Origin of the sequence: Amycolatopsis sp. lyj-84 (assembly GCF_046549075.1) — a bacterium.
In the GTDB taxonomy this organism is placed as follows: Bacteria; Actinomycetota; Actinomycetes; order Mycobacteriales; family Pseudonocardiaceae; genus Amycolatopsis.
Genome location: NZ_JAJPWO010000014.1, coordinates 111473 through 167766, shown reverse-complemented (window position 1 = coordinate 167766; position 56294 = coordinate 111473). Strand labels below are relative to the sequence as shown.

Here is a 56294-nt window from a genome sequence, read left to right as displayed (position 1 = left end):
AGCAGCGGCGCCGGAGCCGGTGGCAGGCTCGTGGTCGTCGCTCCGACGGGCTCGTAGACGGACAGTTGCGTCTTGGCGGGGTCGGTCCAGGAGAACGAGACGAACTGCTGTGTCAGAGGCGAAGCTTCCACGGCGTCCCCGCCGCCGGAATCCTCGGCCTGGAACGCGAGACCCGCACCCCGCAAGGCCGGATCGAGCACCCCGCCGATCAGCCCGGTCGCGCTCTGCAGGAGCAGCCCGGTGCGGGTGCCCGGCACATACGTGGGGGCGGCGTTCGGGTCGGACAGGGTCACGGTGGTCAGCGTCGTCTCGCAGAACATCGGCTTGCCCGCCGCCGTCGCGGCGACGACCGAAACGCCCAGATCGACGTTCGTGAACACGGGAACCCATTCCTCGCGCGGGGGCACTCGGTCCGTCTTGGCCGCGGCCCGCACCGCGGCCCAGCAACGGTCGAGCGAGGACGTCGCCAGCCTGACGTCCAGGTTGAGCTCGCCGGCGGCCGGCGCGGGGCCGGGGTCCGTGCCTTGCTGACGGAGCAGCTGCGTCGAGGCGGCGGCGCCGGACGCGACGAGAACGACCGCCGCGGCGGCGTACCAGATGCGTGCCGGCCGCCGCGGCTTCGCGATCCCCTCGCGGACGGCCGATCGCATCCGGGTGCGGACGTCGTCCGGCATCGGATGGCGAGGCGGGTACACGGGTTCGCCGTTCATTTCTCCTCCAGCAACGTACGCAGCCGGGCTCGTCCCCGGGAAAGATGGGCGCGGACGGTGACCTCGGCGATGCCCAGCAATTCTGCGGCGTCAGCGATGCTCACCTCGGCGGCCAGGCAGAGTTCGACGACGTCGCGCTGCGATCTCGGCAGTGACCGGACGGCTTCGGCGACTTGTCCCAGCCGGCGCTGGCCGTCGATCTTTTCGGCCACCGAATCGGCGTGGTCGGACACGGCGGGCTGGGCCGGGATCTTCCCGAGCAGCCGCAGCCGGCGACGAGCACCGCGATGCTCGTCACGGGCGACATTGGCCGCGACCGTGTAGAGCCACGGCAGGGCGCTGTCCCGCACCAGGGTCACCTCCGCCCGCCGCCGCCACGCGATGAGGAACGTCGTGGACGCCAGGTCCTCGGCGCTGCTCCACGAACCGGTCAGGCGATACGTGTAGTTCCACAGAGCCTCGGCGTGCCGCTCGAACAGCTCACCGAACGCCCCTTCGTCGCCGCCGGCCGCACGGGCCCACAGCTCCCGGTCACCGGTCTGTTCCACCGGTACCCCCGCCCCGATCGCATGGATGCTCACGTCCTGGTTGTGGCCGGCACCGGCCGAACGTTGCGCGCAACTTTCCGGGCCGGGGGAGCCATATCAAGTCATGATCATGGAACAGGTCCGGACGACGGACAACCGGACGACGTCCTGGCGGATGCCCCTGACCGTAGCCGTGCTCTCGGCGGGGGTGTTCCTGCTCGTCCGTCCGCATTTGATCGACGACACGTTCATCACGCTCGCGTACGTGCGCAACGTCGCCTTCCATGGCCACTGGGGCTTGCTCGCCGACGCGACGTCGAACACCGCGACGTCGCCGGCGAACGTGCTCGTCCTGGCGGCCCTGACCATCTTCGTCCGCGACGCCGTCTTCGCCGCCGGAGTGTTGTTCGTGCTGTGCCAGGTCCTGCTCGCCCTGGCGTTGCGCAGGCTCGGCGGGGCGGCGGGGCTGCCGCCCCGGTTCCCTGCTCTGACACTCGCCGCGCTGACCGCGAATCCGCTTCTGCTCTCGTCGATCGGGCTCGAGGTCGCTCTCGGTGCGGCGGTCCTGGGCTGGCTCACCGTGTTCGCCGTCGAAAAGAACCCGTTCGCCTTCGGTCTCGCAGCCGGCGTGCTCGCCCTGGTCCGGCTGGACCTGATCGTGTTCGCGGTGGTGCTCTTCGTCTTCCTCCGTCCCGGCACGGGACGCGCACTGCTCGGAGCCGGGCTGATCACGCTGCCGTGGTTCTGCTTCAGCTGGGTGGTGCTCGGCGCGGCGGTACCGGACACCGTGGTGATCAAGACGCTCCAGGGCGCGCAACACGCCTGGGGTGCCTGGAACTTCGGTAACGGCCCGCTGTTCTACGCGCGGACTTCGCCGGTGATGGCGGCGCTGGCGTTCCTGCCCGCCGTACTCGCTGTCCTCGCCGTGGTGACACTGGCCATCCGGCGGCGCACGATCCCCGCCGGGCTGCGGCCGTTCGCTCTGCTCGCCCTCGGTGGCCTGCTGTACCACCTCGGTTACGTGTCGCTGACGGTCCCGCCCTACCACTGGTATTACGGCCCCGGTCTCACCGTGGCGACCGTTTTCGTCTGCGCCGTAGCGGTCTCCCACCGGATCATGGTCCGCGGGGTGCTCGCGTTGATCGTCGCCGGTCTGATCGCGTACGCGGCTGCCGGGCTTCCCCGCACGTACGCGCCGTTCACGTCGAACTACACGTCGAGCGCGCAGTACGCACGTATCGGAGCAGAATTGGGAACGCTCTCCGGAGGCCGGATCGTCGGCAGCGCGGGCGAAATCGGCATCCTCGCCTACACCTGCGGCTGCCCGGTCGTCGACGTCTTCTCCGACCGCGGCCTGCTGCCGGCCGCGATCGAGGCGCGCGGCAAGGAGAACCGCTGGACCCGCGCGATGTTCCGCGTGAACTACGCCTTCTTCGACTTCGACGTCCGGCCACGCCGTCCCGAACTCGTGCTGCGTCGGCTGGCGGCTCCACCACAGGACGCGCTCGCGCACTGGACGCTCGACGCGCCGACACTCGGAAAGCAGGAGCTGTACCTGGTGCCGAACAAGGAGTGACACCACCGCGACCTGTCGATGACTTGCTCGCTGGTACCCACCAGCCGGTCGGTCGCACCTCGGCAAAAATTCCGCAGAAAACCGGTCATGGGCTGACCGGTTTAGTCGGCAAAGTGGGTGTCGCGGCCTCATCGACGAGTCCGACCATCCACGGCGGTGCCGGCCCTCGGCCTGTCAGGGGTGCGCCGACACCATCGTCAGAGTGCTTTCGCCGCCTGAACCCTGTAAAGATTGGGAAGAAATTCAATGGTCGATCCAGCCGGCTTTCCCGAGCCCACCCTTGTTCCAGTCAACGGCGTGGAGCTCGAAGTGTTCGAAGCAGGCCGAGAAAACAAGGGAAAGCCCATCGTGCTCTGCCACGGCTGGCCGGAGCACGCCTTCACCTGGCGTTACCAGATGCCCGTCCTCGCCGCGGCCGGCTACCACGTCATCGCGCCGAACCAGCGGGGTTACGGCAACTCCTCCCGTCCGACCGAGGTGACGGACTACGACATCGAACATCTGACGGGTGATCTCGTCGCGCTCCTGGATCACTATGGCTACGAGGACGCCACCTTCGTCGGTCATGACTGGGGCGCGTTCGTCGTCTGGGGGCTGACCCTGTTGCACCCCGACAGGGTGAACAAGCTGATCAACCTGAGCCTGCCTTACCAGGTGCGCGGAGAAACGCCGTGGATCGAGGGCATGGAAACCTTCCTCGGCGGAGACTTCTATTTCGTCCACTTCAACCGGCAGCCGGGTGTCGCGGATGCCGTGTTCGACGGCAACACCTCCCAGTTCATCCGCAACCTCTACCGGAAGAACGTGCCCCCCGCACCCCCTGAGCCTGGCATGGCCTTGATCAATCTCGCCAAGGCGGAAACACCACTCGGGGAGCCCGTCATGAGCGACGGCGACCTGGCCGTCATCGTCTCCGCATTCGAGACGTCGGGGTTCACCGGCGGCATCAACTGGTACCGGAACCTCGACCGCGACTGGCACCAGCTGGCGGACGCGGACCCGATCATCAAGCAGCCCACCCTCATGATCTACGGCGATCGGGACCTCGCGGTCCCGAGGTTCGAAAAACTGGCGGAGTTCGTGCCCGAGGTGGAAGTGGTCGGCCTGGACTGCGGTCACTGGATCCAGCAGGAAATGCCCGAAGAGACGAACCGAGTGATTTCAGAATGGCTGGACCGGCAAGGCTGATGGACCCGCTGGCTGACGTGCCGGAGCCGCGGATCACCGTGGTCCATTGTGGACAAGCCCGCCCTCAGAAGCGGGGGAGCTCCAGCAGGTTGTTCTTCCAGATCCCGTCCGCCCGCGTGCGCAGGAACTCCGGACCGAAGGTCGGCTTGATGATCTCCACCGCCACCCGGTGGATTCCCTCGTCCACGTAGGCCTTCCCGTCGTCGTCCTCGATCCACGCCACGATCGCCGAAACGAAACTTTCGCCGGTCTCGCCGCTGCCGGGGTTGATCCAGCGCAGTTTCGTGATGCTTTCGTGGAACTTCCCGCCTTCGAGCCGCGCTGCGATGATCTTGATGGCCATGGTGCTGCCTCCCCGGCTGGGTGCCCTCGAAGCGAACAGGGGTAATGCTGTACTCGCCACCTGTCGGCACCCCGTTACGCCGTCCGGTCGCCGTGCCTCGAACGTTACGAGTTCGAGCGCCGCCCGTCCGTTCTGAGTCAGATGACGCAGACCGCGCGCGTTCCCGCATGTCACAGTCCTCGCGCCGGCCGGGAACACCAGCCGGAAGAGAGGGAAACAGACATGTGCGCTGCCCACAAGACATCGGCCGGGTTCCTGGGTGCGGCGGGAATCGCCCTGGCCGCGATGGCATTGGCCGGTTGCGCGCCGGACCCGGCACCGCAGGCCGCCCCGGCGCCCCCGCCGGTGACGACCTCGTCACCCGCCGCGGATTCGGCCGCGACGGTGGCCTGGATGAACGGATTCTGCGGCGCGGTCCGGGATTTCGTCGACGGCAACAACAAGATGCCTTCGGCGAGCGGTGAAACCGTCGAGGCCATCAAGAAGAGCACGAGCGACCAGCTCGGGCACTACTCGACCATTCTGTCCAAGACGGTCGACGGTCTCAGCGCCCTGCCCGCCTCGCCGGTTCCGGCGGGGGAGACGGCGAAGCAGGAGTTCCTCGGGAAGTACACCGCGGCGCGCGACAAGACCGTGAAGGCGAAGGCCGACCTGGACGCGTCCGGGAAGAACGACACCGCGGCACAGGGCCGGGCGGTCGAGGGGCTCATCGCCGCCCAGAAGGACACGAACGGCGCGCTCGACCCGGTCGCGGCCATTCTGGGAGCGCCCGAACTGAAGACGGCCGCGGCGACCGCGGAACGCTGCCGTCCGTGAACGCGCTGGGTCTCGTGAGTGGCAGGGACGGTTAGAACTGTCCCTGCCACTCACGAGGTCACTCGTCGGTGAGAATCTTGCGGAGCCGCGTCAAAGCCCGGTGCTGCGCCACCCGCACGGCACCCGCCGTCGATCCGACCACGCCGGCGGTCTCCTCCGCCGAAAGGCCGACGACGATCCGCAACACGACGATCTCCCGCTGCTTGTCCGGCAGGATCCGCAGCAGTTCCCCCATCCGGTCGCTCAGTTCGTTGTGCAGCGCGTGTTGTTCGGGGCTCGCGGTATCCGAGACCCCGTCGGGGACTTCGGCGACGGGTTCGGTGCGGTTGCGGGCGGCGGCGCGGCGGGCGTCGGCGACCTTGTGCTGGGCGATGCCGTAGACGAAGGCAAGGAACGGCCGTCCTCGTTCGCGGTAGGTGGGCAGCGCGCGGAGGATCGCCACGCAGACCTCCTGCGCGACGTCGTCCGCCGAGGCGTACGTCCGTTCCTGTCTGCCGATCCGCGCCCGGCAGTACCGGATCACGATCGGGCGGATGGTGGTCAGCAGGTGGTCCAGCGCGCGCCGGTCACCCTGTCCCGCGGCCGCGACGGGACCGTCGAGGGTGTACCAGTGATCCGGCGTCACCTGCTCGGGCTCCGCCTCCGTCGGGGTACCCGGCTCCACCAGGGCCAGGTCCCGGATCATCGCGCGGTTCTTGATCCGGGACAGGGTGTCTTCGACGTCGAGCCCCACCCGCAGCGCGTCGACGAAGGCGCCGTTGGCGCTGTCCAGGCGGCCGATGAACCCGGGGTCGTGCTCCTCCAGCCGGCCGCGCGCGTGACGCAGTGTCGCGCTGACGGCCTCGTCCGCGATCCCGAGCACCCCGGCGATCTCCCGGGAGGTGAAGCCGTCCAGTGACCAGGCCATACCGAGCTGCTGGCGTTTCGGCAGCCGCCCCAGCATGGTCAGGACGGATGAGGTCTCGTCGGCGAGGACGGTGAGCTTGTCCTCCCGGCCGGCGTCGGCGAAGGCCCAGTCGGCCCGGACCGCGGTCTGTTCCTTCGCACGCCGGTGCCCGACGCGGCGAACCCATGATTTCGGCTGGTTGATGGTCTGCCAGTCCTCGTAGGCGTTGAGCATCGCCTCCGCCGCCGCGTCCCGCGCCGGGTCGAGCGCGAAGCCCGCCTTGCACAAGAAGCCGGTGAGCAGCGGAAATTCGCTGTGAAAGAACTCGTCGAACTCTTCCTGGCCCATCACCCGCACTCACCGCTCCCAGCCGCCTGACGCGAATGCCCTCACAGGACAGGTGCAGTGAGCGGGCCGCTGAGTGTAACGATTCGGTGAAGGTGATGTTTGCGCCACGTACCGGGGTGGATACCCGGCTTCGAGCGGAAGTCGTTTGACGCGGAAGGGAAAATCGAAGAAAAGGAGGTGATAGGAAAATGGAAACGAGGATGGCCGGTGACCTGAGTGAGGCCGCTTGCCGCGGTGAGGATCCCGAACTGTTCTTCCCGGTCACCGAAACCGGTCCCGGCGCACGGCAGGCGAACAGGGCGAAGGCCGTGTGCGCACGGTGCCCGGTGATTTCGGCCTGCCTGGCCTACGCCTTGGACAACGGACTCGCCCATGGCGTTTTCGGCGGGCTGACCGGTAGCGAGCGGCGCCGCCCGATTCGTGTCGGCAGCGCTGCCTGAATCCACTCGAACGCGCGACTGAATTTCCGTCCGTTGTTTTCGCGCGCGAAAAAAGAGGGGCCCGGTTCGGTGAACCGGGCCCCTCTCTCGTGGTGGTCAGGCGACGGCGTCGGCGGCCGTCTCCTCGGCCAGCCGCTCGTTCCCCGACTGGGTCTTGAGCGGCTTGTGCTTGAGGAAGGCGACGGCGACGATGACCAGCAGCGCGATCGGCGCGCTGATCAGGAACAACTCGCTGGTCGCTTCCCCGTACGCGTTGCGGACGACGTTCGCGACCGGTTCGGGCAGCGTGGCGATGTTCGGCACCGCGCCGCCTTCGCCGCCACCGGGCAGCGGCCCGAGGTCCTCGGTGATCAGCGCGGTGACCCGGTTCGCGAGCACCGCGCCCAGCGCGCTGACCCCGATCGAGCCGCCGAGACTGCGGAAGAACGACAGCGTGGAGGTCGCCGTGCCGAGGTCCTGTGCGTCGACGTCGTTCTGCGCCACCAGGACCAGGTTCTGCATCAGCATGCCGACGCCCACGCCCAGCACCACCATGTAGGCGCCGAGGACGACGAGGTTCGTCTTGGAGTCGAGCGTGCCCAGCAGGGCGAGGCCCGCCGTCATCAAGGCCGAGCCGAGCAGCAGGTGGCTCTTCCACTTGCCGGTCCGGCTGATCAGCTGGCCCGACACCGTGGACGACACGAGGAGGCCGAAGATCATCGGCAGGCTCAGCAGCCCGGCCACCGTCGGCGACTTGCCGAGCGACAGCTGGAAGTACTGCGACAGGAACACCGTTCCGCCGAACATCGCGACGCCGACGAGGAAGCTCGCGAGGGTGGTCAGGGTGACCGTGCGGTTGCGGAACAGCCCGAGCGGCAGGATCGGCTCGGCCACCTTCGACTCGACGTAGACGGCGAGGGCGAGGATGACCACGCCCGCGGTAACCAGGCCGGCCGTCCACGCCGAGCCCCACGCGAACTGGTGCCCGGCCAGCGAAGACCAGACCAGCAGGGTCGAGACCCCGGCCATGATCAGGAACGCGCCGAGGTAGTCGACCTTCACGTCACGCCGGACCGTCGGCAGGTTCAAGGTGCGCTGCAGCAGCAGGATCGCCGCGATCGCGAACGGCACGCCGAGGAAGAAGCACCAGCGCCAGCCGAGCCACGAGGTGTCCACCATGACGCCGCCGATCAGCGGGCCCGCGATCGTCCCGACCGCGAAGACGGCACCGAAGACGCCCGAATACTTCCCGAGTTCACGCGGCGAAACGATGGCCGCCATGATCACCTGCGCGAGCGCGGTGAGCCCGCCCGCGCCGATGCCCTGCGCGACCCGGCTGCCGATCAGGAGCTCGATGTTGCCCGCGAACCCGGCGACCAGCGAGCCGACCACGAACAGCCCGAGCGAGAGCTGGATCAGCAGCTTCTTGTTGTACAGGTCGGAAAGCTTGCCCCAGAGCGGAACCGTCGCGGTCATCGCGAGCAGTTCGGTGGTGACCACCCAGGTGTAGGACGACTGCGAGCCGCCGAGTTCGGAAACGATCCGCGGCAGCGCGTTCGCGACCACCGTCGAGGCGAGGATGGCGACGAACATGCCCATCATCAGCCCCGACATGGCTTCGAGGACCTGTTTGCGGCCCATCGAATCCGGTGGCGATTCCGGTTCTCGTGATTCGGTCATGGATGCGGACATGGTCGTCCCCCTTCGTGTTCTGGGATGCCGGGCGCGTCAGCGCGCGCGGCCGCCGGGCTCCGGGAGCCCGGCGAGAAGCATTTCGACGGCTTCGTCCAACAGGTCGAGCGCGGACACCCGGCCGTCGTGCCGGGACCAGAGGATGAGCACGGCGTTGACGGCGCCGCCGAGCGTGGACAACAGCAACGTCGGATACAGGTCGTCCCGGGGATCCACGCCGGCGCGGCGCGCGATCGCCTCGATGGTCGGCGCGATGGTGTCGTGGTTCATCGCCACCGCGCGCGAATGCAGGGTGGCGTTCTCCTGGATCGCCTTCATCCGGCCGAGCCACTCTTCGCGGTTCTCGTCGATCTGGGCGAAGTCCTCTTTCAGTGCGGCGACGAAAGCGCGCGGGATGCTGACTTCCTTCGGCGCGGCGAGGAACTTCTCGATGACGCGCTGCGAACGTTCGGCGTTGTCCGCGTGCGCGATGACGACAGCGTCCTCTTTGGACGCGAAGTAGTTGAAGAAGGTGCGCGACGAGACCCCCGCCGCCGCGCTGATGTCCTCGACCGTCACCTGGTCCAGACCTCGTTCGGCGACGAGCCGGACGGCGGTGGTCGCCAGTGCGCGGTGGGTTTCCAGCCGCTTGCGCTCGCGGAGGCCTTTGACGGGTTCGGGCATGAGCACCACGATACGCACAAAGATGCAGATACTGCAAAATTGCAGTTTGTGAACCGTGCCACTGGCCGGCGGCCCCGAACCGCCTGGCAGACTGCGGCGGGTGAGCGGAACGGTGCTGGTACTGGGCGGGCGCAGCGAGATCGGTCTCGCGGTCGCGGAGCGGCTCGCCAAGGGCGGGGCGCGCGAGATCGTGCTCGCCGCACGGCGGAGCGCGGACCTCGGCGCGGAGACCGAACGGCTGCTGGCAGCGGGAGCGAAGACGGTCGACGTCGTCGAGTTCGACGCCGACGACCTCGCCGGGCACGGTCCGTTCCTGGAGAAGGTCGTCGCGGAGCACGGCCCGCTGGACGTCGTCGTCACCGCTTTCGGGATCCTCGGCGACCAGGCGCGTGCCGAAACCGATGTCGAGCACGCCGTCGCGATCGTGCACACCGACTATGTGGCTCACGTGAGTGTGCTGACGCATGTGGCCAAAGTGCTTCGTGAGCAAGGCAGTGGAAGCCTCGTGGTGTTCTCCTCGGTCGCCGGGGTGCGGGTCCGGCGGGCGAACTACGTCTACGGTTCGGCCAAGGCGGGCCTCGACGGTTTCGCGAGCGGCCTGGCCGACGCCCTGCACGGCACCGGCGTGCACCTCCTGCTCGTCCGGCCCGGGTTCGTGATCGGCCGGATGACCGAGGGCATGTCCCCGGCGCCGTTCTCGAGCACGCCCGATCAGGTCGCGGACGCGACGGTCGCCGGAATCCGGAAACGCCGGGATACCGTGTGGGTGCCGGGACTGCTGAGGCTGGTGTTCGCGGTGATGCGCGTGGTGCCCCGCGCGATCTGGCGCCGGATGCCCCGTTAGGGAGCGCTGCGCGGTCGGTCCGGTACTCGGTGTCGCGGCCGGTTGTCTGCTTGATCACTTCTGCTGGGCCGAACGGGCTTTAAGACCCGGTTATGACACGTTTCTCAGGTAATTCCCAGCTAACGCGGTGATCCTCGAATGCGGGGGATCATTCACGGAAGCGGGGAGAAGGTCGTGCTGCTCACGTCGCGAGGACGGCGGATCGGCGGCCGCGTCGCACTGGGCCTGGTGTCGACGGCGGTACTGGGGGTCACGGGTTTCGCGTGGACCCAGTTGAGCCGTTTGGACGAAGGCATCGTCACGGCCGACGTGATCGCGCCCTCCGCTCAGATGCCCGACGGTCCGGCGGGCGAGCCGCTGAAGGTGGCGCAGAACATCCTCCTCGTCGGGATCGATTCCCGGACCGACACTTACGGGAACCCGTTGCCGCAGAACGTGCTCGACACGTTGCACGCCGGAGCCGACGACGACGGCGGCGACACCACCGACACCATGATCGTGGTCCACATCCCGGCGGGCGGCGCCGCGGCCACCGCCATCTCCATCCCGCGCGATTCCTATGTGGACATCGCGGGCGGCTTCGGCAAGCACAAGATCAATTCCGCCTACAGTCGTGGCAAGAACGCCGCGATGAGCTCGCTGCGCGCCCAGGGCCTGAGCGGTCCCCAGCTCGAGGTCAAGGCCAACGAAGCGGGCGCCAAACTCACGATCCAGACGATCGAGCAGTTCACCGGGCTGAGCATCAACCACTACGCCGCCGTCAACCTCGCCGGGTTCTCCGCGCTGAGCGAAGCCATCGGCGGTGTCGAGGTCTGCCTCAAGGAACCTGTCCAGGACAAGTTCTCGGGGGCTTCGTTCCCGGCGGGGAAGCAGCTGCTTTCCGGGCCGCAGGCGCTCGCTTTCGTACGACAGCGGCACGGGCTGCCCAGCGACCTCGACCGCATCGCGCGGCAGCAGGCGTTCCTTTCGAGCATGGCCAAGACCATGCTGGACGCGGGGACGTTCACCGACCCCACCAGGCTGAGCGCCCTGACCGGCGCGATCCAGGGGGCGGTCGTGCTCGACCGCGGCTGGGACGTGCTGAGTTTCGCGCAGCAGTTGCGGGGGATGAGTTCGGGGGCGATCAAGTTCCAGACGATCCCGATCCAGAGCCTTTCCCTGCCGACGCCTTCCGACGGCGACGCGGTGAAGGTGGATCCCGCTCAGGTGAAGGCGTTCGTGAACGCCACGCTGACGTCGACGAACGTCGCCGCGGTGGGGGAGCCGACCGGCGGGATCGGGATCAAGCCGGTGGCGGCCACTTCCTCGGTCGCGGCTCCGCCCTCGTCTTCCACGTCTTCCGCGCCGCCTGCCTCGGCGGGCTGTGTCAACTAGGCGACCAACCCAGCCGACTTGGTACCTGCGCCGTGGCCGCTTGAAGTACGTGATGGCCCCCTTCCTTGCGCCTAGCGCAAGGAAGGGGGCCATCACGTACTTGGGAAAGGCGTGAGGGTCGCGTTTCTTCGGCCGAACTCAGGTAGGCGCCTTCACGCGTGGCCGCTGTGACTGCGGGTGTGGCTGCGGGTGGGGGTGGGGTGAAAGTGGCGGCCGTGGCGATCACGACCGTAGTGAAGGCCTCCATCCCTACGGTCAAGGTAGGCAAGGGGCCCTTCACTGCCCGGACTCGTGAACGGCCGCAGCCAGAGGCCGGTAGGTGACCAAGACACCCTTGGCCCTAACCCGAATCGCCACTCACGACCACCTGGACCGACGCCTCACCGGCCCCTGGTCGCTCGAAGTACGTGATGGCCCCCTTCCTTGCGCCTAGGTACAGGAAGGGGGCCTTCACGTACCTGCGCTTCGCTCGCACCCGGCCCAATCGCCTTCCGCGTTTGTTAGTCCTCTGACCGCGGTTTCGTGCCGAGCGCGAAAGTCCTCAAGATTCTTTTGAACCGCATCCCGCCGCCGTCCGTGTCGATGGCGTAGGGGAGTTCCAGAGAGCCTGGAACCCAGGGTGCAGGGGAGAAAGAATCGTGCTCAGCAAAAGAGTTCTGCCGATCGCCGTGCTCGCCGCCGCCGGGGCGTTGTCGCTCGCCGCCTGCGGCACGGAGAACGCCGCGCTGCCGACGGCACCGGCGCCGGTCGAGCAGGTCGCCAACGAGTTTTCTTTCCTCGCCGGGACCGCGAAGGCCAACAACGCGCCGCCCAAGACCGGTGACTGGGCAACGGGTTCCGACGGGACGCCCGGGACCGCCGACCAGAACGTCGCCCGCAAGTGGGTGCAGCTCAAGGCCGCCAAGGCAGGCGCGCTCGACCCGGTGGTGGTCAACGGCGCGGGCCTGACGTTGTACCGCTTCGACACGGACACCGCCAAGCCGTCGAAGTCGGCCTGCGACGGCGACTGCGCCAAGGCATGGCCACCGGTGCTCGTCACCTCGGGGAGCAAGATTTTCCTGGCGGGGATCAAGAAATCCGCCGTCGGCACGGTCAAGCGCGCCGACGGCACCCTGCAGCTGACCGTCGGCGGCTGGCCCGCGTACCGGTTCGCGAAGGACACCAAGCCCGGTGACACGCTCGGTCAGGGTGTCGGCGGGACGTGGTTCGGGCTCGCCCCGAACGGCCAGAAAACACAGGGTGGGCAGCAGGAAGAGACCACGCCGCCGCAGAAGCCCGCGTCCAGCACGGTTCTCTTCGACGGCAAGAACTTCAGCGACGACGAGCCGTCGCAGGGGCTCGCGGGCAAGGGCTGCCAGAACGTCGCCCGCCCTGGCTTGACGTCGTCGGTCTCCGCCGCCGGTTCGCTCAAGCTGTGGTCCGAAAAGGACTGCAAGGGCAAGTCGCTCGTCATCGAAGGTGACGTGCGGGATCTCGCGAAGGTGAACTTCGAGGACAAGGTCACCTCGATTTTCTTCGGCTGAACCAAACCAGAGACGGGAATGGTGTGATGAAGCGTCGATCCGGTTGGGCGATCGTGGCAAGCCTGTCTCTGTTCCTCACCGGTTGTGCCGCGACGGTAGGGGGAGCGGCACAACCGGTGGACCCCACCCGGGTCGCCGGGCTCGAGATCACCGACGGGCCCAGTGGGCTCAAGCCCGGCGTGCTCGACGCCGCGCTGCCGGTCGACGGCGGGGACGGCGGCGAGATCGACAAGCTCGCGGCCAACGCCGTCGCCGACGTCCAGCGGTATTGGCGCGAGCACCTGCCGGCGGTCTTCAACCGTGACTTCCGGCCACTGGCCACCCTCGCCTCTTACGACTCGGCGGGCCGCGGTCGTGTGATCTGCGGAGCCACGACAGCCGGGTTGGTGAACGCGTTCTACTGCTCGGGCCAAGACATCGTCGCCTGGGATCGCGGGGAACTGCTGCCGATGCTCAACGACTCCATCGGCCCGGCGGCGGTCATGGCGGTGCTCGCCCACGAGATCGGCCACGCGGTCCAGTTCCGGCTGGGCCTTCCGGCGGCGACGCCGTCGATCGTCAAGGAACAGCAGGCCGATTGCTACACCGGCGCGTATCTCCGCTGGGTCGCCGAGGGCAAGTCGCCGATGTTCCAGGTCTCCACCGGCCGCGGGCTCAACGAGGTGCTCACCGCGTTGTTCCAGATCCGCGACTCCGCCGGGGTCGCCTTCGACGACGACGGCGCGCACGGCAACGCCTTCGATCGGGTTTCCGCGTTCCAGTTCGGCTTCACCGACGGGCCCGCCCGCTGCGCGATGATCGACGAGCGGGAGATCGAAGGCCGCAGCACCCAAGGCGGTTTCGGCTCGGCCGCGGCGAACGAGCGGGCGGCGGCGGAGAACGTCCGTCTCGATGACCGCGAAGCGCTGGCCGATCTCACCACCAGCCTGCGGCAGGCATTCCGGCTCGCGGCCACCCCGCCGACGCTCACCACCGGAGCGGCCTGCGGGGTGACGACGGAGGACGCGCTCGCGTCCTACTGCTCGGAGTCCAACCAGATCAACCTCGACCTCGACGGCCTCGTCCGCATCGGCACCCCGCCGCGCAGGGGGCGGCAGGGCGGGATCGGTGACTTCGCCGCGTTCGCCGAGGTCGCGTCGCGCTACACCCTCGCCGTCCAGCAGGAGGGCGGTTTCCGGCTCGACGGGCCGGTGGCCGCGCAGCGCACGGCCTGCCTCACGGGGTTCTGGGCATCGACCATTGTGGACGGTAAACGCGGATCGCTCACCTTGTCGCCGGGAGACCTCGACGAGGCCGTCGCCGAAATGCTGACGCGGAACAGCCTGATCGCGGCGGACGTCCGGGGCCGGACGCTCCCGGCGGGTTTCGCCAGGGTCGCCGCCTTCCGGGACGGCTTCTCCTCCGGTGACCAGGACACCTGCGGTAACAAGTACCGCTAAATCCGTGAAGGCCTCCTTCCCTACGCTGATCACTTGTCGAGGGGTAGGTCAAAGGTGTCCTTCGCCGCGTCCGACGCCGAGCGGTCGTGTCGCGAAAGCCACTTTCGGGACTTCTGATGTCCCGAAAGTGGCTTTCGCGACGCCCCGGAAAGTCTGGTGCGACCAGACCCACACGGTGGCGGAACCTTCAGCCCTGGCCAGGGACGGCGGGACCCAGGACAACGGTGTTGTGAAAGCCTCGTTCGCAACTTTCACCGTTGCGAACGAGGCTTTCACAACACGAGTACGCCACGCTTGCCCTGCTCCTGAAGAGAACCACAACCGAGGGAAGGGGGCCTTCACGCGCAAGTGCGGTTTACACGAAGGCGCTTTGGCCGGTGATGGCCTTCCCGACGATCAGCGTGTTCATCTCCCGGGTGCCTTCGAACGAGTAGATCGCCTCGGCGTCGGTGAAGAACCGCATGATGTCGTTGTCCAGCACGATCCCGTTGCCGCCGAAGATCTCGCGGCCCCAGGCGACGACCTCCCGCATCCGCGAGGTCACGAACGCCTTCGCCAGCGACGAGTGCTCGTCCTTGAAGATCCCGGCGTCCTGCAAGCGGGCCAGTTGCACGAGCATGCCCCACGACGCGGTGATGTTGCCGAGGCTCTTCACCAGCATGTCCTGCACCATCTGGAACCGGGCGATCGGACGGCCGAACTGCTTACGCTCCTTGGCGTAGTCCAGCGCGAGTTCGTAGGCGCCGATCATCACGCCCAGCCCCTGCCAGGCAACGCCGCCGCGGGTCGCGCGCAGGATCTCCGCGACGTCGCGGAAGGAGTCGATGCCCTGTAGCCGGTTGGCTTCCGGCACCCGGACGTCGGTCAGCGTGATCTCCGCGTTCTCCACGATCCGGAACGCGAACTTGTTCTCGATCTTCACCGGGACGAACCCGGGCGAGTCCTTCTCGACCACGAAACCCTTGACGTTGTTGTCGTCCTCGTCGCGGGCCCACACGATGACCAGGTCGGCGAAGGTCGCGTTCCCGATCCACTTCTTGGCGCCGTTGAGGATCCAGGTGTCGCCGTCACGCCGCGCCGTGGTGCGCATGCCGCCCGCGACGTCGGAACCGCCGAGCGGCTCGGTCATCGCGAACGCGCCGATCTTGTCCATCGCCGCCATCGACGGGAGCCAGCGGTCGCGCTGCTCCTGGTCGCCACCGGAGTAGATGCTGTACATCGCGAGTCCGTTGTGGACACCGAAGAACGTGGCCACGGAGGGATCCGTGCGGGTCATCTCCATCGCCATCATCCCGCTGAGCAGGTGGCTGGTGGCCGGGAGGTGCTCGCCGTAGCCCTCGTAGGGCAGCCCGGCGAGGCCCTGTTCGCGGAACTTGCCGACGAGCTCGTGCGGGAATTCGCCCTTCGCCCAGTACTCGTTCACGAGCGGCTTGACCTCGGTGCGCATGAAGTCGCGCGCCTTGAGCAGCAGCTTGCGCTCCTCGTCCGGCAGCAGGGCTTCGTAGTCGTAGAAGTCGGCGGTCAGCTGGTCTTCCATCAGTTCTCCTCCTTGCCGGCGTTGTCCAAAGCGGACAGCACCGCGAGCTGCTTGCGGTCGCGCGCCTCGGCGAGTTCCGAGTACGTGGAGGAGCCGTAAGCGGATTCCACGGCTTCGATGAGCCGTTCCTGTTCTTCGGGGCTCTGCGAGGGCTGGCCGAGACCGGCCCACATCTTCTTCATCGACTTGCCGATGTGCTCGGCCATGTGGCGGTAACCGCCGGGGCCGCCGCCCAGGTGCGAGCCGAGGAACGGCCCGACCGTCGACCAGCGGATGCCGAGCGAGTTCGTCATCACCGCGTCCACTTCGGACGGTGACACGACACCCTGTTCCACCAGGTAGATCGCCTCGCGGCTCAGCGCGTTCTGCAGCCGGTTGCCGACGAACCCGGGGATCTCCTTGCGTTCCACCACCGGAGTGCGGCCGACGAACCGGTAGAACTCGACGGCCCGGTCGACCGACTCGGCACCGGTACGCTCGCCGGGGACGACCTCGACCAGCGGGATCAGGTGCGGCGGGTTGAACGGGTGCCCGATGAGGACCCGGGAAGCGTCGTCCAGGTCTCCCGTGAACGCCGTCGAGGGGATCGCCGAAGACGAGCTGAGCAGCAGCGCGTGCGACGGTGCCTCGCGGACCAGGGTCGCGAACAGGTCCTTCTTGAACTCGACGTTCTCGGGCCCGTTCTCCTGCACGACATCCGCGTTCCGGACGGCTTCGGTGACGTCAGCGGCGAGGTGGACGCGAGGGGCGAGGTCCGCGGCGTCCCGGCCGAGATGCGGGGCGAAGTCCGCCAGTGCGCCTGCGACGGCGTCGGCGAGGTCCGGCCGCGGGTCCGAGACCCAGACGTCCAGGTCGTGCGAGGCGAACAACGCCGTCCACGAAAGGCCGATGGTCCCCGCGCCGATCACCGCGGCGGTGCGAAAAGTCATGACCGTGCTCCCTTCAGGTAGTCGAAGACCGGCTTGACCGGGGCGAGCGTCAGGTCGGTGAGGATGTGGCTCGCGGAAACGACCTCCAGCACCGGGAGATCCGCCAGCGGCGCCAGGACGTGCTGGAACAGTTGCAGCCGCGCGGGTCCGGTCCACGCCTCCTTGACCACCACGTCGGTGATCTCGGTGCGGACCAGTTCGAAGACCCGGGGCGAACCGTCGTAGTCCGGGATGGTCTTGAGCATGAACGTCGGCACGGTGATCTGCGCTTCGGCCTCGCGGACGTCCAGCCGGTGGTGCTTGTAGCCCATGGTCGCGGTCGCGACGCGCTGGCTGCCGTAGTCGAGTGTCCCGACGAGCGCGCCGTTCTCGGCGAACAGCTTCGGCGAGCCGATGGTCTTCGGGTACGCGCTGATCTCGCGGCCGGACGCGGTGGCCGGGAAGTTGTCGAGGTACATCGCGTGCAGATACTCGCCGCGTTCGCCCTCGAAGCTCACCGGGATCGCCTGGCCGGACTCGGTGTAGGGCCCGTAGCCGCTGACGTCGCCCATCTTCATCACCTCGAACCGCACCAGCGGCTCGTCGATTTCCAGGGGCTCCGGGACGACGGCGCGCAGGGCGTCGGCGTCGGTGCGGTAGACGATGTTGAGGTACTCGCGGTTGGTGAACCGGGGCACCACCGGCGCGTACGCCGGGTTCGTGAGCGGGGTGGTCACGTGCCGGAGGACTTCTTGCTGCTTCATCTCACTCACCTGTCCACTGCGGAGCGCGGCGCTCGGCGAAGGCCTGCATGCCCTCGCGGACGTCGGCGGACTTCATCAGCGCCGGCATCTCCGAACGCTGGGTGGCAAACGCTTGCGCGTCCGGCACGCCGTCGGCGGTGCGGACGATCTTCTTGACCAGTGCCAGCGCCAGGGGAGCGTTGGCGGCGATCTGCTCGGCGAGTTGCAGCGCGACGGCGGCGGCCTCGCCGCTCGGGACGACCCGGTTCGCCAGGCCCAGCCGTCCGGCGCGCTCGGCGCTGATCGGCTCGCCGGTGAGCAGGAACTCCATCGCCAGGTGGTGCGGGATCCGCTTCGGCAGCCGGATCACGCCGCCACCGGCGGCGATCAGCCCGCGCTTCACCTCGGGCAACCCGAACTTCGCGTCTTCGGCGGCGACGATCAGGTCGCAGCCCAGCGCCAGCTCGAACCCGCCGCCCATGGCCCAGCCCTCGACGGCGGCGATCAGCGGCTTCGACAGCTCCGCCTCGGTCAGCCCGCCGAACCCGCGGCCGGGGATCTCGGGCGATTCGCCCTTCAGCGCCGCTTTGAGGTCCATGCCTGCGCTGAACGAGCCGTCCGCGCCGGTCAGGACGCCGGCCCGCAGTGCGGGATCGGATTCCAGCAGGTCGAGTGCTTCGGCGAGCCCGGCCGCGACGGCGGCGTTCACCGCGTTGCGGGCCTGCGGCCGGTCGATCGTGATCAGCAGCGTGCCGCCGACCCGTTCTGTCCTTACTTCTGTGCTGCTCATGGTTCTTCCTCAGCTGGGTGTGCTCAAAGCGTGGTGGCGAGTTCGCGCAGGACCTCTTCGGTGTCCTGACCCGGCAGAGGCGCCAGGCGCCGGACGGAGCCGGGGGTCGCGGAGAACTTCACCGGGATGCCGATGGTGCGGATCGAGCCCTCGCTCGGGTGCTCGACGACGTCGAGCAGGTGGCCGTCGCGGACGTATTCGTCGTCCTGGGCGTTGTCCAGTTCCAGGACCGGGGCCATCGGGATGCTGTGCTTCGCGCAGACCTCGGTCCACTCTTCGGTGGTCAGCGCCGGGGCGCAGTCGGCGATCAGCTCGGCCAGCGCCTCGTGGTCGGCGCCGTCGATGGCGTCGCCGTTGACGCGCGGGTCCTCGGCCAGTTCCGGCCGTCCGGCGGCGTGGAAGAAGTCGCGGAAGTTCTGCGGGTTGTAGGGGATCACGCAGGCCATGCCGTCCTTGGTGTGCACCGCCTTGTGGCCCGGGTTCATCGACGGGCCGAAGCCGGTCGGGCCCTCCGCGGGTTCGAAGACGTGCCCGGCGAGGTGTTCGACGAGGTTGAACGCGATCAGCGTGTCGGTCATCGGGATCTCGACCCGCTGGCCCTCGCCGGTCTTGTCGCGGTGCACCAGCGCCGCGAGCACGGTGTAGGCGATGGTCAGGGAGGAGACCTTGTCGCCGATGATCGTCGGCAGGTAGACCGGCTTGCCCAGTGCGCGGTTCGCGACGTCGACCAGGCCGGACGACGCCTGCACCGTCTCGTCGTAGGCAGCGTGGCCCGCGCGGTCGGAATCGCTGCGGAAGCCCTGCGCGTGGGCGTAGACCAGGCGGGGGTTGCGTGCGGCGACGTCGGCGTAGTTCATGCCGAGCCTGCTCAGCGCACCCGGTCGCATGTTGGTGATCAGCACGTCTGCGGTGTCGATGAGCTCGAGTGCCTGATCGCGCTGCTCCTCGTCCTTGAGGTTGAGGGCGACGCTGCGCTTGTTGCGGTTCACGTTCAGGTTGAGCGGCGTCATGCCCGGCGTCGTGCGGAACTTGCCCACCCGCACGGTGTCGGCGGGGGACTCGATCTTGATCACGTCGGCGCCGAGGTCGCCGAGGATCTGCGCGGCGTACGGTCCCATGACCACCGTCGAGAGGTCGATCACGCGAACGCCGTCCAGTGGTCCGGTGGCGGTCTGAGTCATTTTGCTTCCCTTCGCCGTTGTTCGCTCTACCTTCGAAGTTAGGCGCGAATGGCGATAAAGGGAATGATCAAGAAACGAAGAATGGTATGACCGCGGTGGTCATACCATTTATTGTCCGAATTGGACGCGTTTGGTCGGCGTGCGCGGGTCGTGAGTGATTATTGTTTTTATCGAGGGGTATGTCAGACGTGTCCTGGCGGTGGCGGACTTCAGGTGGGCGTGTCGGGCCGGGTGAAGGGGGCCTTCGAGACACGATGTCAAGTCATCCGATACCAGGTGCCCCGAATGTGGCATTGGGGACACTCAACGGCCCCAATGTCACAGTGGGCGCACACCTCAACGCCACGGCACGTTTTCCTTACCTCTCAATAGAACGACACTTGCCACCCACGACCACCTTGACCGAGGCGAGAGGCGAGCGACCCTCGTCAGGTCGAAAGCGGTTCGGCGAAGATCTCGCGGACTCCGGCGACGAGTTCGGCGAGGTCGCCGTCCTCGGCGCGGTCCCGCCGCCAGACCAGAGAAGTCTCCAGCTGGGGGCGGAAATCCGCGAACGGCAGGATGGTGGCGCCGTCGACCAGGAACAGGTGCATCGGACTGGCCGGATCGAGCATGGTGATCGAGAACGAAGATCCGTTCGCCACCAATTCCGAGATGCCCGAATATTCGGTTCCGCCGACTTTGAGCCTTTTCTTGATCCCCGCGTTGGACAATTTACGATCCATGTCGTCCGAATAGGCCGGAATGCTTTCCGAGGCGGACGCGATGTAGGACAGGTCACTCAATTCGGCGATGTCCACCGTTTCCCGCCCGGCGAACCGGCCGGCGGGGACGACGGCGCCGAGCCGCTCGACCTGCACCGGGATGATCTCCAGCGCGGGATCGGTGACCGGCATCCGGACCAGCGACAACGCCAGTTTGCCCTCGTGCACCGCGGCGACCAGATCCGGCGTCGTCCCCGGCCAGCGTTTGAGTTCGAACCGGTCGTGACAGTGCTCTTCGAGCCGTTTGACCCGTTCGCGCAGGGCAGGATGCACGCCCGCGGGCATCCCGATGAACACGGTGCTCCGCCGCGGCTTCACCGCCTCCTGCAGCCGCCACGGAATCGCGTTGACCTGGTCGAGGACGTCCCGCGCGATCGGCAGCAGCGCCGAACCGGCCGCGGTCAGCGTGACGTGGTGCGTGCTGCGGTCGAACAGCCTGTGGCCGAGTTCGTGTTCGAGATCCTTGATGCGCTGGCTCAGCGGGGAGGCGGCCATGTGCAGCTTCCTGGCCGCCTGGGAGAAGTTCAGCTCCTCGGCGACGGCGACGAAATACCGCAGGTGCAACATCTCCACGTGATCACCCTAACCGGAAGGCGACGGTGAACGCGGCTCCGCCTTCCGGCGCCGGACCGGCGGTCAGGGTCCCGCCCATGCGGGTGACCAGGCCGTGCGCCAGCGCGAGCCCGATCCCCGAACCGACCGGACGGCTGTCGCGGTACCGCTTGTTCAGCACCCCGCGCTCGAACGCGACCGGGTAATCCTCCGGCGCGAGGCCGGGCCCGCCGTCGCGCACCGCCAACCGGGCCTGTCCCTCGCCTGCGACCAGGGAGAACACGATCGGCGCGCCCGCCGGGGTCACGCGCAGGGCGTTCTCGGCCAGCCCGTCGACGACCTGGCGGAGCCGTCGCGGATCGGCGACGACCGGGACCTCGCCGGGTGTCCGCTCGACCAGCAACGTCACGTTCTGCTGAGCGCAGCGCAGCCGCCAGACGTCGGCGCATTCGTCGACGAGCGCGGCGAGGTCGAGCCGTGCCGGATCGAGGGGGAATTCGTCGGCGCCGAGTCTCGCCAGTTCCAGCAGGTCGCTGACCAGGCGTTCCAGTCGTTGCGCCTCGCGGTGGATGGTCTCCCCGGCTCGGCGGGCGTCCTCGCCTTCGGCCACGCCGTCACTGATCGCCTCGGCGAATCCGGTGACGGCGGTCAGCGGCGTCCGCAGTTCGTGCGACACCGAAAGCAGGAACTCGCGTTGCCGTGCCTCGCTGTACTGCAGGGCGTCGGCCAGTGCGTTGACCGACTTCGCCACGTCCGCGACCTCGGACGGCCCTTCGACGGGAACCCGCAGGTCACGGCGTCCGGAACGCATCCCGTTCGCCACCGACGCGGCCCGGCGCAGCGGACGGGACAGCATCCGGCTCAGCACCAGTCCCGCGATCGCGGCGACCGCCAGCCCGGCGCCCAGCGCGAGCACGGTGTTGCGCACCAGCATCCGCCCACGGGCTTCGCCGGTCTTCGTCGACTGGACGAGCGCGAACGCCGCCCCTTTCGTGCCGACCGTGCGGACCTCGACGAGGTACTGCTGACCTTCGACGAGCACCGTGCCGGAGCGGGTGAACCCGGCTTTGGCGACGGCGATCGCCGCCACCGTCCCGTCGCCGTCGAGTGTCCCGTTCGGACGGCGGACGACGACGTCGATCCCTTGCCCCCGAACGACTTCCGCGACCTTGCCGGCGCCGAGCCGGTTGCCGATCCCGGTCTCGTCGAGCTGGCTCGCGACCACGTCGGCCTGCGCCGAGAGCGACTGCCGGAGCACGTCGGTCCCGGTGGTGCGGATCAGGCGGGCCGCGACCAGTCCGGCCACCACCACCGCGACTGCGGCGATCGCGAGGCACACCACGGTGATCCGCAGCGCGAGCGAGGTCCGCCTCATCCGGCGTCCGCCGCGTACCCGATGCCGCGGACCGTCCTGATCGGACTGTGCTCACCCAGTTTTCCCCGGAGCTGGGCGATGTGGACGTCGACGGTTCGCGTGCCCGCCGAAGCCGCGTAACCCCAGACGGAGCTGAGCAGCTGGTCGCGGCTGAACACCTGGCCGGGTCGTTTCACCAGATGGGTGAGGAGATCGAACTCGGTCGACGTCAGCGCGATCTCGGTGTCGGCGGCCCAGACGCGGCGCTGGGTGACGTCGACGCGAACGCCGCCCGCCGCGTAGGTCTCGGCTGGCGGCGCGGATCCGGCGGCGCGGCGCAGCACGGTCCGCACCCTGGCCGAGAGTTCACGCGGGCTGAACGGTTTCGTCAGGTAGTCGTCCGCGCCGATCTCCAGGCCCAGCAAGCGGTCCAGTTCGTCGTCGCGGGCCGTCACGAACAGCACCGGTGTCCAGTCGCCGTCCGCGCGCAGCGTCCGGCAGATCTCGATACCGTCCATTCCGGACAGTCCGATGTCGAGCACGATCGCGACCGGGCGCAGCCGCCGGATCGTGGCCAGCGCCGCGCCGCCGTCCGCTTCGACCAGCACGCCGAACCCGTCCCGCTTCAGGTAGAGCGAGGCGAGTTCGGCGATCGCGGGGTCGTCCTCGACGACCAGCACCAGCCCGCGTCCCGGTTGTGTCGTCACCGGCAGATCCTGTCACGGGGCCGGGTCGCCGGCCATGTCCTGCTCGATCGAGTCGAGGGTGCGCTGCACGTCGCCGAGTTCGCCCGGCGCCGGTGCCGGACTCGATGCCTCGGTGTCGTCGCAGGCGGCGGTGCCGAACAGCGCGAGCGCGGTGAGACTCGCGGCCAGGAGGCGTTTCACTTGCCCGCCTTGCAGTGCGCGCCCGCGAACGCGTCGAGCTTCTGCTTCGCCGCGGTGAGTTCGGGGAGGCGGCTGCTGCGCTTGTCGGCCCGCTTCTGGAGCCTGTCGGCGGTGTCGTTGTGGTTCTTTTTGCGCTGGTCTTCGGCCCTGGCCTTGAGGTTCGCGACGGAACCGCGGATCTCGGGGCCGCCGTTGATGCGGTCGGTGAGCTTCGTGGTGCGCTCGGTGAGCTTGGGCAGCCATTCGGCGCACAACTGCTGGGACTCTTCGGGGCTGAGCGTGATCGGGGTCTGCGCCGAGGCGGCCGGGGCGAGGGCGATGAGTCCGGCCGCGGTCAGGCAGGCGGCGATGGTGTGTTTCAGCATGCGAAGAGCCTCGCGCGGCCGGATACGAGGAATGTGGGGGTGATGTTCGGGTTCTGTAAGCGATACTCGGACGATGGGGCTGAAGACTTTGACCGCCACCGTGGTGGCGATGCTGCTGGCCACCGCCGCACCGGCGACCGCCGCGCCACCCGCGTTCGTCCTCCGTGACGGCGTCAGCGCACCGGTGTTCTCCTACGAGAAGGCCATCCGCGAGACGGCTTGGGTGGAGACCGGACAGGACCTCGACCGCGACGGACAGGTCGACCGGGTCGCCGCCGACATCGTCCGGCCGTCGGAACCCGCCGGCCGTATTCCGGTGATCATGGACGTCAGTCCGTACTTCGAGAAGATCGGGCGCGGCAACGAGCGGCAGCCGAAGACGTATCTGCCCGACGGCACGCCTTCGCAGTTCCCGCTCTTCTACGACAACTACTTCGTCCCGCGCGGGTACGCGGTCGTGCTGGTCGACGTCGGGGGCACCAACCGTTCGTCCGGGTGCTTCGACGACGTCGCCTCCGGCAACGCGGTCGTGAACTGGCTGAACGGCCGCGCGAGCGCGTTCCGGACGCCGTTCGGGCCGGAGCGGGTCCGCGCGGGCTGGGCGAACGGGTCGGTCGGCGCGATCGGGAAGTCGCAGGACGGTGCGACGGCGATCGGGATGGCGGCGTCCGGGATCGACGGGCTGAAGACCATCGTGCCGATCGCGGGGGTCAGTTCGTACTACGAGGTCCACAACTCGCACGGCGCGTACTTCGGCTGGGCGGGCGGGCCGGGTCTGTACAACCCGCGTGCCGAGAAGCTGTGCCAGCCGTTCGAGGACGACAACGCGAGACGCGCGGGGACGGACGGGAACTTCAACGAGTACTGGCGCGGACTCGACTACGTCGCGAAGACCGGCAAGGTGCGCGCAAGCGTTTTCGCGTCGATGGGCTTCCACGATCTCAACGTCAACCCGATCCAGTTCGGGCCCTGGTGGGAGGCACTGAACGCGTACGGCGTGCCGCGGAAGGCGTGGCTGCACCAGGCGGCGCACGTCGACCCGTTCGACCTCGACCGGTCGCTGTTCGTGAAGACCCTGCACCGCTGGTTCGACCGGTGGCTGCTCGGCGTCCGCAACGGCGTCGAAACCGAACCGGCGATCCGGATCGAACACACCCCGGACCGCTGGACCGACGAACGCCGCTGGCCTCCTGCGACGCGGTCGCACACCCTGTGGCCTTCTTCGGATGGAGGGCTGGGGAAGCGTCCTGCCGCCGGTGCAGCTTCGCTGACCGACGACCCGGCGCGTGGCGCGTCCCAGTGGGTGGAGAGCCCGTCGCAGGCCAGCCCCGAGCGCCTGGTCTTCGCGGGTGAGCCGGTGCGCGCGGACACGCGGATCGCCGGGACCGCCACGGTGACGGTGACCGCGCGCTCGGACAAACCGAGCGCGCGGCTCGGCGCGGTGCTGGTCGACTACGGGCCCGCGACCGTGCGGAACACGAAGTTCCCCGCGCTGGGCATCAAGAACCTGACGACCCGTTCCTGCTGGGGCGCGGGCACCGCCGCCGATACCGGGTGCTTCCTCGACACCGCCGCTGATCCGGTCGCGGTGGACAAACGGATCGTGGCGACCGGCTGGGCGGACCTCGGGCATCATCGGTCGCTGTGGCGGGGCGAGCCTTTGGTACCGGGGAAGGCGTACACGATGACGTTCCGGCTGAGCAGCCTCGACCACGTCGTCCCGGCCGGGCACCGGCTGGCGCTCGTCCTCGGCGGGACCGACGCGGACGTGTTCGATCCGGCGCAGCCCGCGCCCGGTGCCCGGGTGACGTTCGAACTGGGCGGGACTTCGCTTTCGGTACCGGTCGCGAACCGCGTTTAGTCCTCTAGATGCGGTCGGGACGGGGCCGGAGCGTGTCATGAAAGGGGCTTTCAGGACGAAATATGTCCTGAAAGCCCCTTTCATGACACCGTGGCCACCCCGCAAACGGATTCACTCCTGAATGCTCGCGACCGCCCCCGCGATCGATGTCCCCAAAGGCGCATTGGGGTACCAGTGGCTGGTGAGCGCGTGAGGTGTTACCCAAGGTAAGGGGTGTGTGGAAATAGAGACGTTGAACGTCCCTATTTCCACACACCCTCCCGTCTTCGGCTGTCGTGGCCGGGTCGGTCACGCGGGACTGTGTGGATTTCGGGTCATCTAACGCCCCAAAATCCACACAGTCAGTCGCCTGCCCACGATTACGCGGACGTTCGCCCGCGAACTACCGCAATTAGTCCTCTAGATGCGAAGGGCACGGGCACCGCCTGCCGCCACGCGCGGACGAGAGCCTCGTGACACGGCCCTCGCGCGGCGCCCCATAAAGTAGGCGCATGGCAGCCCCACGACGCACGCAGGAGGAACGCAGCGCCGCGATGCGCGTCAGGCTGCTCGACGCCACGATCGACTGTCTCGTCGAGTACGGCTACGCGGGCACCACGACCACCCGCGTCGCGGATCGCGCCGGGGTGACCCGCGGCGCGCAGGTGCACCACTTCCCGACCAAGACCGACCTCGTCACCTCCGCCATCCGGCATCTCGCGGCCAGGCGCACCGAGGTCGCGATGGCCGAGATCGACCGGCTCAAGGCGTCGGCCGACCCGGTCGGGGACGCGTTGCAGCTGCTGTGGGAGATGCACCAGGGCCCGGTCTTCTCGGCGACCGTCGAGCTGTGGGTGGCGTCGAGGACCGATCCGGAGCTGCGTGCGCAGATGGCGGTGGTCGAGCCGATCGCGACGAGCAGCCTGGTCGAGTTCGGCAAGGCGCTGCTCCCGGACCATTCGGCGCATCCGGAGTTCCTGCACGCGGTGTACACGGCGATGGACGTCGTCCGCGGCATCCTCATCGCCAGCTGGGCGACCCGCGACCAGGCCGAACTGGAGGCGCGCTGGGAGCGCGGCCGCCGTCACCTGATCCTGCTGTTCGAGGCGCTGATGCAGCCCACTCCCTCTCGCTAGGCGTGTTACTCTCCCCGGGAGAGTGAGGAGGTCACGTGCTCGGAAACCCGTACGACCCCGACTGCCCCACCCGCGCCCTGCTCGACCGCATCGGCGACCAGTGGACCGTGCTGATCGTCGGCGTGCTCGGCGACGGCCCGCTCCGGTTCACCGAGATCGGCAAGCGCGTGCGCGGAATCTCGCAGAAGGTCCTCACCCAGACGCTCCGCAGCCTCGTCCGCGACGGCATCCTGACGCGGACCGCGTACCCGGAGATCCCGCCGCACGTCGAGTACGAGCTGACCGCCCTCGGCCGCAATCTCGCCGAACCGCTCGAGATGCTCGACAAGTGGGCGCGCGTGCACATGGGCGAGGTCCTCGACGCCCGCAAGAGCTACGACGGCCAGCTCAGCGCTTGACCAGACCGGCCTCGTGCGCCAGCAGGCCCGCCTGCGTCCGGTTCGCGCAGTCCAGTTTGACCAGCATCCGCGACACGTAGCTCTTCACCGTCGCCTCGGCGAGGTGCAGCCGAGCCGCGATGTCCGCATTGGACAGTCCTTCGCCTAGGCAGGCCAGGACGTCCGTCTCCCGTTCTGTCAGCCCTTCGGTCTTCCGCCGCGCGTCGTCACCGCGACGCCGTCCGTCGGCCGACATCGCCACCAGCCGTTGCGCGGCCTCGGGGGAGAGCACGGTGTGCCCGTCGGCGGCCACCCGGACCAGGCCGATGAGGTCCTCGGGCGGCGTCGACTTCACGAGGAATCCGGCCGCGCCCGCCCGCAACGCGCGGATGACGTAGGTGTCCGCGTCGAACGTCGTCAGCGCGACCACCGCGGGCGGGTCCGGGAGTTTCGCGATCCGCTCGATGGCGGTCAGCCCGTCGACACCGGGCATCCGCAGGTCCATCAGCACCACCCGGGGCCGGTGCCGGACCACGGCCTCGACCGCCTCCGCGCCGTCCTGCGCCTGTGCCACGACCTCGATGTCCTCGGCGGAACCGAGGATCGTCCGCAGATGCGCGCAGACCATCGGCTCGTCATCGACGACGACCACCCGGATCACGCATCTCCTTCCGCAGTCGGGACGTAGGCCGGAAGTATCGCATCGACGCGGTACCCGCCGCCCGCTCGCGGCCCGGCTTCGAACCGGCCGCCGATCAGCTCGACACGCTGCCGCAGCCCGGCCAGCCCCGCGCCCGAACCGCTGCCCGCCAGCGCCGGATCCGGGGTGGCACCCGCCCGCGTGTTCTCCACGGCGACGTCCAGGCCACCCGCGTGGTAGCGGAGCTCGACGGTCGCTGTCGAGCCCGGCGCGTGCTTGCGGATGTTCGTCAGCGCCTCCTGCACCACGCGATAGGCGGTGCGGGCGACGGTCGGGGAGATCCGCCCGGGGTCGCCGCGCACGGTCAGCTCGGTCGGGATGCCCACCGACGCCGATTCCGCGACCAGCGTCGCCGGATCGCCCGCCGTGCCGTCGGTGAGCGTGCGCGGCTCCGCGTTCGCGCCGTTGCGCAGCACCCCGACCAGATCGCGCAGTTCGTCGAGTGCCAGCGCGCCTTCGCGCCGGATGTCCTCGGCGGAGGTCCGCACCGCTTCGTCCGCCGAGACGACGCCGAGCGCGCCGGCGTGCAGCACCATCAGGCTCAGCCGGTGCGTGACGACGTCGTGCATCTCCTCGGCCAGTTTCCGCCGCTCCTCGGCGCGGGCACGTTCGGCGAGCAGGTGCTGCTCGCGTTCGGCGCGTTCGGCACGGTCGCGCAGCGAGCGCAGCAATTGGCGCCGGGCCTCGAAGTACAGCGAAATCGACGTGGGCAGCGCCGTGCCCAGCAGGCCGAACGGGGTCGTGCTCCAGTGCGCGTCCCACGGCCGCGACGCGCAGACCACCAGGATCGCGGTCAGCCAGAGCAGCGTCCGCCGGTCCATCAGGCGGGCCAGCTGGCTCAGCACGACCGGGGTGATCGTCGGGACGGTCATCAGCGTCAGCTGCCGCTCCGGCACCAGCAGCCCGGGGGAGAACAGGTCGGACGCGAGCATCAGCAGCGCCCCGGCCGTGATCAGGCCCCCGACCAGCCGCGGGAACCGGAACAGCAGGATCAGCGAGAGATCGAGGAACACCTGCAGGGTGACACCCGCGGCGGGCCCCGCCCACCCGGTGGTCGGTTCGCCGAACACGTACAGGGTGATGTCCAGGCCCACGAACGCGAGCGCCGCCAGCGTGAGCCACACGGTGTCGACCGGACCGGGCCGGAACGGCCTGCTTTTCTCCACCGGCTCAAGGTAACCAGCAGGGTGTCCCCTCGCCCGGGATCCGCAACTTTCGTCTATGCGGTCACCATCCTTACCCGGTTTCCTCCGACCGGCCGTCCGCGGTGAAGTGGAGATCATGAACATCGCGACCCAGACAGTCCGAACAGGACAGGAGCAGGCCTTCGCCCGCCTGCCGGTGTTCGTCGTCGCCGCGCTGGCCGGAGCCGCGCTGCTGGCCACGAGCGGCCGGTACGCGCACGGCTTCGACGAGCTGTACTTCCTGATGGCGGGCCGGGACCATCTGGCATGGGGGTACTTCGACCAGCCACCGTTGATCCCGGCGCTGGCCGGGGCGATGGACTCGCTGTTCCCCGGTTCACTGGTGATGCTGCGCCTGCCGATGACGCTGGCCGCGGCCGCCGGGGTGGTCGTCACCGCGCTGATCGCCAGGGAACTGGGCGGCGGGCGCGGCGCGCAGGTGCTCGCGGCCGGGCTCTACGCCACGTCCGGGACGATCATCGTCAGCCACTGGATCGGCACCTACGTCTTCGACCCGTTCCTGTGGACGGTGATCGTCTGGCTGGTCGTCCGCTGGGTGCGCACCCGCCGCGACGGGCTGCTGGTCTGGGCGGGGGTGGTCACCGCGATCTCGCTGCAGACGAAGTTCCTCATCCCCGCGTTTTGGGCGCTCGCCCTGCTCGCCGCGCTGGTGCTCGGGCCGAGGGAGCTCGTGCGACGGCCGAAACTGTGGCTGGGCGCGGGATTCGCCGTCGTCGCGACGATCCCGACGTTGCTCTGGCAGGCGTCGAACGGCTGGCCGTACCTGATCATGAACGACGTCGTCTCGGCGGAATTCCCCGGCACGTGGCCCTTCCTGCGCGACGGTTTCCTGACGGCCGGCGTCGGGGCGGGCGTGCTCGCGTTCGTCTACGGCCTCGTCCGGCTGCTCTCTTCGCGTGAACTGCGCGGCTATCGCTTCCTGGGGGTAGCGATAGTCACGCTCATCGTCGCGTTCCTTGTGCTGCACGGACGTTCCTACTATCTGATGAGCGTCTTCGCGCTGCCGTACGCCGCCGCGGCGACGGGATTCGCGAAGCACGTCCCTCGGTGGCGGCTCGTGGCGTGGCCCGTGATGGTGCTTTCGGCGGCGATCACCCTCGCCGGCCTGCCGATCTACCCGGCGACGATGACCCGGACGAGTTTCGGCCCGATCACCCTCGGCAGCTCCTTCGCCGGAGGTGAACTGCCGCAGCAGGAACTGGTCAAGGCGATCGGCGAGACCTACGCGGCCCTGCCGCCGGAGCAGCGGGCACGCACCGCCGTCTACGCCGAGATCTACCCGTTCGCCGCCGCGACCGAGTTCTACGGTCAGCGGTACGGCATCGACCACGTCTACAGTGGCCACCGCGGCTACTGGTACTTCGACCGGCCCCCGGAATCCGCGGACAGCGTGCTCTTCCTCGGATTCGATCCGGGACTGCTCAAGCCGTACTTCGCCTCGGTGACACCGGTGGTGGAAGGACTGCTGTGGCGGTATGACGGCAGACAGGGTTCCTGGGACGAGATCTGGCCCAAGCTGGAAAGGCACTGACGATGACCGAACTTTCCCTGCCCGCCAAGGCGTATCTGCTCTCGTGCAACGTCGGCAAGGACAAACTGCGGGACAGGCACCGGACGGCACTGCTGATCCGCGGTGCCGCGCTGACCGACCTCGTGCTGCGCGGCCGCGTCGCCGACGCGGACGGCCGGGTCGCGGTGTCCGGCGCCGGACCGACCGGCGATCTCGTCCTCGACGAGATGCTCGCCGAGATCGCGGGAGAGAGCCCCCGCAAGTGGAAGTGGTGGGTGCGCAAGGACGCGCGCGGAACCTTGGAGGCACTGGAGTCCCAGCTGGACACGACGGGCGTGATCGAACTGAAGACCGGCCGGACACTGGGCCTGTTCCCGTCGCGTCGCCCGATCGTGCGGGACCCCGCCGTCGTCGACAGGCTGCGAGCCCTGGTCGATCAGGCGTTGCGCGGGCCGTCCCCGGCGTCCGATGTGGACGCGAGCGACGCCGCGCTCACCTCGCTGGCGGCCGCCGTCGAACTCCGCGACGTCGTCCCCGGAAAGCTCAGGCGCCAGTACAAGGACCGGATCGAGGAACTGTCGGAACGGGGCGGGGACGCGGTTCCCGCGCTGCGGAAGCTGTTCCGGGAACTGCGGGCGGTGCGGGCGTCCGCCGTGTCCTCAGGCAACGGGGGCTGAGCCGAACAGCCGGTCGAGGTAGTAGTCCACAGTGGACATCGCCTCGTCCGGCGTCCGGTGCTTCATCACGATGTTGGTGCCCTGCGAATCCGCGAGCGCCCAGAGGATCGTCGCCTCGTGCATCGCGTCGGACGACTTGTCGACATCGCCCGCGTCCTGGCCCTGGCGGATCAGCACGGCGAACAGTTCGAACAGCTGAGGCACGCCTTCGGTGAGCGCGACCCCGAAGGAGGGGTCGGAGATCGAGCGGATGAAGAACGCGACACCCATCAGCCAGTCGCCGCGGCGGCGTTCGTCGAGCGGCAGGATCTCGGCGATGATCGCGCGCAGGATGGCCTTGGGGGTGGAAGGCACTTCGCCCGCGTCCAGCCGGGCTTTGAGGCGCTCCTCGTACATCTGCGAGCGGCGCTCGATGGCGAAGAGCAGCATCTCGTCCTTGGTCTTGAAGTAGTGCTGCACCAGGCCCATCGAGATGCCCGCTTCGGCGGCGACGTGGCGGAGGCTGACTCCTTCGAGGCCGCGCGTGGCCGTCAGCCGCCTGAGCGCCTCGGCGATCTCCACGCGGCGCGCGGTGTGATCCACCTGCTTCGGCACCTTCACCATCCGTTCCGAGGTTTGCAATGCGATCGCATTGCCACTACGGTCCCAGGCTATTACGATGCGATCGCATTGTAAACGAACGTCGGGGGTGAATTCGGTGGAAGCCGATCGGGGGAAGGTGCGGCTGAGGCCGCCACGGAACGTGCTGGATCAGCGGGTCGTGGGCTGGTGGCGGCTGCAGGGGACGCTTTTCTGGGCCTCGCCGGTGCTGGTCCTGGCACTGCTCGGGCTGCTCGTCCCGCCCGCGCGGTTCTGGCTGCTGATGCCGGCGGCGGTGTTCGCGGTGCTGGGCCTGGTCTGGGTGATCGCGATGCCGCTGTGGTGGTTCAAGGTGCACCGCTGGGAGGTCACGGAAACCGCGGTGTACACGCGTTCCGGGTTCTTCTGGCAGGAGTGGCGGGTCGCGCCGATGTCGCGGATCCAGACGGTGGACACCCTGCGCGGGCCGCTGCAGCAGCTGTTCAAGCTGGCGACCGTCACGGTCACCACGGCGTCGGCTCGGGGCGCGGTCAAGATCCGCGGGCTCGACCACGAACTGGCCGCGAGCCTGGCGGAGCAGCTCACCGAAACGACGCAGGCGACGCCGGGGGACGCGACATGACCTCGGGTGAGTTCGAAGGCTGGAGCACGCTCGACAAGCGGACGCTCGCCGTCACCGCGCTGACGATGGCCGGCGCGGCTGTCGGGGCCGCGATCCCGGCCACCGTCGCGATCGTGGGCGGCGGCGGGAACTTCTGGGTCACCCTCGCGTGGGTCGTGGCCGGTGGCGTGGTGCTCGTCGGCGGCGGCGTGCTGCTGGATCTGTTCAACTGGAAGGCCGTGCGGTACCGCGTCACGCAGGACCGGCTGGAGACCGCGTTCACGCTGGTCTTCCGTTCGCGGAAGTCCCTGCAACGCGAACGGATCCGCAACGTCGATCTGACGGCCAACCCGCTGCACCGGCTGTTCGGTGTCGCGGTGGTGACGATCGGCACCGGATCGCACGAGTCGGGCGGGCAGGGCCGGATCAAGCTCAATCCGGTTTCGCGCGCCGAGGCCGAGCGGTTGCGCGCGGACCTGTTGCGCCGTGCGGAAATCGCGGAGACCGACGAGGACGCGCCGCTCGCCGAGCTGGACCGGAGCTGGATCCGCTACGCGCCGATGTCGTTCCTGAGCCCGGCGCTCGGGCTCGCCGCGGGTGGCGGGCTCATGCAGGTCTCCGAGTGGGTGGGGCTCCAGAAGGGCCTGATCGACTGGGTGATCGACCTGTTCAGCGGGATCCCGCTGGTGGTGGCGATCCTGATCCTGCTGGCGATCGCGATGGTCGTCGGCGTGGTCGGCGCGCTCGGCCTGTGGATCGAGATGTGGTGGAACTACCGGCTCGACCGCGAAGCCGGCGGCACGCTGCGAGTGCGCCGCGGGCTGTTCACCACGCGCTCGATCTCGATCGAGGAAGCCCGGCTGCGCGGCATCGACCTCGTCGAGCCGCTCGGGAACCGGATCTCCGGCGCGGCCAGGGTCGACGCGATCGCCACCGGCATGCGGCAGAGCGACGACCAGGACAAGACCGACTACCACACGCTCTTGCCCGCCGCGCCGATCGCGACGGCCAACCGGATCGCCGCGGAGGTCCTGCGCGAGCCGGTCTCGCCGACCGAAGCCGTCCGGCTCACCGGGCATCCGCGAGCCGCGCGGGGACGGCTGCTGCGCTGGTGGGTCGGTTCGGTGGTGGTGCTGCTGGCGATCTTCGCGATCCTCGGCTTCCTGCTCACCGGCGTCCTCCTGGTGATCGGCGCCGCGCTCGGGGTGGTCCTGCTGCCGGTTTCGGTGCTGCTGGCGCTGGACGCCTATCGCAACCTCGGGCACGGGATCACCGGGCGGTACCTCGTCGGGCGGCACGGGACGGTGCGGCGGAGCACGTTCGCGCTGGAGCGCGACGGCGTGATCGGCTGGACGGTCAAGCAGTCGGTGTTCCAGCGGCGCAAGGGACTGCTGACGGTCGTGGCGACCACGGCGGCCGGTTCCGGGGCGTACTCCGTGTACGACGCGGGGGAGGAGCAAGGGCTGCTGTTCGCCGAGGAGTCGGTTCCGGAGCTGCTGACGCCGTTCCTGGAACGCGCCTGAGGCCTCACCCGAAGTACGTGAAGGCCCCCTTACCTACCCTGAAGGTAGGGAAGGGGGCCTTCATGTACTTGGCCCGGACACTTCGGCCGCCGCCGAAACGTCCGCTGGCTACCGTCGTGACATGACCGCATTCGCCGCACTGCACGCCCCCGGTTCCCCGCTGCTCCTGCCGAACGTCTGGGAGTTCGGCACGGCCGCCTTCCTGGCCGCGCAAGGCTTTCCCGCGCTCGGCACCACCAGCCTCGGCGTTTCGGCCGCCGAGGGCGAGCCGGACGGCGCCCCGTCCTCGAAGGACGTCACCGTCCGGCTGGCCCGGCGGCTCGCCGGACTGGACGCGCTGATCAGCGTCGACCTCGCCGACGGGTTCAGCGACGACCCGGGCGAGGTCGGGGCGCTGGCGGCGGAACTCGCCGAAGCCGGCGTCGTGGGCATCAACCTCGAAGACGCCCTCGGCGATCCCGTGCTGCACGCGGCCAAGATCGCGGCGGCGAAGGAGCGCGCTCCCGGTCTCTTCGTCAACGCACGCACGGACACGCATTGGCTGGGAGAGCCCGACATCGAGGCCGCGATCGCCCGCTCTCTGTCCTACGTGGACGCCGGGGCCGACGGGGTGTTCGTGCCGGGGCTCTCCGGGGCCGAGGACGTCGAGCGGCTGGTGAAGGCCGTCGGCGTGCCGGTGAACCTGCTGTTCCTGCCCGGCAAGGTCACCGTCGACGGCCTGGCCGGACTCGGCGTCGCACGGATCAGCCTCGGCTCGCTGCCGTACCGGATGGCGCTGGCCGCCACGCTGCGCACGGTGGAGGCCATCCGTGACGGCGGCGAACTCCCGCTGGTCCCGCCGTCCTACGACGACGTCGCGGCCTTGCTCCCGGAATCTCATTAGCCTCGTGGGCATGCAGACCTTCGGAGCCGAATTCGCCGTCCCGCCCGGTTATCTGAACACGCCCAGCATCGGCATCCCGCCGTCGCACGTGGCCGACGCGGTGGCGGAGGCCGTCGAGCGGTGGCGGCGCGGCGAGGCCCGGCCCTCGGACTTCGACGAGCCCGTCGCGCGGACCCGGGCGGGATTCGGCGCGCTGATCGGGGTCCCGGCGGAGCGGGTCGCGATCGGGGCGTCCGTCTCGCAGCTGATCGCGAACGTGGCGGCCGGGCTGCCCGACGGCGCCAGCGTGCTGGTCGCCGGGAACGACTTCACCAGCGTCACCTTCCCGTTCGCGGCGCAGGCGTACCGCGGGGTGAAGGTCACCGAAGTCCCGCTGGCCGAGCTGACCGAACGCGTCGGCGGGCACGACCTCGTCGCGGTCAGCGTCGTCCAATCGGCGGACGGCACCCAGATCGACCTGGAGAGGCTTCGCGCCGCGGCCGAGGCGGCGGACGCGGCGGTCCTGCTGGACGTCACCCAGGCAGCCGGCTGGCAGCCGCTCGACCTCGGCTGGGCCGATTGGGTGGTTTGCGCCGGGTACAAGTGGCTGCTCGCGCCGCGCGGGGCGGCCTGGATGGCCGTCCATCCGCGAGCGCTGGAGCGGGCGACGCCGGTGGCCGCGAACTGGTACGCCGGGGAAGACCGCTGGCAGACCGTCTACGGCCTCCCTCTGCGGCTCGCGGACGGCACCCGGTCGCTCGACCTGTCCCCGGCCTGGCTCTCGTTCGTCGGCGCCGCCGCCTCGCTGGACTACCTCGGCTCCTTGGATCTCAGCGCCGTCCGCGCGCACTGCGTGGGTCTCGCCGACTCACTCCTCGAAGCGCTCGGGTCACCCGGTCAGGGGAGTGCGATCGTCTCGCTCGACGCGGACGCCGGGAAGGTGGCGGAAGCGGGCATCGTGGCCGGTACCCGGGCCGGAAGGCAGCGATTCGGGTTCCATCTCTACAACACGGCTGACGACGTCGAACGCGTGATAAGCACGTTCAGGTGAACCTTCGGGGCGGCGTGAACTACCGTATGTTCCCGTGGTTGGTGCGCAATTTACCCCGGGAGCGACGGAAACGGCCCGGCTTCAGCCGGTGCGACCGGCAGGGCCGGGTGGGCCGCCGCCCGCCCCGAAGCCGTCGAGGGACACCAAGGGCCTCGCGCTGAAAGGTGCCGGGCTGGTCGCCATCGCGGTCGTCTCGGCCCTGCTCTGGTGGCTGATCCGGCACGAGCCGGAGACGACCCCGGTCGCGGATCCGCCCGCCAAGAGCGGGCAGTTCCAGTACACGCTGATCGAGGGCCCGCAGGTCACCTCCGACTGCGCGAGCAAGGCCTACGGCGACACCAAGGACTTCTTCACCCAGACGCCGTGCACACGGCTTTCGCGGGCGCTGTACACGACCGAGACCGCCGGGAAGAAGGCGCTGGTCTCGGTCGTCCTGGTCACGATGCCCGGCGAGGTCACCGCGACCCAGCTCAAGGCGCTCACCGACAAGGACGGCACGGGCAACGTGTCCGACCTGGTGCGCGACGGCACCTTCAAGGGCCAGGGCGTCCCGAAGATCTCCGGGCAGGACGCGGCTTACGACTCCCACGTCACCGGGCCCGAGGTGGCCATCGTGCTGGCCGGTTTCTACGACAAGCAGACCGACAAGCCGGTGCTGGAGCGGATCGCGACCGACGCCCTGCGGCTTTCGGGTGACCTGCGCCGCTGAGTTTTTCACGCACTTCCCAGTGCTATGAAAGGCCCGTTACTTGCAAAATTTGCAAGTAACGGGCCTTTCATAGCGCGCGCGGCGACGCCTCACCGCCGCCGAAAAGACTTCAGGCCGACTGACCCGGCATCGCGATCGCCACCGGGGACGCGCCGAACTCCGCCCGCCAGGCCGTCCCCCGCCGCGCCGACCCGATCAGCGCGTTCAACGCCGTCGTCCGCAGGGCCGCGTCGTCGGTCCGGTCGATCACGCCGAGCCAGGCCGCCGTCACGTCCGCCTCGGCCGTCGCCACCAGCTCCATCGCCGAGTTCGCCTCGGTCACCGGCTTCGGCGGCACGTACGCGGCCTCCGGTCCCGTGGGTGTCTGGCCCGCCGCGGAAAGCATCCGTTCGCAGACGTTCCGCCGTTTGACGTGCTCGGCCGTGCCCCGCGCCACCGCACCGCTGAAGGCGGCGGGCAGGTAGGCGCTGACCAGCCCGTACACCCAGATCGCCGCGTGTTCGGTGGCCAGCGCCTGCTGGACGGCCTCCGTGGTCTCCCCGCCGAGCTGGACTCCGGCGGGCACCTCGACGGCTCCCGCGTCGTCGCCGCGGCCGAGTTTGTCGGAGCTCTGCTGCAGTGCCGCGCAGCCCGCCGCGATCGACGCGACCATCCCGGCGCGGTAGCGGGGCAGCGAGGGCACGAGACCCTCGGCCTGCTTGCGTGCCTGGGCGAGCCGTTCCTTGAGCCCGTCCACGGACGACGGCGGGGTCTCTCCCGGGCCCGCCTGTTCCGGCTTGGGGCGGTTGAGCCGGTCCACCTCGGGCTTGAGCGCCGCCGCGTGCGCGGCCCGCGCGGTGGCGACGGACTCGGCTTCGGCGCCGGTCAACGCCTTCGCGCCCGCCGCGTCGGTCTCCGCCGCGCGCAGCAGCGGACCCAGCGGATCGGGGGTTTCGTCGAACCCGGGGGAGCAGGCGGCCGCCAACGGCACGGCCAGCGCGGCCAGCGCTCCCATCCGCAGGAAAGCGCGACGGCTCGGCAAGGTGGGCTCGGTCGATCTTCCGGTCACGCCGCCCCATCCTGCCAGTACCCCGTGCGGGGCCGCCGCTCGCGCGTCACGCGGGGGTCACCAGATAAGCTGGCCCACTACCGAACCCGGATCCACACCGCCGGGTCGCCCACAGCCGAACAGGAGCGCTCCACCGTGCCCAACGACCTCGCCAGCAGGCTGGAGCCCATCGTGGCCGAAGCCGTCAAGGCCGCGGGTTTCGACCTCGATTCCTTCGAGGTCCAGCAAGCAGGCCGCCGCCAGCTGGTCAAGGTCGTCGTCGACGGGGACGACGGCGTCGGACTGGACGAGGTGGCGAGCGTCAGCCGCGCGGTTTCCGCCGCGCTCGACGAGAACGAGCACGTGATCGCCAGTGCGTACACGCTCGAAGTCACCTCGCCGGGCCTCGACCGGCCGCTGACCGTGCAGAGGCACTGGCGGCGCGCGAAGTTCCGCCTCGTCAAGGTCACGCCCGTCGAAGGCGCCGCGTTCATCGGCCGCGTGGGGCACGCCGGCGAGAAGGCCGCGCGCGTGCTCGTCGACGGCGAGATCCGGGACGTCGGTTATGCCTCGGTGGCCAAGGCGGTCATCGAGATCGAGTTCAAGCAACCACCTGCCGAGGACCTGAAACTGTTGGAAACCGATGCGTCGGCCCTGAACGCCGCCACCACAGAGCCGAAGGAGGAGCCGAAGTGAACGTCGACATCGCCGCGCTGCGCGCGATCGAACGGGACAAGGACATCCCCTTCGAGACGGTGATCGAAGCGATCGAGACCGCGCTGCTCACCGCGTACAAGCACACCGAGGGCCACCAGCCGCACGCCCGGATCGACATCGATCACAAGAGCGGCCTCGTGCGCGTCCTCGCGCACACCCTCACCCCGGACGGCCAGACCGACGAGGAGTGGGACGACACCCCCGAAGGCTTCGGGCGGATCGCCGCGACCACCGCGCGGCAGGTCATCCTGCAGCGCCTGCGCGACGCCGAGCACGAGAAGACCTTCGGCGAGTTCTCCGCCAAGGAGGGCGAGATCGTCGCCGGTGTGGTGCAGCGCGACGCGCGCGCCAACGCCCGCGGCATGGTCGTCATCCAGGTCGGCGACATCGAAGGCGTGCTGCCCTCGATCGAGCAGGTCCCCGGCGAGTCCTACGAGCACGGCAACCGGATCAAGGCGTTCGTCGTCACCGTCGCGCGCGGCAACCGCGGACCGCAGATCACGCTGTCGCGTTCGCACCCGAACCTGGTGCGCAAGCTGTTCGCCCTCGAGGTCCCCGAAATCGCCGACGGCACGGTCGAGATCGCCGCCATCGCGCGCGAGCCGGGGCACCGGACCAAGATCGCCGTCCGCTCGACGGTGCCCGGCGTCAACGCCAAGGGCGCCTGCATCGGCCCGGTCGGCGCGCGGGTGCGCAACGTGATGAGCGAACTCGCGGGTGAGAAGATCGACATCATCGACTTCTCCGAAGACCCGGCGAGGTTCGTCGGGAATGCGCTGTCGCCCGCGAAGGTTGTCTCTGTTCGGGTCGTCGACGAGCGGGCCAAGACCGCTCGCGTCGTCGTCCCGGACTTCCAGCTTTCGCTCGCGATCGGCAAGGAAGGGCAGAACGCCCGCCTCGCCGCCCGTCTCACCGGTTGGCGAATCGACATCCGCAGCGACGCCGCCCCTGAGCAGGGTGATGAAGCACACGCCGGGCAGGCGCGGCCCGCCGCGGCAACCGGTTCGGCTGAGTGAAGGTCGAAGCGCTAGACTTACGAGTGGTTCAGAGCCCGCGGCCGGGAACCGACCTCCAGCGCGACCGGGAAACTCCGGTTCGCACCTGTGTGGGTTGCCGTCGGCGGGCCTTGATCGGTGAGTTGCTGCGAGTGGTCGCGGCGGACGGACGGCTGATCGTCGACGAGCGTCGGCGGTTGCCGGGCCGGGGTGCTTGGTTGCACCCCGTGCCGGACTGTCTTGCCAAGGCCGAGCGGCGCAGAGCGTTTCCCCGAGCACTTCGTGTTCCGGGGTCGCTTGACGCCCAAGGTGTCCACGAACGCCTGGAGCGGCTCGCCGAAAGCTGAAGGCGCCGGGACATCCCCGGTGCCAGTTGGAATCAGGAAGCAGGTCGACCCGTCATGAGTCAGCCGTGAAGCTGAATCAATGAACGCGCGACAATAGGACGAGGTCTGCGGGTCTGCCGCCGGCCTCCCCAGATGAGGAGAGCTGTGCCAGGCAAGGCCCGAGTACATGAGCTCGCGAAAGAGCTCGGCATCACCAGCAAGGAAGTTCTCGCCAAGTTGAAGGAACAGGGCGAGTTCGTGAAGTCCGCGTCGTCCACCGTCGAGGCGCCCGTCGCCCGCCGTCTCCGTGACGCGTACCCGTCCAAGGACGGCAAGAAGAAGCCGGTTCCGACCCCCGGTCCGCGTCCGTCTCCGGCGCCGCCCGCGAAGCCCGCCTCCCCGGCTCCGGCCGCGAAGCAGGCTCAGCCCGCGCCCGTGGCGAAGACCGAGGCCCCGGCGGCCGCCCCCGCGGCGTCCGCTCCGGCCGCGTCGTCGGCCCCGGCTCCGGCCCAGCAGCCGTCCCGTCCCTCCACCCCGGGTGTCCGCCCGGGTCCGCGCCCCGGCCCCCGGCCGCCGGCGCCGAAGGAAGAGGTCGCTCCGGCGGCGAAGGCCGCTCCGGCCGAACCCCAGCAGGAGACCCCGGCAGCACCGGCCACCCCGCCGGCGTCCTCGACGCCGTCGCAGGGTTCGGTCGTGCCGCCGAAGCCGCAGGGCCCCAAGCCCGGCGGCCCCAAGCCCGGCCCGCGCACCCCGCGTGTCGGCAACAACCCGTTCGGTGTGGGATCCGGTGCCCCGGCCCAGCGTCCGTCGGGACCGCGTCCCGGCGGCGGGAACCAGCAGGGCGGCGACAACCGTCCGCCGCGTCCCGGTGGCGGCCAGCAGGGTGGCGACACCCGCCCGCCGCGTCCCGGTGGCGGCGCTCCCGGTGGTAACCGGCCGAACCCGGGCAACATGCCCCCGCGCCCGAACCCCGGCATGATGCCGGGCCGTCCGGCCCGTCCGGCCGGTGGTCCCGGTGGCGCCCGTGGCGGTCCCGGCGGCGGAGCCCGTGGTGGCCCCGGCGGCGGCGCTCGTGGCGGTCCCGGTGGCGGCGGCGGAGGTTTCCGCGGCGGTCCCGGTGGCGGCGGCGGTGGCGGTGGCGGTTTCCGTCCCGGCGGCGGTGGCGGTGGCGGTGGTTTCCGTCCCGGTGGCGGTGGCCCCGGTGGCGGTGGCGGTGCCCCGGCCGGTGGCGGCGGTTTCCGCGGCGGCGGCGGTCGTGGTGGCCCCGGTGGCCGTGGCGGTACCGCGGGTGCCTTCGGGCGTCCCGGTGGTCCCGCTCGCAAGGGCCGGAAGTCCAAGCGCCAGAAGCGCATGGAGTACATGGACAACATGCAGGCGCCCAGCGTCGGTGGCGTTCGCCTGCCCAAGGGCAGCGGCGAAACGATCCGTCTGCCGCGTGGCGCTTCGCTGACCGACTTCGCCGAGAAGATCGACGCCAACCCGGCTTCGCTGGTGCAGGTGCTCTTCCACCTCGGTGAGATGGTCACGGCGACGCAGTCCGTGTCGGACGACATCCTCGAGCTGCTCGGCGGCGAGATGAACTACGTCGTCCAGGTCGTCAGCCCGGAGGAAGAAGACCGCGAGCTGCTGGAGACCTTCGACATCACCTACGGCGAAGACGCGGGTGAAGAAGAAGACCTGCAGGTCCGTCCGCCGGTCGTGACCATCATGGGTCACGTCGACCACGGTAAGACCCGACTGCTCGACACGATCCGCAAGACGAAGGTGCGCGAGGGCGAAGCCGGTGGCATCACCCAGCACATCGGCGCCTACCAGATCGAGACCGAGCTCGAGGGCGTCCCGCGTCTCGTGACGTTCATCGACACCCCGGGTCACGAGGCGTTCACCGCCATGCGTGCCCGTGGTGCGAACGCCACGGACATCGCGGTCATCGTGGTCGCGGCCGACGACGGCGTCATGCCGCAGACGGTCGAGGCGATCAACCACGCGCAGGCCGCCAAGGCCCCGATCGTGGTCGCGATCAACAAGATCGACAAGGAGGGCGCGAACCCGGACAAGATCCGGCAGCAGCTCACCGAGTACAACCTCGTGGCCGAGGAGTACGGCGGCGACACGATGTTCGTCGAGATCTCGGCGCGGGAGAACATCAACATCGATGGTCTCCTCGAGGCGATCCTGCTGACCGCGGACGCCGCACTCGACCTCCGGGCCAACCCGGACATGGAGGCCCAGGGTGTCGCGATCGAGGCGCACCTGGACCGCGGTCGCGGTCCGGTCGCCACGGTGCTGGTCCAGCGCGGAACGCTGCGCGTCGGTGACTCCGTCGTCGCCGGTGACGCGTACGGCCGCGTGCGGAAGATGGTCGACGAGCACAACGTCAACGTCACCGAAGCGACCCCGTCGCGTCCGGTCCAGGTCATCGGGTTCACCTCGGTGCCCGGCGCCGGTGACACGTTCCTCGTCGTCGACGAGGACAGGGTCGCCCGGCAGATCGCCGAGCGGCGTTCGGCCCGTACCCGCAACGCGCTCAACGCGTCGCGTCGTAAGCGGGTCAGCCTCGAAGACCTCGATGAGGCCTTGAAGGAGACGAGCACCCTTAACCTGATCATCAAGGGTGACAACTCCGGTACGGTCGAAGCGCTCGAAGCCTCGCTGATGCAGCTGGATGTCGGCGAAGAAGAGGTCGAGCTCAACGTGGTCCACCGCGGTGTCGGTGGCGTCACGGAGTCCGACATCGACCTGGCGACCGCGTCCAACGCGATCGTCCTGGGCTTCAACGTGCGGGCACAGGGCAAGGCGACCGAGCGGGCCACCCGCGAAGGCGTCGACGTCCGGTACTACACGGTCATCTACCAGGCGATCGACGAGATCGAAGCCGCGCTCAAGGGCATGCTCAAGCCGATCTTCGAAGAGGTCGAGCTGGGCAAGGCCGAGATCCGCGGGATCTTCAAGTCGTCGAAGGTCGGCACGATCGCGGGTTGCATGGTCATCTCGGGCGAGATCCGGCGTAACGCCAAGGCGCGTCTCCTCCGTGACGGCAACGTCATCGTCGAGAACCTGCCGATCAACTCGCTGAAGCGCGAAAAGGACGATGTCACCGAGGTCCGCGAGGGCTTCGAGTGTGGTCTCACCTTGGGCAGCTACAGCGATTTGAAGCTCGGAGACGTCATCGAGACGTACGAGCAGCGCGAAAAGCCGCGTGCGTAAGTGACACGGCGGCGCTCCCTCGCATCTGGGCGGGGGAGCGCCGCTTCACTTCTATCCAACCCAGAACCCCCATGTTCGTAGGAGCTCTTGAGCTCGACATCCTGCTGGGCGACGTTCACTCGCTCAAGCAGAAGCGATCCGTGATCAAGCCGGTGCTGGCCGAGGTGCGCAGGCGTTTCGACGTCTCCATCGCCGAAGCCGGGCAACAAGACCTGCACCGGCGGGCGCTGATCGGTGTGGCCGTGGTCGCGGCGACTGGCGAGCACGTCCGGGACGTGCTCGACTCGTGTGAGCGCTTCGTGGCCGGAAGGCCGGAGTTGGAACTGCTCTCCGCTCACCGCCGGCTGCTCGGCCCAGATGACTGACGGAAAGATCTTTCGAGGAGAAGAATCCCATGGCCGACCCCGCTCGGGCCCGCAAGCTCGCCAAGCGGATCTCACAGATCGTCGCGCACGCGATCGAGCACGACATCAAGGATCCGCGGCTCAACCACGTGACGATCACCGACACGAAGATCACGGCCGACCTGCACGACGCCACGGTCTACTACACGGTGCTCGGCGAGAACCTGGAGTCCACGCCCGATCACGCCGGTGCCGCGGCGGCGCTCGAATCCGCCCGTGGCGTGCTGCGCACGAAGGTCGGACAGGGCACTGGAGTCCGCTACACTCCGACGCTGGCCTTCGTGGCCGACAGCATCCCTGAGGACGCCAAGCGCATCGAGGACCTCCTCGCGAAGGCCAGGGAAGCCGATGCCGAGGTCGCCCGCCGGGCGACAGGGGCACAGCACGCCGGTGAAGCCGACCCGTACAAGCCGCCGCGGGAAGAGGCCGAAGACGATGAGTTCGCCGATGAGGAGACCCGGGGCTGAGCGAGTGAGCCACGCCGTGACCCGGCGTGGCCTGCTGCTCGGAGCCACGGCTCTCGGGGGCACGGCACTGCTTTCCGCTTGTGGTACCGGAAGAGCACCCCTGATGGGGCCACCACCGGTGGCCCCGCCGACCAGGCCGACCCCGTTGACCGAAGCGGTCACGGTGCAGAAGATGCGGTCGGCGGCCCGGAACCGGGACGTCAACCTGGTCATCATCGCCCCTGACGGCGTGTCCCGGGTCGGGCTGTCCGTCTGCGTCGCCCTGCACGGGCGCGGGGCGGACGCCCGGACGTTCCTGAACCTCGGTGTGCAGGACGCGCTGAACAAGGCCGTCTCGGCCGGCATGCCCGCCTTCGCGGTGGCCGCGGTCGACGGCGATGACTACTGGGTGGACGTCGGCAAGGGCGACGACCCGCAGCGCATGCTGTCCGCCGAACTCCCCGGCTGGCTCGCCCAGCGCCAGCTGCGGCCGCCGACGGCGATGTTCGGGATCTCGATGGGCGGTTTCGGTGCACTGCGCTACGCCCGCGACCACAAGGACCTCAAAGCCGTCGCCGTCGCGAGCGCCGCCCTGTTCGTGAGCTGGCCCGATGCCAAGTCCCGCAAGGTTTTCGCCGATCGCGCGCAGTGGGAATCGCATGAGCCGCTGCTGCACACCGACGACCTCTCGGCGGCGTCGACAGGGGTGTGGTGCGGGAATTCGGATCCCTTCGCCCGGGCCGACCGCAAGCTCATCAAAGCGCTCGATCCCGCCGTCGCGAAGATGTCCCCCGGTGAGCACAACGACGACTACTGGCGCGAGATCATGCCCGAGGTGGTGAAGTTCGTGGGGGACCGGATGGCCTGACCGCACGCGCCGCCTCCCCTCCCCGACGCTATGAAAGGCCCGTTACTTGCAAATTTTGCAAGTAACGGGCCTTTCATTGCACGCGCCGCACCCAGAGGACTACTTGCGCGGAAGACCCTGCGGGTTGATCTGCGACGCCTCCACGGCCTCGTTCCCCAGGTTCCAGCGCTTGAGCACCTCGGCGTACTGGCCGTTGGCGAGCACGCTCTGGATGGCCTGGCGCAGCGGCTCGGCGAGCCCGTTGCCCTTCTTGGTCATCGCGGCGATGTCGGCCGGGATCTGGCCGCCGCCGGACACCGTCCCGACGATCTTGGTCTGCCCGTCCACGGCGACGTGGTACGAGGCCGTCGGGTTGGGGCCCGCGTAGGCGTCGATCCGGCCGGACTGCAGCGCCAGGTAGTAGTCGGTGGTGTTCTGGAAGTACTGGAACTCCACCGGCTTCAGGCCCGCGGCCTTGTTCTGCTCGTCCCAGCGCACCAGGATCTGCTCCTGGTTCGTCCCGGAGCCCACGCCCACCTTGAGCCCGGCGATGTCCTTGGGCTCCTTCACGGTGACGTCGCGGGTCTTCTTGACCTCGAAGGCGATGGTGTCCTTGCGGTAGGTGGCGAAGTCGTATTTGTCCTTCCGTTCCTCGGTCACGGTGATGTTGGAGAAGCCAGCCGCGTACTGGCCCGTCTCCACCGAGAGGAAGAGGTTCTCCCAGGACGTCGCCTGGAGGTCGAGTTCCAGGCCCAGCACGTCCGCGACCAGTTGCGCGATATCGGTTTCGACGCCGATCACCGTCTTGTCGTCGTCGGCGCGGAACGACAGCGGGGGAGTGCCGTTGCCGGTGGTCCCGACGGTCAGCTTCCCGGTGTCACGCACCGCTTTCGGCACCAGATTCGCGACGGCGTCGACCTTCTGCGCGCGGATCCGGTTCTGCTGCGCGGTGATGTTGATCCCTTCGGTCCCGGGCAGCGGGGCGGCGGGGGCCGCGGCTTCGGTCGTCCCGCACGCGGCCAGCGCGACCGTGGACAGGAGCAGGATCGGGTACAAGAGCTTCTTCACGGTGGTACTCCCGGGTTTTCTCAAAGGACCTTTTCGAGGAATGCCTTGGTGCGGGGATGCTCGGGCGTGTCGAGGACCTGTGCGGGCGGGCCCTGTTCGACGACGCGGCCGGCGTCCATGAACACCACGGTGTCGGCCACTTCCCTGGCGAAGCCGATCTCGTGGGTGACGACGATCATGGTGGTGCCGTCGCGGGCGAGTTTCTTGATCACGTCGAGTACCTCGCCGACCAGTTCCGGGTCGAGCGCGGACGTCGGTTCGTCGAACAGGAGCACTTCGGGGCGCACCGCGAGCGCGCGGGCGATCGCGACCCGTTGCTGCTGCCCGCCGGACAGTTGCCGCGGGTAGGCGTCCGCCTTGTCCACGAGCCCGACCAGCGCGAGCAGTTCGCGCGCGTGGGCTGTCGCCTCCGCACGGGAGCGGCGTTGCGCGGAAACCGGTGCCTCGACGATGTTTTCCAGCGCCGTGAGATGCCCGAACAGGTTGAAGTTCTGGAACACGAACCCGATCCGCGTGCGCTGCTTGAGGATCTCGCGCTCGCGCAGTTCGTGCAGCCGGTCGCCCGAGCGCCGGTACCCCATGAGTTCCCCGCCGACGCTGATGAAGCCGCGATCGGCGCGGTCGAGATGGGTGATGAGCCGCAGCAGCGTGGATTTCCCGGAGCCGGACGGGCCCAGCACCACGGTGACCTCGCCGGAGCGGACTTGGAGGTCGACCCCGTCGAGCACGGTGAGCGGGCCGAAGGCCTTGTGCACGCCGCGGACGTCCACCTTGAAGTCGTCACTCATCGGGTCGCCGCCTTCAGTTTGGCGAGGCCGGCGCGGGCCTTCTGCAGGGGAGTGGGCGGGACGGTGCGCAGGGCGCCCTTGGCGTAGTGGCGTTCGACGTAGAACTGCGCCACCGAAAGGAGCGTCGTCAAGAGCAGGTACCAGGCGGTGGCGACCAGCAGGAGCGGGATCACCCGGCCGCTGCGGCTGTAGATCACCTGCACCTGGTAGAAGAGTTCCGGCAGGGCCATCACGTACACCTGCGAGGTGTTCTTGACCATGCCGATGATCTCGTTGGCCGCGTTCGGCACGATCGAGCGCATCGCCTGTGGCAGCACGATTCTGCGGAACTGCCTGCTCGCCGGGATGCCCAGCGCCGCGGCCGCCTCCCGCTGTCCCTGATCGACAGCGAGGAATCCGGCGCGCACGATTTCCCCGGCATAGGCGGCCTGGTGCAGGCCGAGGCCGAGCCCGGCCGCGAGGAACGGCGGGATCAGGCTCATCGTGTCGAACGAGACGAACGACGGTCCGAACGGGACGCCGAAGGAGATCTGGTTGTAGAGAATGGCGAGGTTGTACCAGAAAAGCAGCTGGAGAATGAGCGGGACCGACCGGAAGATCCACGTATAGGTCCAGCTGACCGAACGGAGGAGCGGATTCCGGGAAATGCGCATGAGCGCGAGAACCGTGCCCAGAACGAATCCCGCGACTACGCCGAATGCCGTCAATTCCACGGTCAGGACGACCGAAGAGAGAACGGCGTCGGCGAACACGTAATCGGCGACGACCGACCATTCCCAGGCCTGGTTGGTCACCAAAGCGTGTCCGGCCATGGCCACCAGGACCGCGACCACCGCGGCGGCCAGCCAGGTCAGTGGCCGCCTGGCGGGCACGATCCGCAATCCTTCCTCCGGCCGGGCAGGTGCCGCAGGCGGCGCTTCTAGGTCACTCGTCATCAGGCACCTGTCTCGCGGGAAATGGGCAGCATGAATCAACCGAAAGCGGAAAGATCGAAAAGGAAATGCCGTCGACGCGGCATGGATCGCCGTGTTCCTTGTCGTCGAGCCGACTTTAGGAAGATGTGCCCGTTCCGGTCAACGAAGCCGGTTCCGGTTCCAAATGCTGGAAACGCCCGCGGGTCAGGCCGGTTTGGCCGCGACGATCAGGTCCCGCACGATAGCCTGGTCCACCCGGTGCGAGAACTCCGCGAACGGGCCGTCCTCGCGGACTTCCAGCCCCGCCTTGTCCAGGATCGCGGCGAGTTCCTCGCGCGGCGCGACGTTGGTGTTCCAGGAGATGCCGAGCGCGCCGCCGGGCCGCAGCACCCGGGTCCACACCGGGACGGCGGCCGCGAGCAGGTCCCGCGGGCTGCGCGCGAGCGACGCGTCCTGCGTGCGGTGGCTGCCGTGCTGCACGCCGTACGGCGCGTCGGTGACGATGAGATCCACGGAGTTGGCCCGCAGCAGTTCGTCCGTGGTGAGCGTGTCGCAGTTGAGGTAGCTCAGCTTGCGGACGTCGCCGGCCTTGTACTGCTCTTTGGTGATCCCGAAACCGATGTCGAGCCGCCTGCCGAGCCGGACCTTGTTGCGCCGCACCTGACCGGACTCCGCGGTGTGCTTGATCCGCTTCTGCTTCAGCCAGGTCTTGACGAACATCTCGTAGGAGTCGAAGTCCTTGCCGTCGACGTCGAGGCCGGTCGCGTCGAAGCCGTACATCATCGCCTGGTTCAGCGTGGTGCCGCGGCCGCACAGCGGATCCAGCAGGTGCAGCGGCTTCTCCAGCATCGCGGCCGGGTCCGCCGTCGACAGCAGGGTGATGTTGACGAGGAGTTTGGTGAACAGCTCGTTCGTCTTGCCCGGGTACTTCTGGATGGTCAGCAGATCCGAGTCGAAGTTCGCGAGCGGGGTGATCGTGACCGGCTTCAGGACGCCGTCGCCGAGTTCGAACAGCGCGTACAGCGCGGAAAGGTTCGAGAGGAGCGCGAGATCGCGCTCGCTCAGCGGGGCGGGCGTGGTGAAGGTGAGGTAGCCGACGCCGCCGAGTTCCGTCTCGCCGATCTCGGAGATTTCGGTCTCCAAAGCGGACAGACCGAACACCGCCAGCTCCGCGCGCAGCAGGGCCGGAGTGGAGTCGGTGTAGACCCGGTTGGCGGACGGGTAGATCAGGATCGCGTACTCGGACATCCCGAAGAGCGTAGCTTGACTGTTCGTGACGACCACTTTGGCGCAGGACCTCAAGGACGCCGCCGCCCTGCTGGCGCGCGCGAACGACGTGACACTGCTCGGCCACGTGCGCCCGGACGCGGACGCGCTGGGCAGCGCGCTGGCGCTCGGACGGGCACTCCACCTGCGCGGTGGCGTCGAGGTCCGGGTCTCGGTCGGCGAACCCGAGGAGATGCCCGAAACCCTGCGGAGCCTGGACGTCGGCGGGCTCTACGTCCCCGCGAGCGAGCTTCCGGAGAGTGAGCGGCTGCTGGTCGCGCTCGACACGCCCACCCCGGGCAGGCTCGGGAAACTCGCGCCGCGCGTGGACGCCGTCCGCGCGGCCGGCGGCGACGTCCTGGTGATCGACCACCACGCGTCCAACGTCTTCTTCGGCACGAAGCACGTCGTCGACGACAGCGCCGAAGCCACCGCCGTCCTGGTCTTCGCGTTGCTGGCGGAACTCGGCGCCGAGATCGACGAGCCGATCGCGCGCTGCCTGTACGCGGGGCTCGTCACCGACACGAGCGGGTTCCGCCGTGCCCGCCCGTCCACGCACCTGATGGCGGCGAAGCTGCTCGAGGCCGGTGTCGACCCGGACAAGGTGGTTCGCGAGATCGTCGACGATCACCCGTTCGCGTGGTTGCCGATGCTTTCGGACGTCCTCGCGGGGGCCCGGCTCGAACCGGACGAGGCGCGTGGCTTCGGGCTCGCGTACGCGGTCGTGAGCCTCGACGCCGCGCGGACGGTGCGCGGGGAAGAGGTCGAAGCGGTCATCGACGTCGTCCGGTCCACTCGGGAAGCCGGGGTCGCCGTGGTGCTCAAGGAAGCCGAACCGACCGGGCCGCGGCAGCGGTGGACGGTCTCGCTCCGCTCGGCGGGCGGTGTCGACGTCTCCGCCGCGGCGGGGGAGCTGGGCGGCGGCGGACATCGCCAGGCGGCCGGGTGCACCGCGGAGGGCACCGCGGACGAGGTACTCGACAGGCTGAGGGCGGCGCTGTCGCGAGCACCGCTGCTGTGACCCGCTGACCGGGACCGCCCAAGATCGACACGGTCACCGTCCGTGGCCCTTTACGCTGCGGAGGTGTCTCAAGCCTCCGAAACCGACGAGCGGGTCCCGCCGAAACGCGTACTCGGGCTCGCCGTGCCCGCACTCGGCGTCCTCGCCGCCGAGCCGCTGTACGTCCTGGTGGACACGGCCATCGTCGGGCATCTCGGCGCGTTGCCGCTGGCGGGGCTCGCCGTCGGCGGTGTCGTGCTTTCGCAGGTCTCCAGCCAGCTGACGTTCCTCTCGTACGGGACCACGTCGCGGACGGCGCGGCTGCACGGCGCCGGACGTCGTGGCGAGGCGGTCAGCGAAGGGGTCCAGGCGACCTGGCTGGCGGTGATCGTCGGGCTGGTCGTGATCGTCGCCGGGCAGCTGCTGGCCGCGCCCATCGCCCGGGTCCTGTCCGGGGACCCCGCGATCACCGACGCCGCCGTCTCCTGGCTGCGGATCGCGCTGTTCGGGACGCCGTTCATCCTGATCACGATGGCCGGGAACGGCTGGATGCGCGGTGTGCAGGATTCCGCCAAGCCGCTGCGCTATGTCCTGGCGGGCAACGGGATCTCCGCCGTGCTGTGCCCGGTGCTGGTGTACGGCGCGGACTGGGGACTGGAAGGTTCCGCGATCGCGAACGTCGTCGCGCAGGTGATCTCGGCGTCGCTGTTCATCGTGGCGCTGGTGCGGGAGCGGGTCCCGCTGCGCCCGGAGCCGAAGGTGATGCGCGCCCAGCTCGGCCTCGGCCGGGACCTGGTGCTGCGCAGCCTCGCCTTCCAGGCGTGCTTCGTATCGGCCGCCGCGGTCGCCGCGAGGACGTCCACCGGCGCTGTCGGCGCGCATCAGGTCGTGCTGCAGCTGTGGACGTTCCTGGCGCTCGTGCTGGACTCGCTCGCCATCGCCGCGCAGTCGCTCGTCGGGGCCGCCCTCGGCGCCGGGGCGAGCAAACGGGCGCGGGGCGTGGCGAGCCAGATCACCGTCTACGGCCTGGTGTTCGGCTGTTTCCTCGGGGTCGTGTTCGCGTCGCTGGCCGGGGTGCTGCCGCAGGTGTTCACTTCGGACGCGACCGTGCTCGGCGAGATCCCGCACGCGTGGTGGTTCTTCGTCGCGTTGCAGCCGATCGCGGGGGTGGTGTTCGCGCTCGACGGCGTCCTGCTCGGCGCGGGTGACGCGGCGTTCCTGCGCAACGCGACGCTGCTGAGCGCGGCGCTGGGGTTCCTGCCGCTCGTCTGGCTGTCACTCGCGTTCGGGTGGGGGCTGGCCGGGATCTGGACCGGGCTCTCGCTGTTCATGGTGCTGCGGCTGGCGACCCTGCTGGTGCGGTGGCGCTCCGGGCGCTGGGCCGTGGAGGGCGCCGTCCGCGCTGCTTGACCCCGCGGGGGAGCGTGTGGCGAAAACCACCCGGGTAACGGGTATGTTTCGCCATTGCTTAGGAGCTACAACTATATGAGGCGGCAGTGCGGGCGTCTTCACTTGCCCGAACCGTTCTCGAGGAGGAAACACTGTGACAGGCCGAGCCACCCGCCGGTCCTGGTTCATCTGGTTCGCCGCCGTCACCGTCTACCTCCTCGCCGTCTTCCACCGCACGTCGTTCGGCGTCGCCGGGCTGCAGGCCGCCGACCGCTTCGGCGTCGGCGCGGCCGCGCTCGGCACGTTCACCGTCCTGCAGGTCGGCGTCTACGCCGCGATGCAGATCCCCACCGGCGTCCTGGTCGACCGCTACGGCCCGCGCCGCGTGCTCACCGCCGCCGTGTTCTTCCTCGGCCTCGGCCAGATCCTGCTCGCGATCGCCGATTCCTACCCGCTCGGCCTGGTCGCGCGCGGTGTCGTCGGCTTCGGCGACGCGCTGACGTTCGTGAGCATCATGCGGCTGATCGCCGCGCATTTCCCCGGCCGCCAGTACGCCCTGCTCGCCGCGCTGACCGGGGCCATCGGGTACGTCGGCAACCTCGCCGCGACCGTCCCGCTCGGCCTGCTGCTCGACGGGCCCGGCTGGACCCCGACGTTCCTCGCCGTCGGACTGGTGACGGCGCTGTACGCCGCCGTCGTCGCCCTTCGCGTCAAGGACTCCCCGCCCGGGGAGCCGGAGCTTGCGCGCGGAAGGGTGCACCCGAAGGTGCTCGGCCGCCAGGTCGCCGAGGCGTGGCGGACCCCCGGGACCAGGCTGGGATTCTGGGTCCACTTCAGCACGATGTTCGCGCCCAACGTGCTGACCATGCTGTGGGGTGTCCCGTTCCTGGTGCAGGGACAGGGGTATCCGAAGTCCACCGCGAGTTCGCTGCTGATCGTGTTCGTGTTCGGCTCGATGATCGGCGGCCCGTTCATCGGCGGCCTGATCGGACGGCGTCCGTCGCTGCGGATGCCGCTCGTCGGCGGGTACATCGGCGTCGCCGCGGTGATCTGGGCGGTCCTGCTCGGCTGGGGCGGGACGACCCCGGTCGCGGTCCTGGTCCCCGCGTTCGCCTTCCTTTCCCTCGGCGGACCCGCGTCGATGATCGGCTTCGCGCTGGCACGGGACTACAACCCGCTCTCGCGCGTCGGCACCGCGACCGGTGTCGTGAACGTCGGCGGGTTCGTGGCCACGACGATCTCGGCGCTCGCGGTCGGTGTCCTGCTGGAGTGGACCGGCGGCGCGTTCCGCCTGGCGCTGCTGTCCGTCATCGCGGTGCTCGCGCTGGGCACCTTCCGGATGCTCGTGTGGTGGCGGCGCACCCGCGCCGTGCTGTTCGAGGCCGAGGCGCGCGGCGAGGAGATCCCGGTGCAGATCCGGCGCCGCCGCTGGGACGCCGAAGCGCCACTGCCCGTCTCGTCCTAGGGACGGGTCCGAAAGATAGGGTTCGGCCCGTGTCGCGCCCCAATCAAGCCCCCGCCAAGAAACGTCCAGCCCCGCCGCCCGGTCTCGTCATCGTCGACAAGCCGTCCGGGATGACCTCCCACGACGTCGTCGCCAGGGCGCGGCGCTTCATGGGCACCCGCAAGGTCGGGCACGCCGGCACCCTCGACCCGATGGCCACCGGCGTCCTGGTGCTCGGCATCGAACGCGCGACGAAACTCCTCGGTCACCTGGCGCTGGACCGCAAGACCTACCTCGCGACCCTCTCCTTGGGACTGTCGACCACGACCGACGACGCCGAGGGCGAGCCGATCGCCGAAGCCGCCCCGGAGGACGTCGAGAAGATCACCGACGACGCGATCGCCGCCGGGATCGCCGCGCTGTCCGGCGACATCCAGCAGGTGCCGAGCGCGGTCAGCGCGGTCAAGATCGACGGGAAGCGCGCGTACGCCCGCGTCCGCGCCGGCGAGGAGGTCGTGATCCCGCCGCGTCCGGTCACCGTGCACCGCTTCGACCTGCTCGCCACCCGCCGCGAGGCTGGCCGGATCGAACTCGACGCCGTCGTCGAGTGTTCGTCCGGGACCTACGTCCGGGCGCTGGCCCGTGACCTCGGCGCGGGACTGGGTGTCGGCGGGCATCTGCGCGCGCTGCGGCGCACCACGGTCGGGCCGTTCACGCTCGCCAAGGCCCGCACCCTCGACCAGCTCGAAGAAGAGCCCGGGCTTTCACTGGACCTCGACGCCGCCGTCGCCGCCGCGTTCCCGCGCCGCGACCTGGACGCCCGTATGGCGCAGTCGGTCCGATATGGACAGAGGGTGCCGTCGGCCGGTATCGAGGGCACGTACGGGATGTTCGGACCGGACGGCCGGGTGCTCGCGCTCGCCGCGGACGAAGGCGAACTGGCCCGGTCGGTGGTCGTGTTGCTGCCCGCCTAGGGTGGTGCACGAAGCGGGCCTGGAGGAGACGGGGCTACAAGTGCAGCGTTGGCGTGGTTTGGGTGACCTTCCCGGGAGCTGGGGACGGTGCGTGGTGACGATCGGCGTCTTCGACGGCGTGCACCGCGGGCATCAGGAGCTGATCTCGAGGACGGTCCGCGCCGCCGCCGAACGCGGGGTGCCGAGTGTGGTGCTGACCTTCGATCCGCATCCGTCGGAGGTGATCCGGCCGGGCAGTCATCCCGCGCAGCTGACCACGTTGCGCCGCAAGGCGGAACTGGTCGAGGGCCTCGGCGTCGACGTCTTCTGCGTGCTGCCGTTCACGCTCGAACTGTCCAGGCTGACGGCGCACGAGTTCGTGCACGAGGTCCTGGTGGACAAACTGCACGCGGCCGCGGTGATCGTGGGGGAGAACTTCACCTTCGGCGCCAAGGCCGCCGGTGACGTGACTCTCCTGCGCACACTGGGGAAGCGGTTCGGTTTCGTGGCGCACGGCGCGGAACTGCAGGGGCTGCTCGCGCAGCAGCAGACGGAGAACGAGATCACTTTCTCCTCGACCTACGTCCGCTCGTGCATCGACGCCGGGGACGTCGTCGCGGCGTCCGAGGCGCTCGGCAGGCCGCACCGGCTGGAGGGCATCGTCGTCCGGGGCGACGGCCGGGGACACGATCTCGGCTACCCGACGGCGAACCTGTCGACGCCGCGCTTCGCCGCGGTGCCCGCCGACGGGGTCTACAGCGCCTGGTTCACCCGTTCGTCGGATCTTGGGCACCGGCTGCGCGCGGCGGTGTCGGTCGGGACCAATCCGACCTTCTCGGGGCGCGAACGCACCGTCGAGGCGTTCGTCCTCGACATCGACGAAGACTTCTACGGACAGCACGTTTCGCTCGATTTCGTCGCCAAGCTGCGGGACCAGGTCCGTTTCCCGACGTCGGAAGGTCTGGTGAAGCAGATCGACGAAGACGTCCTCCGGACCAGGGAACTGCTCGGCGGGCAGGACTGACCGGAGCCGGCCTTGGCCGGATGACAATCGACAAACACGCCCGTCAAGGCGCGGTCCGGTGGCAAGATGTCACGGACCGCGCATGGCGTTCGACGGGGTTAGGGGAGCGGACCAGGTGGAGGACCACAAGATCGTCCAGCGGAACATCGCGCTGCAGAGGGAGTGGTACGGGGAGCCGCTCGGCGATCGCGTGCGGAGACTGGTCGTCGCGTTCGACATCTCCCAGGCCTTCCTCGCCGAGGTTCTCGGCATCAGCGCGCCCATGCTCAGCCAGGTGATGAGCGGCCGCCGCGCGAAGATCGGCAACCCGGTCGTCCTCGCCAAGATGATCATGCTGGAGCGCAAGGTGCTGGTCCCGGCGGTCGCCGCGGGGGACCGGAAGGCCATGCAGGAGGCACTCGAGGACGTCCGCGACTCACGGCCGACGGTGGGCCGTGACAGCATCCCGGTCGGTGCCGTCGCCGACGACCAGGGTGTGCTCGCGGCGCTGCGGGACATCGGCGAGGACGAAGACCTCACCGAAGCCGCGAAGCTGCTCGACGACGATTTCCCGTCCCTCGCGGATCTGCTGCGCCGGGCGGCCAAGAACTCCTGATGAACCTCTTCAGCGCCCTGATCCCGCCGGACGACGTCCTCGACGAGATCGCCGAGGCGCTGGGCGTCCCCGAAGACGGCGATCTGCGCTGGTCGCGGCGGGAACATTGGCACGTCACCCTCGGTTTCTACGGCGAGGACGACGCGGACGGCCGGGGCGACCGGCTGGCCGGACAGCTGGCGGACGCGGGCCCGATCGACGTCCGGCTGGAAAAGGCCGCGACATTCCCCGGGGTGCTGTGGTTGAGTGTGTCCGGAACCGGGCTCCACGAGCTGGCCCTGAAGGCCGGCGCGGAGAGTGAAGGCAGGCCCTATGTGGCCCACCTGACACTGGCCCGCTTCCCCCGCGACCGGCCGGAAGCCGCGAGCGCGTGGGAGGAGCGGCTGGCCGGGTTCACCAGCAGAACTTGGACGGCGACCGAAGCCGTGCTGATCCGCAGTGACCGCGAGCAGGATGTCTCGCACTACCGGGTGATCCGGTCGTACGAGTTGCACCACGCCCGCGCCTGAAGCCGCTGATCACGGGGCTGGTAACCTCGACGATCGGGTCCGGCTGCAGTCCGTGGCGGCCGTGACCGTCTCACCCGGCGTGATCGATCGTCCGGGCCGCACGGCACAGAATATCTAGGAGCACCACTGTGGCTTTGTCCACCGAAGAGAAGAAGTCGATCCTCGCCGAGTACGGCGTGCACGACTCGGACACCGGATCCCCCGAGGCCCAGGTCGCGCTGCTGACCAAGCGCATCGTCGGCCTCACCGAGCACCTCAAGGCTCACAAGCACGACCACCACTCCCGTCGCGGGCTCCTGCTGCTGGTCGGCCGTCGCCGCCGGCTGCTGAACTACGTGATGAAGGTGGACATCGAGCGTTACCGTGCGCTGATCCAGCGTCTCGGCCTCCGCCGATAGCTTGAACCCGAGGGGGAGTGACCACGACGGTCGCTCCCCCTCGGTCTAAGAACAGAAGGCGCGAGCGCGCACGAGGAACCCGTCCGCCGGTCCTCGGTAGTGGTTCCCGGGCAACGGCCCGGGGGCTTCGATCGAAGACCGGCCTCACTCCTCGAGCGTCCGCAGGCGAAACAGGTCCCAGGGTGGGAGACTCGCGCCGTTACAGAGGATCAAAAGAGGAGATACACCCTATGACCGACTCCACCGGAGTCACCGTGCACGAAACCGAAGCCGTGATCGACAACGGCCGTTTCGGCACCCGCACCGTCCGCTTCGAGACCGGCCGCCTGGCCCGTCAGGCCGCCGGCGCCGTCGTCGCGTACCTCGACGAAGAGACCATGCTGCTCTCGGCGACCACCGCGTCGAAGCACCCGAAGGACCACTTCGACTTCTTCCCGCTGACCGTGGACGTCGAGGAGCGGATGTACGCCGCCGGACGCATCCCCGGCGCGTTCTTCCGTCGCGAGGGTCGCCCGTCGACCGACGCGATCCTGACCTGCCGCCTGATCGACCGGCCGCTGCGCCCGTCGTTCACCGACGGTCTCCGCAACGAGATCCAGGTCGTCATCACCGTCCAGAGCCTCAACCCGGACGACCCGTACGACGTGCTCGCGATCAACGCGGCTTCGGCCTCGACCCAGATCGCCGGCCTGCCGTTCTCGGGCCCGGTCGGCGGCGTCCGCGTCGCGCTGATCGAGGGCCAGTGGGTCGCGTTCCCGACCTGGAAGCAGCTGGAAGA

At 69.1% G+C, this 56294-nt stretch carries 57 protein-coding genes and 1 pseudogene (2 of these 58 running past the window's edge); 34 read left to right on the top strand and 24 right to left on the bottom strand.

All coding sequences use genetic code 11. From position 1 onward, the window contains the following. Positions 1–710: the 5' portion of a hypothetical protein gene (locus ACLJRM_RS34565; RefSeq protein WP_101606240.1), read on the bottom strand. The gene continues 538 nt to the left of window position 1, outside the view; 710 of the gene's 1248 nt are visible here — the first part of the coding sequence; it begins with the start codon at positions 708–710; its stop codon lies off the left edge, out of view. Continuing rightward, positions 707–1291: an RNA polymerase sigma factor gene (locus ACLJRM_RS34560; protein WP_168214249.1), complete on the bottom strand. Its 585-nt coding sequence runs from the start codon at positions 1289–1291 to the stop codon at positions 707–709. The genes ACLJRM_RS34565 and ACLJRM_RS34560 overlap by 4 nt, the downstream gene beginning before the upstream one ends. Before the next feature lie 70 nt (positions 1292–1361). Between ACLJRM_RS34560 and ACLJRM_RS34555 the strand changes: the two genes are divergently transcribed. After that, positions 1362–2813, top strand: a complete 1452-nt coding sequence (locus ACLJRM_RS34555) for a hypothetical protein (RefSeq protein WP_410665471.1) — start codon at positions 1362–1364, stop codon at positions 2811–2813. Between the two features lie 297 nt (positions 2814–3110). After that, the gene (locus tag ACLJRM_RS34550) at positions 3111–4001 is read left to right on the top strand and encodes an alpha/beta fold hydrolase (protein ID WP_410665470.1); all 891 of its coding nucleotides are present in this window, start codon (positions 3111–3113) and stop codon (positions 3999–4001) included. Between the two features lie 64 nt (positions 4002–4065). Here the strand turns inward: ACLJRM_RS34550 and ACLJRM_RS34545 are convergent, their stop codons facing one another. After that, positions 4066–4344 (bottom strand): DUF3892 domain-containing protein, encoded by a 279-nt coding sequence (locus ACLJRM_RS34545; RefSeq protein ID WP_101606250.1) that lies wholly within the window; start codon positions 4342–4344, stop codon positions 4066–4068. 222 nt (positions 4345–4566) lie between these two features. Here ACLJRM_RS34545 and ACLJRM_RS34540 point away from each other — a divergent pair, with 222 nt between their 5' ends. Next, positions 4567–5160, top strand: a complete 594-nt coding sequence (locus ACLJRM_RS34540) for a hypothetical protein (protein ID WP_101606251.1) — start codon at positions 4567–4569, stop codon at positions 5158–5160. A 58-nt stretch (positions 5161–5218) separates the two neighbouring features. Here ACLJRM_RS34540 and shbA read toward each other — a convergent pair whose 3' ends face one another. Further along, complete coding sequence (gene shbA, locus ACLJRM_RS34535; protein ID WP_410665533.1) at positions 5219–6394, bottom strand: RNA polymerase sigma factor ShbA; 1176 nt, start codon at positions 6392–6394, stop codon at positions 5219–5221. Between the two features lie 188 nt (positions 6395–6582). Here shbA and ACLJRM_RS34530 point away from each other — a divergent pair, with 188 nt between their 5' ends. Further along, a complete protein-coding gene (locus ACLJRM_RS34530; protein ID WP_101606252.1) occupies positions 6583–6834 on the top strand; it encodes a WhiB family transcriptional regulator in 252 nt (83 codons plus the stop codon). A 96-nt stretch (positions 6835–6930) separates the two neighbouring features. Here ACLJRM_RS34530 and ACLJRM_RS34525 read toward each other — a convergent pair whose 3' ends face one another. Both ACLJRM_RS34525 and ACLJRM_RS34520 read right to left on the bottom strand, forming a co-directional pair. Further along, positions 6931–8505 (bottom strand): MDR family MFS transporter, encoded by a 1575-nt coding sequence (locus tag ACLJRM_RS34525; RefSeq protein ID WP_410665469.1) that lies wholly within the window; start codon positions 8503–8505, stop codon positions 6931–6933. A 36-nt stretch (positions 8506–8541) separates the two neighbouring features. Next, positions 8542–9168 (bottom strand): TetR/AcrR family transcriptional regulator, encoded by a 627-nt coding sequence (locus ACLJRM_RS34520; protein WP_101606254.1) that lies wholly within the window; start codon positions 9166–9168, stop codon positions 8542–8544. A gap of 100 nt (positions 9169–9268) precedes the next feature. Between ACLJRM_RS34520 and ACLJRM_RS34515 the strand changes: the two genes are divergently transcribed. The 4 genes from ACLJRM_RS34515 (at position 9269) to ACLJRM_RS34500 (ending at position 14348) form a co-directional block, all read left to right on the top strand. Continuing rightward, the gene (locus ACLJRM_RS34515; protein ID WP_410665468.1) at positions 9269–10012 is read left to right on the top strand and encodes an SDR family NAD(P)-dependent oxidoreductase; all 744 of its coding nucleotides are present in this window, start codon (positions 9269–9271) and stop codon (positions 10010–10012) included. 174 nt (positions 10013–10186) lie between these two features. Beyond that, on the top strand, positions 10187–11386 hold the full coding sequence (locus ACLJRM_RS34510) for an LCP family protein (RefSeq protein WP_410665532.1): 1200 nt from the start codon (positions 10187–10189) through the stop codon (positions 11384–11386). A gap of 638 nt (positions 11387–12024) precedes the next feature. Next, positions 12025–12909 (top strand): hypothetical protein, encoded by an 885-nt coding sequence (locus ACLJRM_RS34505; RefSeq protein WP_410665467.1) that lies wholly within the window; start codon positions 12025–12027, stop codon positions 12907–12909. 116 nt (positions 12910–13025) lie between these two features. Continuing rightward, on the top strand, positions 13026–14348 hold the full coding sequence (locus ACLJRM_RS34500; protein ID WP_101606257.1) for a neutral zinc metallopeptidase: 1323 nt from the start codon (positions 13026–13028) through the stop codon (positions 14346–14348). Positions 14349–14703: 355 nt separating this feature from the next. Here the strand turns inward: ACLJRM_RS34500 and ACLJRM_RS34495 are convergent, their stop codons facing one another. The 10 genes from ACLJRM_RS34495 to ACLJRM_RS34450 form a co-directional block, all read right to left on the bottom strand. Then, a complete protein-coding gene (locus tag ACLJRM_RS34495; RefSeq protein WP_101606258.1) occupies positions 14704–15885 on the bottom strand; it encodes an acyl-CoA dehydrogenase family protein in 1182 nt (393 codons plus the stop codon). Beyond that, a complete protein-coding gene (locus ACLJRM_RS34490) occupies positions 15885–16814 on the bottom strand; it encodes a 3-hydroxyacyl-CoA dehydrogenase NAD-binding domain-containing protein (protein ID WP_101606259.1) in 930 nt (309 codons plus the stop codon). Before ACLJRM_RS34490 ends, ACLJRM_RS34495 begins: the two co-directional genes overlap by 1 nt. Then, positions 16811–17557: an acetoacetate decarboxylase gene (locus tag ACLJRM_RS34485; protein WP_101606260.1), complete on the bottom strand. Its 747-nt coding sequence runs from the start codon at positions 17555–17557 to the stop codon at positions 16811–16813. Before ACLJRM_RS34485 ends, ACLJRM_RS34490 begins: the two co-directional genes overlap by 4 nt. A 1-nt stretch (position 17558) precedes the next feature. Beyond that, complete coding sequence (locus tag ACLJRM_RS34480) at positions 17559–18326, bottom strand: crotonase/enoyl-CoA hydratase family protein (RefSeq protein ID WP_410665466.1); 768 nt, start codon at positions 18324–18326, stop codon at positions 17559–17561. Between the two features lie 23 nt (positions 18327–18349). Then, positions 18350–19507: a CaiB/BaiF CoA transferase family protein gene (locus ACLJRM_RS34475; protein WP_410665465.1), complete on the bottom strand. Its 1158-nt coding sequence runs from the start codon at positions 19505–19507 to the stop codon at positions 18350–18352. A gap of 428 nt (positions 19508–19935) precedes the next feature. Further along, positions 19936–20844, bottom strand: coding sequence for a LysR family transcriptional regulator (locus ACLJRM_RS34470; RefSeq protein ID WP_101606263.1), 909 nt, complete (start codon positions 20842–20844; stop codon positions 19936–19938). Between the two features lie 4 nt (positions 20845–20848). Next, complete coding sequence (locus tag ACLJRM_RS34465) at positions 20849–22198, bottom strand: histidine kinase dimerization/phospho-acceptor domain-containing protein (protein ID WP_410665464.1); 1350 nt, start codon at positions 22196–22198, stop codon at positions 20849–20851. Further along, the gene (locus tag ACLJRM_RS34460; protein ID WP_410665463.1) at positions 22195–22884 is read right to left on the bottom strand and encodes a response regulator; all 690 of its coding nucleotides are present in this window, start codon (positions 22882–22884) and stop codon (positions 22195–22197) included. The genes ACLJRM_RS34465 and ACLJRM_RS34460 overlap by 4 nt, the downstream gene beginning before the upstream one ends. Before the next feature lie 12 nt (positions 22885–22896). Next, on the bottom strand, positions 22897–23064 hold the full coding sequence (locus tag ACLJRM_RS34455) for a hypothetical protein (protein WP_168214250.1): 168 nt from the start codon (positions 23062–23064) through the stop codon (positions 22897–22899). Then, on the bottom strand, positions 23061–23429 hold the full coding sequence (locus ACLJRM_RS34450) for a hypothetical protein (protein ID WP_410665462.1): 369 nt from the start codon (positions 23427–23429) through the stop codon (positions 23061–23063). Before ACLJRM_RS34450 ends, ACLJRM_RS34455 begins: the two co-directional genes overlap by 4 nt. Positions 23430–23502: 73 nt before the next feature. Here ACLJRM_RS34450 and ACLJRM_RS34445 point away from each other — a divergent pair, with 73 nt between their 5' ends. From ACLJRM_RS34445 to ACLJRM_RS34435, 3 genes are all read left to right on the top strand, one after another. Next, positions 23503–25290 (top strand): CocE/NonD family hydrolase, encoded by a 1788-nt coding sequence (locus ACLJRM_RS34445; protein WP_410665461.1) that lies wholly within the window; start codon positions 23503–23505, stop codon positions 25288–25290. 533 nt (positions 25291–25823) lie between these two features. Further along, on the top strand, positions 25824–26405 hold the full coding sequence (locus ACLJRM_RS34440) for a TetR/AcrR family transcriptional regulator (protein ID WP_101606268.1): 582 nt from the start codon (positions 25824–25826) through the stop codon (positions 26403–26405). 35 nt (positions 26406–26440) lie between these two features. Next, positions 26441–26803 (top strand): winged helix-turn-helix transcriptional regulator, encoded by a 363-nt coding sequence (locus ACLJRM_RS34435; RefSeq protein WP_101606269.1) that lies wholly within the window; start codon positions 26441–26443, stop codon positions 26801–26803. Here ACLJRM_RS34435 and ACLJRM_RS34430 read toward each other — a convergent pair. Beyond that, positions 26793–27410, bottom strand: a complete 618-nt coding sequence (locus ACLJRM_RS34430) for a response regulator transcription factor (protein WP_221472726.1) — start codon at positions 27408–27410, stop codon at positions 26793–26795. The two genes, ACLJRM_RS34435 and ACLJRM_RS34430, sit on opposite strands and share 11 nt — an antisense overlap. A 7-nt stretch (positions 27411–27417) precedes the next feature. Further along, a pseudogene (locus tag ACLJRM_RS34425) lies at positions 27418–28648 on the bottom strand (sensor histidine kinase). 115 nt (positions 28649–28763) lie between these two features. Here ACLJRM_RS34425 and ACLJRM_RS34420 point away from each other — a divergent pair. Together ACLJRM_RS34420 and ACLJRM_RS34415 are read left to right on the top strand one after the other, a co-directional pair. Next, entirely contained in the window at positions 28764–30218 is a 1455-nt protein-coding gene (locus tag ACLJRM_RS34420) for an ArnT family glycosyltransferase (protein ID WP_410665460.1), read from the top strand. A 2-nt stretch (positions 30219–30220) separates the two neighbouring features. Then, on the top strand, positions 30221–30874 hold the full coding sequence (locus tag ACLJRM_RS34415; RefSeq protein ID WP_410665459.1) for a GOLPH3/VPS74 family protein: 654 nt from the start codon (positions 30221–30223) through the stop codon (positions 30872–30874). On the opposite strand, the gene ACLJRM_RS34410 is transcribed toward ACLJRM_RS34415, so the two are convergent. Continuing rightward, positions 30857–31477 (bottom strand): TetR/AcrR family transcriptional regulator, encoded by a 621-nt coding sequence (locus ACLJRM_RS34410; RefSeq protein ID WP_101606273.1) that lies wholly within the window; start codon positions 31475–31477, stop codon positions 30857–30859. The genes ACLJRM_RS34415 and ACLJRM_RS34410 overlap by 18 nt on opposite strands. A gap of 55 nt (positions 31478–31532) precedes the next feature. Between ACLJRM_RS34410 and ACLJRM_RS34405 the strand changes: the two genes are divergently transcribed. The 5 genes from ACLJRM_RS34405 to ACLJRM_RS34385 all read left to right on the top strand — a co-directional run bounded on the left by ACLJRM_RS34405 (position 31533) and on the right by ACLJRM_RS34385 (position 36199). Then, complete coding sequence (locus tag ACLJRM_RS34405; RefSeq protein ID WP_410665458.1) at positions 31533–32075, top strand: PH domain-containing protein; 543 nt, start codon at positions 31533–31535, stop codon at positions 32073–32075. Beyond that, a complete protein-coding gene (locus tag ACLJRM_RS34400) occupies positions 32072–33577 on the top strand; it encodes a PH domain-containing protein (RefSeq protein WP_101606275.1) in 1506 nt (501 codons plus the stop codon). The genes ACLJRM_RS34405 and ACLJRM_RS34400 overlap by 4 nt, the downstream gene beginning before the upstream one ends. Before the next feature lie 121 nt (positions 33578–33698). Continuing rightward, positions 33699–34460, top strand: a complete 762-nt coding sequence (locus tag ACLJRM_RS34395) for an isocitrate lyase/phosphoenolpyruvate mutase family protein (RefSeq protein ID WP_410665457.1) — start codon at positions 33699–33701, stop codon at positions 34458–34460. Between the two features lie 10 nt (positions 34461–34470). Next, positions 34471–35490 (top strand): aminotransferase class V-fold PLP-dependent enzyme, encoded by a 1020-nt coding sequence (locus ACLJRM_RS34390; RefSeq protein WP_410665456.1) that lies wholly within the window; start codon positions 34471–34473, stop codon positions 35488–35490. Positions 35491–35578: 88 nt separating this feature from the next. After that, positions 35579–36199 carry a hypothetical protein gene (locus ACLJRM_RS34385; RefSeq protein WP_101606277.1) on the top strand — a complete coding sequence of 207 codons (621 nt, stop codon included), beginning with the start codon at positions 35579–35581 and terminating at the stop codon, positions 36197–36199. 109 nt (positions 36200–36308) lie between these two features. Here ACLJRM_RS34385 and ACLJRM_RS34380 read toward each other — a convergent pair whose 3' ends face one another. Then, entirely contained in the window at positions 36309–37247 is a 939-nt protein-coding gene (locus ACLJRM_RS34380) for a ferritin-like domain-containing protein (protein ID WP_410665455.1), read from the bottom strand. 135 nt (positions 37248–37382) lie between these two features. Here ACLJRM_RS34380 and rimP point away from each other — a divergent pair, with 135 nt between their 5' ends. From rimP to ACLJRM_RS34345, 7 genes are all read left to right on the top strand, one after another. Further along, positions 37383–37922 carry a ribosome maturation factor RimP gene (gene rimP / locus ACLJRM_RS34375; protein WP_101606278.1) on the top strand — a complete coding sequence of 180 codons (540 nt, stop codon included), beginning with the start codon at positions 37383–37385 and terminating at the stop codon, positions 37920–37922. Then, positions 37919–38959 carry a transcription termination factor NusA gene (nusA, locus tag ACLJRM_RS34370; protein WP_101606279.1) on the top strand — a complete coding sequence of 347 codons (1041 nt, stop codon included), beginning with the start codon at positions 37919–37921 and terminating at the stop codon, positions 38957–38959. The genes rimP and nusA overlap by 4 nt, the downstream gene beginning before the upstream one ends. Beyond that, entirely contained in the window at positions 38956–39285 is a 330-nt protein-coding gene (locus ACLJRM_RS34365) for a YlxR family protein (protein ID WP_410602430.1), read from the top strand. The genes nusA and ACLJRM_RS34365 overlap by 4 nt, the downstream gene beginning before the upstream one ends. 144 nt (positions 39286–39429) lie before the next feature. Continuing rightward, positions 39430–42471 (top strand): translation initiation factor IF-2, encoded by a 3042-nt coding sequence (infB, locus tag ACLJRM_RS34360; protein ID WP_410665454.1) that lies wholly within the window; start codon positions 39430–39432, stop codon positions 42469–42471. Between the two features lie 71 nt (positions 42472–42542). Beyond that, positions 42543–42836, top strand: coding sequence for a DUF503 domain-containing protein (locus tag ACLJRM_RS34355; RefSeq protein ID WP_101606282.1), 294 nt, complete (start codon positions 42543–42545; stop codon positions 42834–42836). 29 nt (positions 42837–42865) lie between these two features. Then, a complete protein-coding gene (gene rbfA / locus ACLJRM_RS34350; RefSeq protein ID WP_101606283.1) occupies positions 42866–43342 on the top strand; it encodes a 30S ribosome-binding factor RbfA in 477 nt (158 codons plus the stop codon). Continuing rightward, on the top strand, positions 43323–44189 hold the full coding sequence (locus ACLJRM_RS34345; RefSeq protein WP_410665453.1) for an alpha/beta hydrolase: 867 nt from the start codon (positions 43323–43325) through the stop codon (positions 44187–44189). The genes rbfA and ACLJRM_RS34345 overlap by 20 nt, the downstream gene beginning before the upstream one ends. A 99-nt stretch (positions 44190–44288) precedes the next feature. On the opposite strand, the gene ACLJRM_RS34340 is transcribed toward ACLJRM_RS34345, so the two are convergent. The 4 genes from ACLJRM_RS34340 to ACLJRM_RS34325 form a co-directional block, all read right to left on the bottom strand. After that, a complete protein-coding gene (locus ACLJRM_RS34340; RefSeq protein WP_101606285.1) occupies positions 44289–45236 on the bottom strand; it encodes an ABC transporter substrate-binding protein in 948 nt (315 codons plus the stop codon). A 20-nt stretch (positions 45237–45256) separates the two neighbouring features. Continuing rightward, positions 45257–46024, bottom strand: a complete 768-nt coding sequence (locus ACLJRM_RS34335; RefSeq protein ID WP_101606286.1) for an amino acid ABC transporter ATP-binding protein — start codon at positions 46022–46024, stop codon at positions 45257–45259. Then, positions 46021–46959, bottom strand: coding sequence for an amino acid ABC transporter permease (locus ACLJRM_RS34330; RefSeq protein ID WP_410665452.1), 939 nt, complete (start codon positions 46957–46959; stop codon positions 46021–46023). Before ACLJRM_RS34330 ends, ACLJRM_RS34335 begins: the two co-directional genes overlap by 4 nt. Before the next feature lie 183 nt (positions 46960–47142). After that, positions 47143–48186, bottom strand: coding sequence for a TRM11 family SAM-dependent methyltransferase (locus tag ACLJRM_RS34325; RefSeq protein WP_410602416.1), 1044 nt, complete (start codon positions 48184–48186; stop codon positions 47143–47145). A gap of 25 nt (positions 48187–48211) precedes the next feature. On the opposite strand from ACLJRM_RS34325, the gene ACLJRM_RS34320 reads away from it, so the two are divergent. The 9 genes from ACLJRM_RS34320 to ACLJRM_RS34280 form a co-directional block, all read left to right on the top strand. Beyond that, a complete protein-coding gene (locus ACLJRM_RS34320; RefSeq protein WP_101606288.1) occupies positions 48212–49225 on the top strand; it encodes a DHH family phosphoesterase in 1014 nt (337 codons plus the stop codon). A 63-nt stretch (positions 49226–49288) separates the two neighbouring features. Next, a complete protein-coding gene (locus ACLJRM_RS34315) occupies positions 49289–50614 on the top strand; it encodes an MATE family efflux transporter (RefSeq protein ID WP_410665451.1) in 1326 nt (441 codons plus the stop codon). Between the two features lie 133 nt (positions 50615–50747). Beyond that, a complete protein-coding gene (locus tag ACLJRM_RS34310; RefSeq protein ID WP_410665450.1) occupies positions 50748–52058 on the top strand; it encodes an MFS transporter in 1311 nt (436 codons plus the stop codon). A gap of 29 nt (positions 52059–52087) precedes the next feature. Further along, on the top strand, positions 52088–53011 hold the full coding sequence (gene truB / locus ACLJRM_RS34305) for a tRNA pseudouridine(55) synthase TruB (RefSeq protein ID WP_101606291.1): 924 nt from the start codon (positions 52088–52090) through the stop codon (positions 53009–53011). Positions 53012–53051: 40 nt separating this feature from the next. Further along, positions 53052–54014 (top strand): bifunctional riboflavin kinase/FAD synthetase, encoded by a 963-nt coding sequence (locus ACLJRM_RS34300; RefSeq protein ID WP_101606292.1) that lies wholly within the window; start codon positions 53052–53054, stop codon positions 54012–54014. A 115-nt stretch (positions 54015–54129) separates the two neighbouring features. Next, complete coding sequence (locus ACLJRM_RS34295; RefSeq protein WP_076154920.1) at positions 54130–54609, top strand: helix-turn-helix domain-containing protein; 480 nt, start codon at positions 54130–54132, stop codon at positions 54607–54609. After that, on the top strand, positions 54609–55118 hold the full coding sequence (thpR, locus tag ACLJRM_RS34290) for an RNA 2',3'-cyclic phosphodiesterase (RefSeq protein WP_410665449.1): 510 nt from the start codon (positions 54609–54611) through the stop codon (positions 55116–55118). Before ACLJRM_RS34295 ends, thpR begins: the two co-directional genes overlap by 1 nt. A gap of 128 nt (positions 55119–55246) precedes the next feature. Continuing rightward, positions 55247–55516 (top strand): 30S ribosomal protein S15, encoded by a 270-nt coding sequence (rpsO, locus tag ACLJRM_RS34285; RefSeq protein ID WP_003084034.1) that lies wholly within the window; start codon positions 55247–55249, stop codon positions 55514–55516. A 230-nt stretch (positions 55517–55746) separates the two neighbouring features. Then, positions 55747–56294: the 5' portion of a polyribonucleotide nucleotidyltransferase gene (locus tag ACLJRM_RS34280; RefSeq protein ID WP_101606294.1), read on the top strand. 1705 nt of this gene lie beyond the right edge of the window; only the first 548 of its 2253 coding nucleotides appear in the window; its start codon is at positions 55747–55749; its stop codon lies beyond the right edge, outside the window.

What these genes read in the sequence shown, in the direction of transcription:
- ACLJRM_RS34420 (WP_410665460.1), top strand. Translation starts at nt 28,764, where the DNA reads ATGAACATCGCGACCCAGACAGTCCGAACAGGACAGGAGCAGGCCTTC.
- ACLJRM_RS34355 (WP_101606282.1), top strand. Translation starts at nt 42,543, where the DNA reads ATGTTCGTAGGAGCTCTTGAGCTCGACATCCTGCTGGGCGACGTTCAC.
- ACLJRM_RS34520 (WP_101606254.1), bottom strand. Translation starts at nt 9,168, where the DNA reads ATGCCCGAACCCGTCAAAGGCCTCCGCGAGCGCAAGCGGCTGGAAACC.
- rbfA (WP_101606283.1), top strand. Translation starts at nt 42,866, where the DNA reads ATGGCCGACCCCGCTCGGGCCCGCAAGCTCGCCAAGCGGATCTCACAG.
- ACLJRM_RS34400 (WP_101606275.1), top strand. Translation starts at nt 32,072, where the DNA reads ATGACCTCGGGTGAGTTCGAAGGCTGGAGCACGCTCGACAAGCGGACG.
- ACLJRM_RS34325 (WP_410602416.1), bottom strand. Translation starts at nt 48,186, where the DNA reads ATGTCCGAGTACGCGATCCTGATCTACCCGTCCGCCAACCGGGTCTAC.
- ACLJRM_RS34545 (WP_101606250.1), bottom strand. Translation starts at nt 4,344, where the DNA reads ATGGCCATCAAGATCATCGCAGCGCGGCTCGAAGGCGGGAAGTTCCAC.
- ACLJRM_RS34445 (WP_410665461.1), top strand. Translation starts at nt 23,503, where the DNA reads ATGGGGCTGAAGACTTTGACCGCCACCGTGGTGGCGATGCTGCTGGCC.
- ACLJRM_RS34480 (WP_410665466.1), bottom strand. Translation starts at nt 18,326, where the DNA reads ATGAGCAGCACAGAAGTAAGGACAGAACGGGTCGGCGGCACGCTGCTG.
- ACLJRM_RS34430 (WP_221472726.1), bottom strand. Translation starts at nt 27,410, where the DNA reads ATGGTCTGCGCGCATCTGCGGACGATCCTCGGTTCCGCCGAGGACATC.
- ACLJRM_RS34530 (WP_101606252.1), top strand. Translation starts at nt 6,583, where the DNA reads ATGGAAACGAGGATGGCCGGTGACCTGAGTGAGGCCGCTTGCCGCGGT.
- ACLJRM_RS34450 (WP_410665462.1), bottom strand. Translation starts at nt 23,429, where the DNA reads ATGCTGAAACACACCATCGCCGCCTGCCTGACCGCGGCCGGACTCATC.
- ACLJRM_RS34390 (WP_410665456.1), top strand. Translation starts at nt 34,471, where the DNA reads ATGCAGACCTTCGGAGCCGAATTCGCCGTCCCGCCCGGTTATCTGAAC.
- ACLJRM_RS34330 (WP_410665452.1), bottom strand. Translation starts at nt 46,959, where the DNA reads ATGACGAGTGACCTAGAAGCGCCGCCTGCGGCACCTGCCCGGCCGGAG.
- ACLJRM_RS34495 (WP_101606258.1), bottom strand. Translation starts at nt 15,885, where the DNA reads ATGGAAGACCAGCTGACCGCCGACTTCTACGACTACGAAGCCCTGCTG.
- ACLJRM_RS34440 (WP_101606268.1), top strand. Translation starts at nt 25,824, where the DNA reads ATGCGCGTCAGGCTGCTCGACGCCACGATCGACTGTCTCGTCGAGTAC.
- ACLJRM_RS34555 (WP_410665471.1), top strand. Translation starts at nt 1,362, where the DNA reads ATGATCATGGAACAGGTCCGGACGACGGACAACCGGACGACGTCCTGG.
- ACLJRM_RS34490 (WP_101606259.1), bottom strand. Translation starts at nt 16,814, where the DNA reads ATGACTTTTCGCACCGCCGCGGTGATCGGCGCGGGGACCATCGGCCTT.
- ACLJRM_RS34345 (WP_410665453.1), top strand. Translation starts at nt 43,323, where the DNA reads ATGAGGAGACCCGGGGCTGAGCGAGTGAGCCACGCCGTGACCCGGCGT.
- ACLJRM_RS34540 (WP_101606251.1), top strand. Translation starts at nt 4,567, where the DNA reads ATGTGCGCTGCCCACAAGACATCGGCCGGGTTCCTGGGTGCGGCGGGA.
- ACLJRM_RS34525 (WP_410665469.1), bottom strand. Translation starts at nt 8,505, where the DNA reads ATGTCCGCATCCATGACCGAATCACGAGAACCGGAATCGCCACCGGAT.
- ACLJRM_RS34415 (WP_410665459.1), top strand. Translation starts at nt 30,221, where the DNA reads ATGACCGAACTTTCCCTGCCCGCCAAGGCGTATCTGCTCTCGTGCAAC.
- ACLJRM_RS34475 (WP_410665465.1), bottom strand. Translation starts at nt 19,507, where the DNA reads ATGACTCAGACCGCCACCGGACCACTGGACGGCGTTCGCGTGATCGAC.
- ACLJRM_RS34405 (WP_410665458.1), top strand. Translation starts at nt 31,533, where the DNA reads ATGCGATCGCATTGTAAACGAACGTCGGGGGTGAATTCGGTGGAAGCC.
- ACLJRM_RS34485 (WP_101606260.1), bottom strand. Translation starts at nt 17,557, where the DNA reads ATGAAGCAGCAAGAAGTCCTCCGGCACGTGACCACCCCGCTCACGAAC.
- ACLJRM_RS34395 (WP_410665457.1), top strand. Translation starts at nt 33,699, where the DNA reads ATGACCGCATTCGCCGCACTGCACGCCCCCGGTTCCCCGCTGCTCCTG.
- shbA (WP_410665533.1), bottom strand. Translation starts at nt 6,394, where the DNA reads ATGGGCCAGGAAGAGTTCGACGAGTTCTTTCACAGCGAATTTCCGCTG.
- ACLJRM_RS34335 (WP_101606286.1), bottom strand. Translation starts at nt 46,024, where the DNA reads ATGAGTGACGACTTCAAGGTGGACGTCCGCGGCGTGCACAAGGCCTTC.
- ACLJRM_RS34410 (WP_101606273.1), bottom strand. Translation starts at nt 31,477, where the DNA reads ATGGTGAAGGTGCCGAAGCAGGTGGATCACACCGCGCGCCGCGTGGAG.
- ACLJRM_RS34465 (WP_410665464.1), bottom strand. Translation starts at nt 22,198, where the DNA reads ATGAGGCGGACCTCGCTCGCGCTGCGGATCACCGTGGTGTGCCTCGCG.
- thpR (WP_410665449.1), top strand. Translation starts at nt 54,609, where the DNA reads ATGAACCTCTTCAGCGCCCTGATCCCGCCGGACGACGTCCTCGACGAG.